This is a genomic window from Paraburkholderia metrosideri, assembly GCF_904848625.1.
GTDB classification, from domain to species: domain Bacteria; phylum Pseudomonadota; class Gammaproteobacteria; order Burkholderiales; family Burkholderiaceae; genus Paraburkholderia; species Paraburkholderia metrosideri.
Genome location: NZ_CAJHCP010000003.1, coordinates 285,501 through 343,171, shown reverse-complemented (window position 1 = coordinate 343,171; position 57,671 = coordinate 285,501). Strand labels below are relative to the sequence as shown.

Here is a 57,671-nt window from a genome sequence, read left to right as displayed (position 1 = left end):
GTGTCGACGTACGCGTTGACCGCGTCGGCCAGTTCCATGGTCTGACGCAACGCGCGGTTGTACTCGCGCGCCTCGTAGTTCGCAGCGATTTGCGGAACCGCGGCGCGCAGCGTGGCGAGCAGCGGATGCTGCATCGCGCTGTCCTGCACGCGGCCTTCGAAGCGCTTGATCAGGAACCCGGCGGCGCGGCTCGCGATGTTCACGTACTTGCCGACCAGATCGCTGTTCACGCGCGCCTGGAAGTCGTCGAGGTTCAGGTCGAGATCTTCCATCGTGCTGTTCAGCTTGGCCGCGAAGTAGTAGCGCAGCCATTCCGGATTCAGGCCCGTGTCGATCACGCTTTGCGCGGTGATGAAGGTGCCGCGCGACTTCGACATCTTCGCGCCGTCGACGGTCAGGAAGCCGTGCGCGAACACGTTGGTCGGCGTGCGATGACCCGAAAACTCGAGCATGGCCGGCCAGAACAGCGTGTGGAAATACAGAATGTCTTTGCCGATGAAGTGATACTGCTCGGCCGTCGAACCCTTGCGGATCCACGAATCGAAATCGAGCCCGCGCTTTTCGGCGAGGTTCTTGAAGCTCGCGTAATAGCCGACCGGCGCATCGAGCCACACGTAGAAATACTTGCCCGGCGCGCCCGGAATTTCGAAGCCGAAGTAAGGTGCGTCGCGCGAGATGTCCCAGTCGGCGAGCTTGGCTTCGCCAGCGTCGCCGAGCCATTCGCGCATCTTATTGGTGGCTTCGGGTTGTGCGAGGCCGCCGACCCACGCGCGCAGGAAATTCTCGCAGCGCGGATCGGACAGACGGAAGAAGTAGTGCGTCGACGTCTTGCGAACCGGCGTGGCGCCCGAGACGACCGAGTACGGGTTGACCAGATCAGTCGGCAGATAAGTCGAGCCGCATACTTCGCAACTGTCGCCGTATTGATCTTTCGCGCCGCATTTTGGGCACTGACCCTTGATGAAACGGTCCGGCAGGAACATTTCCTTGACCGGGTCATACGCCTGTTCGATATCGCGCGCCTCGATCAGGCCCGCTTCCTTCAGCGCCAGATAGACGTTTTCACTGAGAACGCGGTTCTCGTCGGAATCGGTCGAATAATAATTGTCGAACGAAATGCCGAAGCTGTCGAAGTCGCGCTTGTGTTCCTGCCACACGCGGTCGATCAGCTGCTTCGGCGTCAGACCTTCCTTCTCCGCGCGCAGCATGATCGGCGTGCCGTGCGTGTCGTCGGCGCCCACGTAGTAGACCTCGTGCCCGTGCATTCGCAACGTCCGGACCCAGATGTCCGTCTGGATATATTCGACCAGATGGCCAATATGGATTTGCCCGTTCGCATACGGAAGGGCTGACGTGACGAGAACCTGGCGACGGCCTGACGGCGCGCCTGCGGAGAGATCGGTTGCGGGTGCTGACATAAGGATGGTGGGAGCCTGCGGTGGGACGAAACGTTGATTCTAGCAGGGCGGGCGCGTGGCGCGGGTCGGGCCGCGTGGGGCGGGACGGGGATGCTGCGGATGGGGAGGGCGTAGCGCGGGGTGTCTGGCGAACGCGTACAAAGCGAGCGCGCAAAAAAAACCGGGGCTATTAACCCCGGAGCAACAACGACAAGAGGAGAATGGTGACGCGGCGGCTTCGCCAGCCACGTACCGTAAAGACAGACCGCGGATTTTCGGCAGAGTTCGAAATTTTTTTCGTCCTCGTGCGAGATTATCTTTCCGCAGCTTTTTTACGCGGCCCTACGAGGCCCGGTTCGCAGCCTCTGCGTTCCGCCAGGCGCCGCTGTGCAAAAGCCGGCGCCTGCTCGCGTCATTCTCCAGAAGCCTTGTGTTTATTGCGTGCTGTGCTGAGCCGTAGCGCGCAGATAGATTTCCACGCGACGGTTGGCCGCACGGCCAGCTTCGGTGTTGTTGTCGGCGATTGGCTGGTTCTGGCCCATGCCCTGTGCCGACAGGCGCTGCGGTGCGACGCCGCGTTGCGCCAGGTAGCCGGTCACGCTTTCCGCGCGATTGACCGACAGCGTCTGGTTATACGCCGGCGAGCCCGTGCTGTCCGTATGGCCGACCACTTGCGCGATCACTTCCGGATTCTGCTGCAGCGTCTGGACCAGTTGATCCAGCACCGGCGCGAACGACGGCTTGATGGCATAGCTGCTGGTGTCGAACGTGACCGAACTCGGAATGTTCAGCTTGAGCGAGCCGTCCGGCTGCTCGGTGATCTGCGTGCCGGTGCCCTTGGTGGCGCCTGACAGGCGGTTGTGAATGTTCTGCCAGTTGTAGCCGGTAATGCCGCCCACCGCCGCGCCGACGCCCGCTCCGATCGCCGCGCCCTTGCCGCCGCCGAAGATGGCGCCGAGCGCCGCGCCAGTGCCGGCACCCACGCCCGTTCCAACTGCCGTGTTCGTGCCCTGTTGGGTGGCGCAGCCTGCCAGCAGCGAGCCTGCCACGGCAAAGACAGCCAGGCGAGTCATCATTTTTGCATTCATTTTCGGTTCCTCTTGAGTGACGCGAATAAAGCAGTGGTAGCGATCAATTTATCTGGTGAACATGACGGCCGTAAAGCCGCCTGCTCATGAAGCGGGAAAACCTGCGCCATTTTCAGTCCCGGTCCGACAGTCGAGAAGGGTCTTCCGGCAGCGCCTGGCGCCTGATACTACAATAATGGCTGAATTACCCGGCGATGCGACCCCATGGCGTTCCGCCTGCCGAAGGGTGCTACGCACGCGTAGTTTTCGCAATGCTGTCTAACAATTTTTTTCAAATTCCGGCGCGTGGCCGATGCATCGATTTCGCCGCGCCGCAGGTGTTCCCCACGGAGTGTCAATGAGTATCGATCGGGCTTTGGTCGACGCTGCCCTCGCGGCCGTCGCCGACCCCAACACCGGCTTGCCGTATGCGGCCGCCAAAAACATCCGGAATGTAGCCGTGGAGGGTGACACCGTTAGCCTCCAGGTCGTGCTCGGCTATCCGGCCAAACGCCAGTTTGAAGCAATCCGCACCCAGTTCGCCGACGCGCTGCGCACCGTACCAGGTGTAGCGAAGGTGGGCATCGACGTGTCCACGCAAATCGCCGCGCATACCGTGCAGCGCGGTGTGAAACTGTTGCCGAACGTGAAGAACATCGTCGCCGTGGCATCCGGCAAGGGCGGCGTCGGCAAGAGCACGACCGCGGTGAATCTGGCGCTCGCGCTGGCGAGCGAAGGCGCGTCGGTCGGCATTCTCGACGCGGACATTTACGGCCCGTCGCTGCCCATGATGCTCGGCATCGAAGGCCGTCCCGAATCGCCGGACGAAAAATCGATGAACCCGATGACCGGCCACGGCGTGCAGGCGAACTCGATCGGCTTTCTGATCGAACAGGACAACCCGATGGTGTGGCGCGGCCCGATGGCTACCTCGGCACTTGAACAATTGCTGCGGCAGACCAACTGGCACGATCTCGACTATCTGATCGTCGACATGCCGCCGGGCACCGGCGACATTCAACTGACCTTGTCGCAGCGTGTTCCGGTCACGGGCGCGGTGATCGTCACCACGCCGCAGGACATCGCGTTGCTCGACGCCAAGAAGGGCCTCAAGATGTTCGAAAAGGTCGGCATTCCGATCCTCGGCATCGTCGAGAACATGAGCATGCATATCTGCTCGAACTGCGGTCACGAAGAGCATATTTTCGGCGCGGGTGGCGGCGAGCGGATGGGCAAGGAGTATGGCGTCGATGTGCTCGGCAGCCTGCCCCTCGACATCACGATCCGTGAGCAGGCGGACTCGGGCAAACCCACGGTCGTGGCCGATCCGGAAGGGCGTATCGCAGAGATCTACCGGTCGATCGCACGCAAGGTGGCCATTCATATTGCCGAACGGGCTCGCGACATGACATCGAAGTTTCCGAACATCGTTGTGCAGAACACCTGATCAGTCGTTCGGACAAGGGGCTAAGGCGTCTATTTGCGCCTGGTCTCGCGGTATCATGTCGACTTCAAAGGTTCGGTCCGGCGGCCGCAGGGGCGGCCGCCAGGCCGGCAAGAGGATCGCATGGGAAAACGAATCGACGGGCAGGCAGTGCATGCGTTCATTGTTCTGGCTGTCAGCTGTGTGCTGTTGTCCGGCTGTAGCACTTTCCTGAGACCACAGGAAAAGCGCGCTGACGCGCAACTGTTGCCCACGGTGGGCAATCAGGCGCGCGGCCTCGTGACGTTTATCGAGCGCTCGGACGGCGTGCAGGTTACCTACAATCTCGCAGGCCTGCCGCCCAACAGCGACCACGCGTTGCAGGTCCACGAGCGGGGCGACTGTAACGCCGCCGACGGCTCCAGCACGGGCGAGGTATTCTCACCGGCTGCCGAGCGTCTGAAAGCGGGCGCGCGGGTCGAAGGCGACCTCGGCAATATTCACGCAGACGATAACGGCGTGGCGACTGGCTTCATCGTCGCGCCAGACGTGTCGCTCGACGGCATCCGCTCGGTGTTGCAGCGTGCTGTGGTGCTGCATCGCGACGCGACCGACCCCTACGCGTATCCGCAGCACGGCGCGGGTCCCGCGATTGCCTGCGGCGTGATTCGTCAGTGAGCATGAGCCGGCAGCCAGCGTGGCTGCCAGAGCGCGCTCAGAAGGGCGTGAAGCGGCCTTCCGGCATCGTCCGCAGCACCATTGCCATGATCGCGTAAAATAAGCGCCTTCCATCGGGGTGCCCGTCGGTCAATCCGGCCGCAGACGCCAGAGCAACAGCCTGACGTCGCCGCGTAGTCCTTGAAGACTGTGCGCCGGAGCTGCCCGGCATCCCTGGTTTGATATCCGCGGTTATCCGTCACACATCTGTCATTCAAGTCGAGCAGCGTTCACCTATGACCATCAAATCCGACAAGTGGATCCGGCGCATGGCCGCGTCTCACAACATGATCGAGCCGTTTGCGCCCGATCAGGTCCGCGTCTCCGAAGACGGCCGGAAGATTGTCAGCTACGGCACGTCGAGCTACGGCTACGACATTCGCTGCGCCGACGAATTCAAGATCTTCACGAATATCAACTCGACCATCGTCGACCCGAAGAACTTCGACGAGAAGTCGTTTGTCGATTTCAAGGGCGACGTCTGCATCATCCCGCCGAATTCGTTCGCGCTGGCCCGCACCGTCGAGTATTTCCGCATTCCGCGCAGCGTCCTGACCGTGTGTCTGGGCAAGTCCACGTATGCGCGCTGCGGGATCATCGTCAACGTGACGCCGTTCGAGCCGGAATGGGAAGGCCACGTCACGCTCGAATTCTCGAATACGACACCTTTGCCTGCGAAAATCTACGCGAACGAAGGCGTTGCCCAGGTGCTGTTTTTCGAAAGCGACGAAATTTGTGAGACGTCGTACGCGGACCGCGGCGGCAAATATCAAGGTCAGCACGGCGTTACGTTGCCCAAAACGTGACGTCCGCAGCGCACTGACCCACCAGTTACACCGGGTGACCGCTGCACTTTACTGAATGTGCAGCGGTCGTTCTTTTTGGAGAATCGCCCATGAAGTTTCGTTTTCCCGTCGTCATCATCGACGAAGATTTCCGCTCCGAGAACATCTCGGGTTCCGGCATCCGGGCTTTGGCCGAAGCTATCGAGAAAGAAGGCGCGGAAGTGCTCGGGTTGACGAGCTACGGCGACCTGGCCTCGTTCGCGCAGCAGTCGAGCCGCGCGTCGTGCTTCATCCTGTCGATCGACGACGACGAACTGCTGCCGTACGTCGATAACGTGGTGGTGGAAGGCGAGACGCCCGAGCTGGCCGCCGCGATCATCGCGTTGCGCGCGTTCGTTGCCGAAGTGCGCCGCCGCAACGCAGACATTCCGATCTTCCTGTACGGCGAAACGCGCACGTCGCGCCACCTGCCAAACGACATCCTGCGCGAACTGCATGGCTTCATCCACATGTTCGAGGACACGCCGGAGTTCGTCGCGCGCCACATCATCCGCGAGACCAAGGTGTATCTGGATTCGCTCGCGCCGCCGTTCTTCAAGGAGCTGGTGCAATACGCGGACGAAGGTTCGTACTCGTGGCACTGCCCGGGTCACTCGGGCGGCGTGGCGTTCCTGAAGAGCCCGCTCGGCCAGATGTTCCACCAGTTCTTCGGCGAGAACATGCTGCGCGCCGACGTGTGTAATGCCGTCGACGAACTCGGCCAGCTGCTCGACCACACCGGTCCGGTCGCGGCTTCCGAGCGCAACGCCGCGCGCATTTTCAGCGCCGACCACGTGTTCTTCGTGACCAACGGCACGTCCACGTCGAACAAGATCGTCTGGCACGGCACGGTTGCGCCGGGCGACATCGTGCTGGTGGACCGCAACTGCCACAAGTCGATCCTGCACGCGATCACGATGACTGGCTCGATTCCGGTGTTCCTCACGCCCACGCGTAACAACTTCGGCATCATCGGCCCGATTCCGCGCAGCGAATTCGAGCCGGAAAACATCAAGAAGAAGATCCTCGCGAACCCGTTCGCGCGCGAAGCGCTCGCGAAGAATCCGGATCTGAAGCCGCGCATTCTGACCATCACGCAAAGCACGTACGATGGCGTGATCTACAACGTCGAGATGATCAAGGAAATGTTGGGCGACTGGCTCGACACGCTGCACTTCGACGAAGCGTGGCTGCCGCACGCGGAATTCCACGAGTTCTACCAGGACATGCACGCGATCGGCGCGGGCCGTCCGCGCATCAGCGCGCTGGTGTTCGCGACGCACTCCACGCACAAGCTGCTGGCCGGTATCTCGCAGGCTTCGCAGATCGTCGTGCAGGATTCGAAGAACAGCCGCTTCGACAAGCACCGCTTTAACGAAGCGTATCTGATGCACACGTCCACCAGCCCGCAGTACGCGATCATCGCTTCGTGCGACGTGGCCGCGGCCATGATGGAAGCGCCGGGTGGCCCGGCGCTGGTCGAGGAGTCGATCGCCGAAGCGCTCGATTTCCGCCGCGCGATGAGCAAGGTCGACGCCGAATACGGCGACGAGTGGTTCTTCAAGGTGTGGGGCCCAGATCAGTTCGCCGACGAAGGCATCGGCTCGCGCGAAGACTGGATGCTGCGCCCGAACGACGCGTGGCACGGCTTTGGCCCGCTCGCCGAAGGCTTCAACATGCTCGACCCGATCAAGGCGACCATCGTCACGCCGGGCCTGGACATGGACGGCGGCTTCGGCGAGACCGGCATTCCGGCTGCGATCGTCACGAAGTACCTGGCCGAGCACGGCATCATCGTTGAGAAGACAGGGCTGTATTCGTTCTTCATCATGTTCACGATCGGCATTACCAAGGGCCGCTGGAACTCGATGGTCACCGAACTCCAGCAGTTCAAGGACGACTACGACAACAACCAGCCGTTGTGGCGCGTGTTGCCCGAGTTCGTCCAGCATCATCCGATGTACGAGCGCGTCGGCCTGCGCGACCTGTGCCAGCAGATCCACAGCGTCTATCGTGCCAATGACATCGCGCGTCTGACGACCGAGATGTACCTGTCGAGCATGGAACCGGCGATGAAGCCGTCCGACGCGTTCGCGAAGCTCGCGCACCGCGAGATCGACCGGGTGCCTATCGACGAACTCGAAGGCCGTGTCACGTCGATCCTGTTGACGCCGTATCCGCCGGGCATCCCGCTGCTGATCCCGGGCGAGCGCTTCAACAAGACCATCGTCAACTATCTGCGCTTCGCTCGCGAGTTCAACGAGCGCTTCCCGGGGTTCCATACGGACATCCACGGGCTTGTCGGCGAAACGATCAACGGGCGCATCGAATATTTCGTCGATTGCGTTCGCGCTTGACGATGCGACGTGTGAGGTCCCTGTTGTGCGCGCTGACCGTGGGGTCGGCGGCGCTGCTCGGCGCGCTGCCTTCGGCGGTGCGCGCCGAAGTCGCGGCCGCCGATCCGATCGACGCGTCGATGCGCTCGTGTCTCGCGCGCAGCGACATGTCGACGACAACGGGGCAAGTGCAGTGCATGGACAACGCGCGAATCGGCTGGAAGGCTGCGCTGGACAGCGCGTGGCAGCAGCTTCAGACGAAGTTGCCGCCAGCGCGCCGCAAGCTGTGGGAGAAGAGTCAGGCAAGCTGGCTGGCTTCGCGAGACGCCGAGAAGCAATTGTTGGCGGCGGCGTTCGCCACCACGCGCGGGTCGATGTATGTGCTGGCGGAAGCCGACATGCAATTGCAACCGGTGCGCGATCGTGCGCTCGCGTTGCGCGCTGCGGTGGCTGACGCGGGAAGCCCGCCGCCGCGCCGGCCACGAGCCTGTAACGCGGATGCGCGCTGCGAGCACGCGATGTTCGATCTGAACCGCTACTACCATCGCTTGCAGTCGAAGATGCCTGCTCATTCGCGGCCCACGCTGGTGCGTGCGCAGCGGGCGTGGAATGAGTATCTCGCCGCGGCGACAGCGGTGATCGACGAGCGTGGCCGGATCGACATCATCGGCGCGCGGGTGGCGACGTTGAAGCGTTTGTCGGACACAGTCGGAAACGACTGAGCACCTATTGCGCGGTCTGGCTTCTGAAGGGCAATGCGCGGCAATACGTGCCAACGCGGCACTACGCGGCAAGACCGGCGCGCCTCAAGCGCGCCGCCATCACCCAGCCCTGATTCAATCAATCGAGCTGATAGTCTTCGGCCTGCTGCCTGGGTACGGCCAATGAAGGCTCGCCGCGCAGATCGCGCGTGGCGTCCTCGATTATCGTGGACATCGTGCTGAGTGCGAGGTCGTTGTCGTCGGTGCCGAACGGCTCTTCGATCTGCGACGCAATCGCCTCGTGCGCCATGAACGTGTACGCGACAAACACCGCGAACACGGGCGTGAAAATGCCAATACTGTCGACCAGTCCAAACGGCAACGACGCGCAGAAGAAATACACCGTGCGGTGAATCATCACCGAATACGCGAACGGCAGCGGTGTCGACGCGATGCGCTCGCAGCCGCCAATCACATCCGAGAGCCCATTCAGATTCCGGTCCAGCGCGTTCACCGCCATGGGATCGATCGCGCCTGCGTGAGCCTGCCGCTGCACCCATTCGCCGAGAAACAGCATCAATGTCGCGGGCCGGTAGCGCGACGCCATCACGCGCTCGAGCAGCGCCTCGGGCAAGCGCGCGGCGAGGTCGTCGCGTGAATCGCTTCGACGCAGCTGATGTCGCAGCGCATGCGGGATCGCGCGCAACGCGGCGAGAAATTCGTCGAGATCTTCGTTCGCTATCTGACGCGACGGCAACGTGAGCACCTGACGCGTGAGCGAGCGCGACTCGTTCAATAGTTGGCCCCACAGCTTGCGCGCTTCCCACCAGCGGTCGTAGCTGGCGTTGTTCCTGAAGCCGAGGAAGACCGCGAGCGCAATGCCGACCAGCGAGAAGGGCGCGGTGGTGTTGAGGTTCAGCGTGATCGGCAGCAGGTGGTCGTGAGCGGCCACGGCGACGATCGAAATGCAGAAGATGAGGAACAGCCGCGGGAGCAACTGCGGCAGGACCGAGCCCCGCCACGCGAGCAGCATGCGGAACCAATGGAGATGCGGACGGATGATCATTGGATTGAGCGGCGTGTCTGAAGCGAAAGAGACCCTATTATCTCTTTTTGTTTGCAGCACGCCGATCGGTGTGAGCAGCCGCCAGACAGTCAACGCCGTCAGATCAGCCGGACAACCCAACGAACGACCCGCGCCGCACGCATCTTATCGACGCTGCGGCGCGGTTTGACTCAGCCCATCAATCGCGCGGCGAAGAAGCTGCGCCGTGGCTCAACCAGTCCAGCACGGCGGTTGCATCGTCGTCCGCGCCTTGACGCGCTTTGGCGACGGTCTCGGCGACATCGGCGCTAGGCACTGCGCGACGAATCGCCACACCGACCGCGAGAATGTCGATCATCACCAGATGCAGAATGCGCGAGATCATCGACAACTGCGATTCGCGGATTTCAATGTGATCGGTTTCCAGCGCAACGGTGGCGCGCTTGGCCAACGGCGTATTGCTCGACGTAATCGCGATCACCTTCGCGCCGGCCTGCATCGCGACTTCCAGCACACGCAACAATTCAGGCGCGCGCCCGGACTTCGAAACGGCCACGATCACATCGCCCTTGCCGAGCAATGCCGCCGACGCCGCCTGCATGTACAGGTCGCCATAAGCAATGGTCGGAATGCCGAAGCGGAAGAACTTGTAGTGCGCGTCCTGGGCGACGATGTTCGAATTGCCGAGCCCATAGAACTCGATGCGCCGCGCGCCGTTCAACAGGTCGATAGCCCGTTCGACGTGCTCGAAATTCAGATGCTCGCGCAACTGCAGGATCGCCGACACGGTGTTATCCAGCACCTTCGCACCGAAGTCCGTCGCGGTGTCGCCCAGATGCACCTGACTGTGGCTGACCGGAATCGTGCCGGTCAAACCCGTGGCCAGCTTCAGCTTGAAATCGGACAGGCCCTGGCAGCCGAGCGAACGGCAGAAGCGGATCACCGTTGGCTGACTGACGTCGGCTTTGCGCGCGATGTCGACGATCGGATCGTTGATGATCGAACGCGGATGATTCAGCGCGAGATCGGCGACGCGGCGTTCGGCCGGCGTCAACGCGTCGCGCATCTGACGAATCCGCTCGAACACCGCCGACGAACTGCCGCCCGCGCGGTTCGACAACTGCTCGGCCAGAATCGCCGAAACACCGAGAAACGCCGGATATTCAGCGGTAATCACATAGGTCGGCACGTTCTGCAGATAGGCCTCGAAGCGGCCCTTTGCCTCGAAGCGCTGACGGAACGACGAACGCGCGAAGACCTCACCCAGCCGCGGCACGACGCCGCCGCCGATGTAGATGCCGCCCAGCGCGCCGAGCGTCACCGCGATATTGCCCGCGAAGGTGCCGAGAATGCCGCAGAACACGTCGACGGATTCGGCCGCGAGCGGCTCGCCTTCCAGCGCGCGCTTGACGATCTCGATCGTGTCGACGTTCGATGCCACGCGCTTCTTGTCGCGGCCTGCCAGTGCGCGATAAATCACTTCGAGGCCAGGGCCGGCCGCGACCCGTTCGAACGACACATGCGACCACTTCTTGCGCGCATATTGCAGCACGATGTCTTCGCGCTCGTCGGCTGGCGCGAAGGTGGCGTGACCGCCTTCGCTGCCGAGCGCGATCCAGCGGTCGTCGGCGGGAATCAGGCCGGACACGCCCATGCCGGTGCCGGGGCCGAGCAGGCCGATCACACTATTCGGCCGGCGCGTGCCGCCGCCCACCTGCACGCGCTGCGCGTCGGTGAGGCCGGGCAGCGCCATGGCCAGCGCGGTAAAGTCGTTCACCACCAGCAACGTGTCGAAGCCGAGCGCGCGGCGCGTCGCTTCGATCGAAAAGCTCCAGTCGTGATTCGTCATGCTCACCTGATCGCCGTCGACCGGGTTCGCAATCGCAATCGCCGCATGATTCACGCGGCCGATCTTGTTGTCCTTCAGATACTTCTTGATAACGTCGGCAACACCCGGATAGCTCGCGCACGGATAGACCTGCACCGAGCCGATTTCGCCCGGGCCGGTTTCCAGCGCGAAGCGCGCGTTAGTGCCGCCGATGTCGGCCAGCAGCCGGGGTCCATCGGCGTGCTGGCCCGCGCCAGGCACTGCCTTAGTTTGCACACCAGTAGACATCGAGTCTCACTCCCTTGTCGTTTGCCAACTGTGAGATGGCATTTTTTTGTAGCGAAGCGGTGGCGGCGTTCAGCACGTCCATCTTTCGCGGTCCTGCGATCAGCAAAAACAGATGCTTCACTTCTTTCAATGCGGAGAGCGACCAGCTCACGCGCGCGTGCGGCGCGGCGCCGGGATGCACGGCGACGAAGCGCTCGGTGGTGGTGATCGCGTGATCCCATTCGGGCGAGTCGGCAAAGATCGACGCCGTGTGGCCGTCTTCGCCCATGCCGAGAATCGCGACGTCCGGCACTGCGCTAAAGCGCGGGTCGGCGTTCAGCGCGGCGACATGCGCGTTGAGGTCTTGTGTGGTGTCGACCAGCGGCCAGTACACCGTGTTCGCGGCGGCATTCTGCAACAGCGTGCCGTGCACGAGTTGCGAGTTGCTCGCGCTGTCCGTCTCCGGCACCCAGCGATCGTCGACCAGCGTCACGGCAATGTGCGGCCAGTCGAAAGATTGCGTGGATAACGTTTGCAGGAACGGACGCGGACTGCTGCCGCCGGACACTGCAAGCAGGGCCGGGCGGGCGGCAGCGGTGGTCGTGCCGGTAGCGGCCGCGGCCGCCTGAGCGGCGAGCGACGCATGTAACGCGTCGCCAACCGCCTTCGCCAACGCGTCGGATTGGGCGCGTTGATCGTCGAAAGCGTGAAGCTGGATCACTTCTCCTCCGTGCTGCTTTCTTGTTGGATCTGCGGAATCTGCCGTCCTGCTCTCGCGTGATGTCCGCAGGGTGGGGTGCCTTGTGGGCGCTTACGCGTTACCGGCGCGATTCCGTTCAGTTCGTCGGTGGGTCTGACTGGCGTCGCAGCGGGTTCAATCGGGTGATCGGGCTCGTTGCGGCGCCGTGAATCAATTCTCTTCTTCGAGCCAGCAGGTGCCATGCTGCGCGAGCATCGCGCTGGCGGCGGCCGGTCCCCAGGTGCCCGATGCGTAGGGCTTGGGTGGCTTGTTCGACGCCTTCCAGTCGTTCAGGATCGGCTCGACCCAGCGCCATGCGGCTTCCTGCTCGTCGCGGCGCACGAACAGCGCGAGGCGTCCGTTGATCACGTCGAGCAACAGACGCTGATACGCCTCCATCTGCCCTTCGCGGAAGAACTGGTCGAACGCGAGATCGAGGTGGACGCTCGCGAGGTTCATGCCTTCGCCGGGCTGCTTGGCGAGACAGTAGAGGCGAATCGTTTCATTCGGCTGCAGCCGGATCACGAGACGGTTCGCACCGGCGCGCAATGCTGAAGCGCCCAGTGCCGAATGCGGCACCGCACGAAAATTCACGACGATTTCGGCGACGCGATCCGCCAGGCGCTTGCCGGTGCGCAGGAAAAACGGCACGCCGGCCCAGCGCCAGTTTTCGATTTCGACTTTCAATGCGACGAAGGTCTCGGTCGTGCTGTCGGGCTTCACGCCGGGTTCGGTCGCATATGCCGGCACGGGCGTACCGCGAATGCCGCCCGCATGATACTGACCGCGCACCGCGACCTTGCCGATTTCATTCGGATCGATCGGCTTCAGCGCGCGCAGCACGCGCAGCTTTTCGTCGCGGACCGAGTCGGAATCCATTGAGTGCGGCGGCTCCATCGCGACGATGGAAAGCAGTTGCAGCAAATGGTTTTGCACCATGTCGCGCAACGCGCCGGTGTTGTCGTAGAAGTCCCCGCGTGCTTCGACGCCGAGTTCTTCCGCAATCGTGATCTGGATGCTCTCGACCCACTCGCGACGCCACAACGGTTCGAACAGCGCATTGCCGAAGCGCAGCGCGAGCAGGTTCTGCACCGGCTCTTTACCGAGGTAGTGGTCGATCCGGTAGATCTGTTCTTCGGCGAAGATCTTGCCGACTGCGTCGTTGATCGCATTCGACGACTTCAGGTCATAGCCGAGCGGCTTTTCCAGCACGATGCGCGCATTTTCATTGAGGCCGACCGACGCCAGCGCGTGACAGATCGGCACGAACAGCGACGGCCCCGTGGCCAGATAGAACACCCGAATGCCAGGCAAGTCCTGGATCGCGTCGCGCAGATGAGTGAAGTCTTCCGGATTGCCGAGATCGATCTTCACGAACTCGATACGCGTGAGGAAGCTCGCCCATGCCGCTTCATCTACACCCTTCTTCGACACATGCGGTTTGACGTGTTCGTTCACCCATTGCAGGTATTCGTCGCGATTCGCCGCGTGACGTGCCACCGCGACGATCTTGCCGCTGTCGGCGAGCATGCCGCCCGCACGGTGTGCTTCAAACAGTGCCGGCAGGATCTTGCGCATCGACAGATCGCCGGTTCCGCCGAAGAGAACGAAGGTGAAGCTTGAATCGGTTTGCATGAGTCTCCGTCGATGTCCTGGGGTCGCCGCGCTGAGCGCGTATGGTTCGCGCATTGTCCGAAAAGGCGACCGTAGTCCGATAAAATATTTTTTGACACTGAATTGTAGTTTAACTACAATCCAAATCAAGAGGTAGCGCTAATTCGATGAAAAAAGCGTGCGATGTTATGCAAGATGCGCGTTTTCCCGAATCGGCGAGCGTCCCTGCATGTTAACGGACATTATGTGTCGGCACGTGCCAGCATGCCCTAGGCGGCCCTTACGGAAAGCCAGGGCGTTGACCGGCCGGCAAGGGTGGTTGCCCGATTTGACGTGCAAGGCACCTCGAGTCTGCCGCGCCCAACGCGGGCAGGCAAAAATCAAAAGAGGAGACAAACAGTTGCATCCCGAACCACTCATCTCTTGAGCTTCTAGCGGCCGGACATCGGTCCGCCGGCACATGCCCTCGCGCATGCGCCCGACCGTGCTCGATCGCCCAGTGTTTTGCCTGTTTGAACCAACCACAGCACCCTGGCGACATCAGGGGCCATTTGTTTTTTGTTCAGGTGTCTGGAGGAGATAAGCAATGAAATTTCGCGCGATCATGGGCGCTTTGTGCGCCGCAGGTCTGATGTGTGGCGTCTCGGCTGTGCAAGCCGCTGAGTCGATCGAAGTGTTGCACTGGTGGACTTCGGGCGGCGAATCGAAAGCCGTCGGCGTCCTCAAGGACGACATGACGAAGCAAGGTTACACGTGGAAGGACTTCGCGGTTGCAGGCGGCGCGGGCGCGGCTGCCATGACGGCACTCAAGACGCAGGTCATCTCGGGCAACGCACCGAGCGCGGCACAGATCAAGGGTCCGCTGATCCAGGACTGGGCTTCGCAAGGCGTACTGGTGCCGATCGACGCGGCTGCTGGCGACTGGAAGAAGAACCTGCCGCCGGAAATCGACAAGATCATGCACGCCGACGGTCACTACGTTGCAGCACCGTTCTCGGTGCACCGCGTGAACTGGCTGTACATCAACAAGGCAGCACTGGACAAGGCAGGCGGCAAGGTTCCGACCACGTGGCCTGAGTTCTTCGCTGTAGCCGACAAGATGAAGGCCGCCGGCATCCAGCCGATCGCCATGGGCGGTCAGCCGTGGCAAGACCTGACGCTGTGGGAAGACGTCGTGCTGTCGCAAGGCGCGGGCTTCTACAAGAAGGCGATCGTCGACCTCGACGAAAAGACGCTGACGTCGGATCAGATGGTCCAGGTGTTCGATACGGTCCGCAAGATCCAGGGCTACTTCGACGCAGGCCGCACGGGCCGTGACTGGAACCTGGCTACCGCCATGGTCATCAACGGCAAGGCTGGTATGCAGTTCATGGGCGACTGGGCGAAGGGCGAATTCGCCAACGCCGGCAAGAAGTCGGGCACGGACTACGTCTGCGCTGCTGTGCCGGGCACGGAAAAGTCCTACACGTTCAACGTCGACTCGTTCGTGTTCTTCCAGCAGAAGGGCGCGAAGGAAGCTACGCCGGGTCAATTGGCTCTCGCCAAGACGATCATGACGCCGGACTTCCAGGAACAGTTCAGCCTGAACAAGGGTTCGATCCCGGTTCGTCTGGGCGTGTCGATGGCCAAGTTCGACGACTGCGCGAAGAAGTCGTACGCGGATGAACAGGTTGCAATCAAGTCGGGCGGCTACGTGCCTTCGCTGGCACACGGCATGGCTCAACCGGATGCAGCAGCAGGCGCAATCTCCGACGTGGTCACGAAGTTCATGAACTCGCAGGAAGATTCGAAGACGGCAGTTGCCGCTCTCGCGAAGGCAGCGAAGACCAAGTAAGTGAAGTAAGCGAAGTGGCGCGCCCGAAGGCCTCCTGAAAGGGACGCGCCGGGCGCGTTCTTCAAGCCGCTGCTGCATCTGCTGTGTTGGCTGTGCAGCAGTGGCTTCACCCCTGGTTTCATAGAGTCACACCTATGCCGCAGAGGGCTCGCGCCATTCACGCGCGAGTAGTCCGACGGTACAGTTTCAGCAGGAGTCGAGTAGTGACTGCTTCTATCAGCGGAAACGGGAAAACGGCCTCGGCCACCCGCCGCACGTCGCCCATGGCGGCCCTTGCCGATCGCTGGATTCCGAAGCTGGTGCTCGCACCCAGCGTCGTGATCAGTCTGATCTTCGTGTATGGCTTTATCGCAATTACCGGTTATCTGTCGCTGTCCAATTCGCGGCTGATGCCTCGCTATGAATTCGCCGGTCTCGACCGCTACCGGGAACTGTTCGCCAACGACGTGTTCTGGACGTCGGCAGCGAATCTTGGCTGGTTCGGCATTCCGTTCATCGGTATCTGTATCGGCCTGGGCCTGTTCCTTGCCATTCTGCTCGATCAGCAGATCCGCAATGAAGGCGCGCTGCGCGCGGTGTTCCTGTACCCGATGGCGCTGTCGTTCATCGTGACGGGTACGGCATGGCAATGGATCATGACGCCGAGCGTCGGCCTCGAGAAAGTGTTTCACGACTGGGGCTGGACGAGCTTCTCGTTCAGCTGGCTCGGCGACCCCGACAAGGCGATTTTCTGCGTCGTGATCGCGGCCGTGTGGCAATCCACCGGCTTCGTGATGGCGCTGTTCCTCGCGGGCTTGCGTGGTGTCGACGGTGAAATCTTCAAGGCCGCGCAGATGGACGGCGCGAACCTGCCGACCATCTACCGCAAGATCGTGATTCCGAGCATGCGGCCGGTGTTCTTCTCCGTGCTGCTGATTCTTTGCCACATCACCATCAAGACGTTCGACCTGGTCGTCGCGTTGACCGCGGGCGGTCCGGGCACGTCGACGTCGCTGCCGGCTATTTTCATGTACACGTTTTCGTTCAATCGCGGGCAGCTGGGCGTCGGCGCGGCATCGTCGATGATGATGCTCGCTACCGTTGTGGCCGTGCTCGTGCCGCTGATGTATCTGGAATCGAGGAGCACCCGCAATGCAGCCTAAGATGACGATCAGCCGTGCCGTCATTTATGCGGCCCTGTTCCTGTTCGCCCTGTATTTCCTGTTCCCGCTGTACGTGATGCTGTCCACGTCGTTCAAGGACATCGACCAGCTGCGCACCGGCAACCTGCTTACGCCGCCTACCCATTGGTCCTTCGATCCATGGATCAAGGCATGGAGCGGCGCCTGTACGGGTGTGCGTTGCGACGGTATGCAGCCGTTCTTCATGAACTCGGTGCGGATGGTGATTCCCGCCGTGCTGATCTCGTCGATCGTCGGCGCGTTCAACGGTTATGTGCTCACGCACTGGCGTTTCCGCGGTGCCGATCCGATCTTCACGATGTTGCTGGTCGGCTGCTTCATCCCGTTCCAGGCGATCCTGCTGCCGATGGCGCGCTTCGAAGGCATGCTCGGCCTGTCGAATACGACGAGCGGTCTCGTGCTGGTGCACGTGATCTACGGTATTGCGTTCACCACGATGTTCTTCCGCAACTTCTACGTCAGCATTCCGGCTGAACTCGTGAAAGCGGCGCGCATCGACGGCGCGGGTTTCTTCACGATTTTCACGAAGATCCTGCTGCCGGTGTCGCTGCCGATTTTCATGGTGTGCCTGATCTGGCAATTCACGCAGATCTGGAATGACTTCCTGTTCGGGATTGTGTTCTCCGGTGTCGATTCGATGCCGATCACGGTGGCGCTGAACAACCTCGTGAACACCTCGACCGGCGTGAAGGAATACAACGTGGACATGGCCGGCGCGATCATCGCCGCATTGCCGACCCTGCTGGTCTATATCGTTGCCGGACGCTATTTCGTGCGCGGCCTGACAGCGGGCGCGGTGAAGGGCTAAGCGCCTCGCCAGACTATCCGAGCGCGGCGGCGCTTCACTGAATAGCACCGCCGCGATCCGTTAAAAGACGTTTTCAGGCAGTACCAGAGACAAGAGGATTCACAGCATGGCAAGCCTTTCCATCCGTGACGTGTACAAGACTTACCCGAACGGGGTGCCGGTTCTGAAGGGTGTCAATATCGACATCGAAGACGGCCAGTTCCTGATTCTGGTCGGCGGCTCGGGCTGCGGTAAGTCGACGCTGCTCAACATGATTGCCGGCCTCGAAACCGTGACCAAGGGCGAGATCCAGATCGATGGCAAGACGGTGAACAACCTGTCGCCGAAAGATCGCGATATCGCGATGGTGTTCCAGTCGTACGCGCTGTACCCGTCGATGACGGTGCGCGAGAACATCTCGTTCGGCCTGAACATCCGCAAGGTGCCGAAGCAGGAGCAGACGCAGATCGTCGACCGCGTGTCGAACACGTTGCAGATCACTCACCTGCTGGATCGCAAGCCGGGCCAGCTGTCCGGCGGCCAGCGCCAGCGCGTGGCAATGGGCCGTGCATTGGCACGCGATCCGGTGATGTTCCTGTTCGACGAACCGTTGTCGAACCTCGACGCCAAGCTGCGTATCGAGATGCGTTCGGAAATCAAGCTGCTGCATCAACGCTTGGGCACGACGATCGTCTACGTGACGCACGATCAGATCGAAGCGATGACGCTCGGCGACCGTATCGCGGTGATGAAAGACGGCGTCGTCCAGCAATTCGGGCCGCCGCAGGAAATCTACGACTCGCCGTCGAACCTGTTCGTGGCTGGCTTCATCGGCGCGCCGCCGATGAACTTCATCCAGGGCAAGCTCGTCGAGCAAGGCTCGGGTGTCGGCATCGAACTGGACACGGGCGTGACGCGCAAGGTGCTGAACCTGCCGTTCGAGTCGTCGAAGGTGAAGTCGCATGTTGGCCGTGAAGTGATTCTCGGCCTGCGTCCGGAGCGTATTACCGACGCACGCGGCGCACATGGCGACGATTCGAAGCTGCAACCGGTCGAAGTGAAGGTCGACGTGATCGAGCCGACCGGCCCGGACACGCTGGTGTTCGCACAGGTCAACGGCAAGCGTGTGGTGAGCCGCGTGCACCCGGCGTCGAACCCGCAGCCGTTGACGAACACGACGCTGCTGTTCGATACGTCGAAGGCGGTGTTGTTCGATCCGGCGAACGAAGAGCGGATTGCCTGAGTGACGGATTGCCGGCATTCGGTGTCATGCGAATGCCGGAGTGAAAAAAGCCCCATGCGTTTCACGACGCATGGGGCTTTTGCTTTTTGCTTTTGCTTCTACTTCTGCTCCCGCTTCTGGCTTACAGCGAACTCAAGCGTCCGCGATGCGTAGATCCGGATTGTTACGCGCCAACTCACTCACCCAATCGATAAACGCGCGCAGCCGCGAACTCAGATTGCGACGATGCGCGTAGAGGATCGACAGCGGCGTGCCGGGGCTCGTGTAGTTCGTGAGAATTTCCTTCAGCGCACCTTCGTTGATCAACTCGGCGACCATGAAGCGCGACGGCTGGATGATGCCGTGGCCGAGCGCGGCCGCGCCGATGTAGACCGAGCCGTCATTCACCGCGAGCACGCTATTCAGCGTCACTTTCGCGATGTCGCCGTTCACCTCGTATTCGAACGGAAAGGTCTTGCCGCTGCGCGCGGACACATAGTTGACGGCGCGATGCTCGGCGAGTTCGTCGAGCGTGGTGGGTGTGCCGTGTTTCTCCAGATACGCGGGCGATGCGCACGTGACGATGCGCGCGTGGCCAATGCGTCGTGCGACGAGGCTCGATTCTTCCGGCGTGCCCATCCGGATCACGCAGTCCACCCCATCCTGAATCAGGTCGATGTTGCGATCGGCGAGACCGAGCCGCACGTCGATCTCCGGGTATTGCCGGTAGAAGTCGTCGAGCGCGGGCAGCAGCAACGCGCGGGCAAGCGTGCCGGATGTATCGACGCGGATCGTGCCGGCCGGATTCTCGCGCTTGTTCGACAGCGACGACTCGGCGTCGGCGACTTCCGCGAGGATGCTCACGCAACGCTCGTAGAACGCGGCGCCGTCTTCGGTGACGCTCACCTGACGTGTCGAACGATTCAGCAGACGTACGCCGACGTGCTCCTCCAGCGCCTGGATCGTGCGGCTGACTTTGGCGCGCGGCAGGTCGAGCGATTCGGATACCTTGGTGAAGCTGTTCGCTTCGACCACACGGGTAAATATCTCCATCGCTTCGAAACGGTCCATGGTTTGCCTTAAGGGTGATGGGCGGAAGTGCCTGTCGAGGTGAAGTGTATAGGGTGGAAAAATTGTTGTCGCAATCAGGGTCGCGTTTTTGGGTTGCGTGGCGAGGGCACTCAGTCGGGCCTAATCGCGCTCAGGCGCGCCGAGTGGAAACAGCGGGCGATATGGCCGCGCTTCGTCGACCGCGCGCGCAAACGATGGCCTCGCCAGCAAGCGCTTGCGATAGGCGCGCACATGCTCGAATTGCGCGCCGATGGCATGCGTCCAGTCGGCGTAAAACAGGAACGGCCCGGCTCCGCAATCGGCGAGGCTGAAGGTGTCGCCGGCCGCCCATTCGCGCGTGGCCATCACCTTGTCGAGCCATGCGTAGGCGGTGTCGAGCATCGCGCGCGCGTCGGCGACCGCGTGCGGATCGCGCTCGGTTTCAGCGCGCATGCTGTCGTAGACGATTTTCTGCTGCGGGGTGGACACGTAGTTGTCGAAGAAGCGGTCCATGCTGCGCACTTCCAGCGCGGCACGGGCGTCAGTGGGAAGAAGCGGTGTCGCCCCCGCGTGATAGAGCCCGAGATATTCAATGATGATGCTCGCCTCGACCACGGTTCTGCTGCCGTCCACCAGCACCGGAAAGCGCCTGATCGGCCACAGTTCGGCGAATTCGGCCATCACTTGCGGATCGTCGTGTGCGAGTAGACGCAGCTCGAACGGCGTGTCGTTTTCGTAGAGCGCGGTCAGGACTTTCTGGCAATACGACGAGAACGGGTGGGCATAGAGCTTCAGGGTCATCGCGATCACCGTTGACGGTTGTGAGGGTGCGCTGCGGCAGGGTGGCGGCCATGCTGGCCGTTTATGTCACGACGAATCAACCGGCTGCGAATCGACAGTCAGGCGGACTGTCGTACGTCATGCCGCCGACACCGCCCGTCTACCCGATCAAGGCCGCGCATGAGCCGGCGCAGCACCCGGCTGCAACAGCACGACGACCGCGCCCGCGCCGCCGTCATGCGGGCGCGCCTGACAGAACGCGATGACTTCGGATTTCTGCACCAGCCACGCGCGCACTTTGCCCTTCAGCACCGGCTCCTTGCCGATCGATCCCAAGCCCTTGCCGTGGATCACGCGCAAACACCGCAGACCCCGTTTCACCGATTCGCGGATGAATTCCGCCAGCGCCTCGCGCGCTTCCTCACGCCGCATGCCGTGCAGATCGATTTGCGCCTGCACGATCCAGTCGCCGCGCCGCAGTTTTCGCACCACTTCCTGACTCACGCCGGGACGGCAGTAGGACAAGGTTTCGTCGGTGTCGAGCAGGACTTCGGGGTCGTATTCGTCGGAGATGGCTTCGTGCAGAACCGCTTCTTCGTCGAGCCGGGTTTGCACGGGCAAGGGCGGCGGAGGATTGCGCGGTAACGTTGCGCGCGGCGGGACGGCCAGCGGTGCGACGGCGCCGATTTCGCGGCGGAACAGATCGGCGTCCGCCGATGCCTCGCGCTGTGCCGCCACGGCTGCCGCACGCTGGCGTTCGCGCCGCTGGGTGTCGACCTTCAACGCATCGCGCAGCGCGCCTAAGCCCGCCAGACCTGCGGCCGGTTCGATCTTCGGTTTGACGGCTGGCGCGGCCGTTTCCGGCGCGGGCCGGGCGACGGCGCGCGCGCGTTTCGGTTCGCTGGGATGGGGTTGATTCTTCGGCATATCGGCAATACACGCAGAAAAGTAGATCGGTCGCGGGGCACTTGAGGGCCGGGGCGTGGCGCATTGCGTGATGGCGGCAACGGAGCTGCGTCACGCTTGCGCGACGCAAACCAGCCCAGAACGACTGCGGAACTCACTCGCAACCCTACGCAACCACTTGCAAAAAAGGCCGCTGGCTTTTCAGCCGCGGCCTTCTTCAAGCAGACGGCTGGGCTAGACCCAACCACCATTTTACCGTCGCGCTTGCCGGTGAAGACTCGCGCCACGCATCAACGCCGGCGATTAACGCTCGGCTTCCTGGCTCATTGCGTGCTCGCCGGCCATCTCGTCGATGGTTTCCAGATAGCGTTGCGCGTCGAGCGCGGCCATACAGCCCGTGCCCGCGCTGGTGATGGCCTGACGGTACACGTGATCCTGCACGTCGCCCGCTGCAAACACACCCGCTACGCTGGTCGCGGTCGCGAAGCCGTTCAGGCCGCCCTTGGTGATGATGTAGCCGTTCTTCATCTCCAACTGGCCTGCGAAGATGTCCGTGTTCGGCTTGTGGCCGATCGCGACGAACAGACCTTGCAGCGCGATGTCGGTGGTTTCGCCGGTTTGCGTGTGCTTGATACGCAGACCCGTCACGCCGGACTGGTCGCCGGTCACTTCGTCGAGGGTGTGGTTCCACTTGATCTCGACCACGCCTTCCTTTTCCTTCGCCAGCAGACGGTCGATCAGGATCGGCTCGGCGCGGAACTTGTCGCGGCGATGGATCACCGTGACTTTCTTCGCGATGCCCGACAGGTAGAGGGCTTCTTCAACCGCGGTATTGCCGCCGCCGATCACGGCCACATGTTGCTGTTTGTAGAAGAAGCCGTCGCAGGTGGCGCAAGCCGACACGCCCTTGCCCATGAACGCTTCTTCGGACGGCAGGCCGAGGTATTGCGCCGATGCGCCGGTCGAGATGATCAGCGAGTCGCAGGTGTATTCGCCCGAATCGCCGATCAGGCGGATCGGCTTTTCATTCAGCTTGGCCGTATGAATATGGTCGAAGATGATTTCGGTGTTGAAGCGCTCGGCGTGCTCCAGGAAGCGCGTCATCAGTTCCGGGCCTTGCACGCCGTTGGCGTCGGCCGGCCAGTTTTCGACGTCGGTCGTGGTCATCAGCTGGCCGCCCTGGGCCATACCGGTAATCAGTACCGGCGACAGATTGGCGCGCGCCGCGTAGACCGCTGCCGTGTAGCCGGCGGGGCCCGAACCGAGAATCAGAACCTTGGCGTGTTTCGTGGAAGTTGCTGGCATGATCGAATCCTTATACGGCGCCCGGCTCGCCCATGCGATGCCGTGCGACTTGAGCTGAAACTGTAGATGGGTATCAGACCGGCATTATAAAGGGCGGGGAGCCGGGCTGCTCCATGAAGCTTTCCGATCGCGGCGATAGGTTCGCGACGCACTCGCGATGCTTTTCTGTGGCCAATCGGCCAAGTTACCGTCATTTACAGCCTTGCGCGGGACACTGCGTTTACAATAGGCCGGATCGAAGTTCCCGGCAGCCTGAAACGGGCCCAAAGCCACGCTGGGCGAGGCCCTGACCGTGTTTTCGGTCGGCGATCGGCTGGCAGATGGTTAGCAGAAACGCCGGGAATCGGCACCACACGCAACAGGATCAATGGCAAAAGCTCCCTATTCCGCGAGCGCGCAGGCATTGCCGCACCGCATGTCGCGCCTTCTCACCGAGATCCGCTGGCTCCTGCAGGTCGCGCTCGGCGTTTTCCTGCTAATGGCGCTCGTCAGCTACAGCAGAAACGATCCCAGCTGGACCAATTCCGCGCAGACCGACCATATCGCCAACTGGGCGGGCCGCGTCGGCGCACGGACCTCGGACATCATGCTGCTGCTGTTCGGGCTGTCCACCTACTGGTGGGTCGTGCTGCTCGGCCGTCATATTTCTGCCAACTACCGGCGCATCACCCGTCACGAAGACGGCGAGGACGACGCGCCGCGCGGCGTCGGCTGGCTGGCCGACGCGTTCTCATTCGCGCTCGTGCTGCTGTCGTGCAGCGGCATCGAGGCGCTGCGCATGTGGTCGCTCAAGGTGCAGTTGCCGGGCGTCAAGGGCGGCGTGGTCGGCGAGGCCGTCGCGCGCGGCGTGTCGCATGCACTGGGCTTTACCGGCGGCACGCTCGCGCTGCTGATCGCGCTCGCCATTGGCCTGTCGCTGTATTTCCGTTTTTCGTGGTTGTCGGTGTCGGAGAAGGTCGGCGAGTCGATCATCTCTGCGGTGACGTTCGCCAAGCTGCGGCGTGAAGCAGGCCGTGACCGCAAGCTCGGCGAAGCGGCGGCGGTCAAGCGTGAGGGCAAGGTCGAGAAGGGCCGCGTGCGGATCGAGGAACACGAGCCGGTGGTGATCGTTCCGCCGGTCGTCACGCCGGTCAAATCGGAGCGCGTCGAGAAAGAACGGCAGGTGCCACTCTTCACCGATCTGCCGGGCGACTCCACGTTGCCCGCCATCTCGTTGCTCGACCCGGCGCCCGCCGCGCAGGAAACCATTTCCGCCGACACGCTTGAATTCACGTCGCGTCTGATCGAGAAAAAGCTCAAGGACTTCGGCGTCGACGTGAGCGTGGTTGCCGCGTATCCGGGGCCGGTCGTCACGCGTTACGAGATCGAGCCGGCCACCGGCGTGAAGGGCAGCCAGATCGTCGGTCTGGCGAAAGACCTTGCGCGCTCGCTGTCGCTGGTGTCGATCCGCGTGGTCGAAACGATTCCGGGCAAGAATTTCATGGCGCTGGAGCTGCCGAACCTGCGTCGCCAGACCGTGAGCCTGTCGGAGATTCTCGGTTCGGCCGTGTACGCAGATGCCGCGTCGCCGCTCACCATGGGGCTGGGCAAAGATATCGGCGGCAAACCAGTCTGCGCCGACCTCGCGAAGATGCCTCACCTGCTGGTGGCGGGCACGACCGGTTCGGGCAAGTCGGTGGGGATCAACGCGATGATCCTGTCGCTGCTCTACAAGGCCAGCGCCGACCAGGTCCGCATGATCCTGATCGATCCGAAGATGCTCGAAATGAGCGTCTACGAAGGCATTCCGCATCTGCTGTGTCCGGTCGTGACCGATATGCGCCAGGCGGGTCACGCGCTGAACTGGGCTGTCGCCGAAATGGAGCGCCGCTACAAGCTGATGAGCAAGCTCGGCGTGCGTAACCTCGCGGGCTACAACAACAAGATCGACGAAGCGGCCAAGCGCGACGAGAAGCTGCCGAATCCGTTCAGCCTCACGCCGGACGATCCGGAGCCGCTGTCGCGTCTGCCGAACATCGTCATCGTGATCGACGAACTTGCCGACCTGATGATGGTGGTCGGCAAGAAGGTTGAAGAACTGATCGCGCGTATTGCGCAGAAGGCTCGCGCGGCGGGTCTGCATCTGATTCTCGCCACGCAGCGTCCGTCGGTCGATGTGATCACCGGTCTGATCAAGGCCAACGTGCCGACGCGGATGGCCTTCCAGGTATCGTCGAAGATCGACTCGCGCACGATTCTCGACCAGCAGGGCGCGGAATCGCTGCTCGGCATGGGTGACATGTTGTATCTGCCGCCGGGCAGCGGCATGCCGGTGCGGGTGCATGGCGCGTTCGTGTCGGACGAAGAAGTGCATCGTGTCGTCGACAAGCTCAAGGAGCAGGGCGAGCCGAACTACATCGAGGGCATTCTCGAAGGCGGCGTGACGGGCGAGGGCGACGAAGGCGCAGCCGGGGGAACCGCCGGCGCCGATGCCGAGTCGGACCCGTTGTACGACCAGGCGGTCGACGTGGTGCTGAAGAACCGTCGCGCGTCGATTTCGCTGGTGCAGCGGCATTTGCGCATCGGTTATAACCGGGCGGCACGCTTGCTCGAGCAGATGGAAAACTCGGGCGTGGTGTCGGCGATGTCGTCGAACGGAAATCGCGAGATTCTTGCGCCCGCGCGCGAAGCGGAATAGGCGAGCGGTGTGTTCGCTCCAGGCGGACGGCGCAGCGGAGCACCGTGCGTTGGGCTTTTAACAGGCCGTCGCGGCCCATCGCACGGCGAGCGCAACGCAGCGAGGCTGATAAGGCCCACTTAAGGGCTGCGGCCTAAACTGTCGCGAACACCCAGCGTCGATTGCGCCGGCCAACAGGGCCGCCGCAAGTCGGCGACGAATCGCCAGACGACCACCAGAGGGCCATTCAAACGCCATTAAAAGGCGATCGCCCTCTTGAGCGTCCAGCGCGACCGTTTAACGAATTCAATTCAAGGGAGAAAACTACATGCAGATTTTCGCGCAGCAGCACGCTCGAGAGCGTGTTCAATCCATCCGCGTCGGCCAGCTTCTTCGGACCTTGGTGCGCAGCGTCGGCAGCGTGGCGATCGGTGCGTCGGTACTGGTCGCATCGCAGGCATTTGCAAGCGGCACCGAACAACTGAAAGCGTTTGTCGCACAGGTCCATTCGGCGCGCGGCACCTTCGTGCAGCAGGAAGTCCGTGCACCGAGCAAGGCACAGGGCGCGAGCGGCGCGTTGTCCACGTCGGGTATCAACAAGACGGGTACGTCGAGCGGCACCTTCACGTTCGCGCGTCCCGGCAAGTTCATCTGGCAATACGAGAAGCCGTATGCGCAGTTGTTGCAGGCGGACGGCGACAAGCTCTACGTGTACGACAAGGACCTGAACCAGGTGACGGTGCGCAGCCTCGGCGGCGCGCTCGGTGCGAGCCCGGCTGCGATCCTGTTCGGCAGCAACGATCTGGACAAGAACTTCACGCTGCGTGACGCGGGGGTGAAGGCCGGCATCGACTGGCTCGAACTGACGCCGAAGGCGAAAGACACGCAGTTCCAGACGGTCGGCATTGGCTTCAAGGACGGCAATCTCGAAGCGATGGAATTGCATGACGTGTTCGGCAATGTCACGTTGCTGACGTTCTCGAACATTCAGAAGAACCCGCCGCTGCCGGCCGATGCGTTCAAGTTCACGGTGCCGAAGGGCGCGGATGTGATCAACGGATAAGCGCTCTGCCAGCGGCTTTGTCTGACCGGAAAAACCGCGTTTTCGGGCGCGGTTTTTTTACGCCTGCCAATTGTCCTTGACGCGTGTTGCTGGCGGCTCGTTCATGCCCGACCAAAGCCGCACACGTGGGGCTCGAGCTATCAGCGCGAAACGAGAAAAGGCCTGCATTTGCAGGCCTTTTCTTTCCAGCGTCCATCAGACTACGACGCGGACACTCAAGCGTACGCGGTCTTTCGCGCGGACACGAACGCGAGATAACACAGCGCGCCAATCACGAGCGACGGCAGCGTCGCGCCGAGGTTCGGCAGCCACTGGTTGATCACCTGATACGCGGCAATACCGATCGCCCACGCAATGAACGCGCTCAGATGCCAGCCGCCCGAGAAGCCATAACGGCCGCGCACATCGGCGAGCGCGGCAGCTTCGATACGGCGCTTGCGCACGATGAAGTGATCCATCAGCACCACGCCGAACAGCGGTGCGAATACCGAGCCGATCAGCAGCAGGAAGTTCTGATACTTCGCCATCGGGATCACCAGCGCGATCAGCGTGCACAGCGCGCCGAATGCCGCCGACAACATCGGCACGCTGCCGCGCGTCCAGAAGGTGCCGGTCGACACAGCCGCCGAGTGAATGTCGGCGAACGCGTTGTCGATTTCGTCGATCAGGATCAGCAGCAGCGCAAGACCGCCGCCTGCCTGAGCGAGCGCGCCGGTCAGCAGCGCATCGCCGCCGCCTGCAGCGAGACCATAAACGGCGCCGAGTGCGTAAAACCAGATGTTCGCGATGCCGTAGCCGAGCAGCGTGCCACGGAAGGTCTCGCCGGGGCGTCGGCCGAAGCGGGTGTAGTCGGCGATCAACGGCAGCCACGACAGCGGCATGGCTACGACCAGATCGATCGCACCGCCGAACGACATGTCGCCCGTACCCGGACGGCGCATCAGTTCCGCCAGATCGTGTTTGGCGAGCAGATTCCACGTGAGCCATGCGGCGCCGGCGAGCAGCAGCCAGATGCCCCACGTGCGCAAAAAGCGCCGCACGAACGAGAGCGGGCCGCTGATCGCCAGCAAGGTCGCGAGCAGGCCGAAGACCACGGTCCAGATCAGCGGCATCGACAGGCCGAACGATTGTTTGGCGAGGGCGTCGGCGGAATCGCGCATCACGATCACTTCGAACGAACCCCAGCCGACCAGTTGCACCGCGTTCAGCACGGAGGGGATCGACGCGCCGCGCACGCCGAGTGTCGGGCGCAGTGACGACATCGCCGCGAGCCCGGTGTCCGTGCCGATCACGCCGACCAGCGCCAGCAGCATGACGCCGATCACGCTGCCGATCACGATTGCCAGCAGCGCATGCGGCAGCGACAACCCCGGCACGAGCAGCGCGCCCGCCTGCGCGACCAGCAGTCCTATGCCAAGCGAAAACCACAGCGCGAAGGCGTCGCCGGTACGGAACGCGCGTCGCGCGTCGGGCACCGGCGTGAGCGGTGCGTAGGTGGAGCCGGCGTCGCCGGCGAGAGGATCTTGTGCCATCTGGTTGTGTCCCTGTTGCTGTTTGTGTTGCTGTTGCTTGCTAGGTTGAATGTTCTATGCGGTGCGGCCGCCAGCGTCGGCGCCAGCGCCAGCGTCGGCCCGCGCGCGCGATGCCGCGTACCGCGTCGCCGGCGGTCGTATTGCCTTTCAATTGGCTTGTGCTGCCGCGGAAATCCGCTTGGCGTTTGAACGGAATCCCGATCAGGTCTGGCGGTTTGAATCTGCGTGGCTCGTCCCGACACGCCATGCGGCCTTCGTCGAGAGGCCGTCACTGTCATAATGCAGGACCTTGCCCGCGCGTCGCTGCGCCGGCTTTGAGCTCATCCGGCAGCATGCCGCCATCGTACGGACCGCGTCCGGAAAGCCGAGATTATCCCTAAAACGTCATGTTTGAAGAAACCCGTGCCAATGTTCCGCTCGCCGAACGCCTGCGGCCCCGCAATATCGACGACGTGATCGGCCAGAAGCATCTGCTCGGTCCGAACAAGCCGCTGCGGGTCGCATTCGAATCCGGCGAAGCGCACTCGATGATCCTCTGGGGCCCGCCCGGCGTCGGCAAAACCACGCTTGCGCGGCTCATGGCCGACGCGTTTCACGCCGAGTTCATCGCGTTGTCGGCGGTGCTGTCGGGCGTGAAGGATATTCGCGAAGCCGTCGAGACCGCGCAGATTCATCGCGCCAACGGCCACCAGACGCTGGTATTCGTCGACGAAGTGCATCGCTTCAACAAGAGCCAGCAGGACGCGTTCTTGCCGCACGTCGAGTCGGGCTTGTTCGTGTTTGTCGGCGCGACGACCGAGAATCCGTCGTTCGAGGTGAACAGCGCGTTGCTGTCGCGGGCGGCCGTCTACGTGCTGAAAAGCCTGACCGACGACGAGCAACGCGAACTGCTCGACCGTGCGCAGCAGGAACTCGGCGGTCTCACGTTCACCGACGAAGCGCGCGACGCGCTGATCGGCTCCGCCGACGGCGATGGCCGCAAGCTGCTGAACAACCTCGAAATCGTCGCACGCGCGGCTGCGCAACAGAAGACCACCGAGATCGACGGCACCTTGCTCGGCAGCGCGCTCGCGGAAAACCTGCGCCGCTTCGACAAAGGCGGCGACGCATTTTACGACCAGATCAGCGCGCTGCATAAATCGGTGCGCGGTAGCAACCCGGACGGTGCGCTGTACTGGTTCTGCCGGATGCTCGATGGCGGCGCGGACCCGCGTTATCTCGCGCGCCGTATCGTGCGGATGGCGTGGGAGGACATCGGTCTCGCCGACCCGCGCGCCGCGCGCATCGCACTCGACGCCGCTGAAACCTATGAGCGTCTCGGCACGCCCGAGGGCGAACTGGCGCTGGCGCAGGCCATCATTTACCTGGCGGTCGCGCCGAAATCGAACGCCGGGTACAACGCGTATAACGAGGCACGGCGCTTCGTCAGCAAAGACCAGTCGCGCGGCGTGCCGGTGCATCTGCGAAACGCGCCGACCAGGCTGATGAAAGAACTCGGCTACGGTCACGAATACCGCTATGCGCACGACGAGCCCGACGCGTACGCGGCTGGCGAAACTTATCTGCCGGAGAACATGCGCGATCCGCATTGGTACGAGCCGACGCCGCGCGGTCTGGAAGGCAAGATCGGCGACAAGATGGCGCGTCTCGCCGAGCTGGATGCGCAATGGCGCAGCGCGAACAAGCCGAAGAAGGGCTGAGGCTCCTGAGCGGCTGTTAGCGCCGCCTGAAGTCATGCCTGAAGTCATGCCTGACGTTATGCCTGACGTTATGCCTGACGCCATGCCGTTTCGAACCACGTGTCGGCAATCCGCACAGGTCCACGATCTAACGCACCGGCCGTCTGCGCCGGTGCGCTAAAATCCCCCCTTCATACAACGAATACCCGTCCCATCCCATGCTCGACATCCAGTTGCTGCGCAAAGACCTCGACGGCGTCGCCAGACGCCTCGCCGACCGCGGCTATACGCTCGACGTCGCGGCCTTCACCGCGCTCGAAGCGGAACGCCGCGATACCCAGACCCGTACCGAAGAGATGCAGGCACGCCGCAACAGCCTGTCGAAGCAGATCGGCGCGATGAAAGGGCGGGGCGAAGACACGTCGGCGGTGATGGCCGAAGTCGGCGGTATCGGCGACGAGATGAAAGCGTCGGCGGCGAAGCTCGACGAGATTCAGAAGCGTCTGTCGGACCTGCTGCTCGGCGTGCCGAACCTCGCGCACGAAAGCGCGCCGGTCGGCAAGGACGAATCGGGCAATGTCGAAGTGCGCCGCTGGGGCACGCCGCGTCAGTTCGATTTCGAAGTGAAGGATCACGTCGATGTCGGCGCGCCGCTCGGCCTCGATTTCGAAACCGGCGCGAAGCTGTCGGGTGCGCGTTTTACGATGTTGCGCGGTCAGATTGCGCGGCTGCATCGCGCGCTTGCGCAGTTCATGATCGACACGCATACGCTGCATCATGGCTATACCGAGGTGTACACGCCGTACATCGTGAATCCGGAAATTCTGTACGGCACCGGCCAGTTGCCAAAATTCGCCGACGACATGTTCCGTGTCGAGAAGGGCGGTGAAGAGAACACGGTCACGCAGTATCTGATTTCCACGTCGGAAATCTCGCTGACGAACACGGTGCGCGACAGCATCGTCGAAGCAGACGCGCTGCCGATCAAACTGACCGCGCATTCGCCGTGCTTCCGTTCGGAAGCCGGTTCGTATGGCCGCGACACGCGTGGTCTGATCCGCCAGCATCAATTCGACAAGGTCGAGATGGTGCAGATCGTCGCGCCGGAAGCGTCGTACGCCGCGTTGGAAGAGATGGTCGGCCATGCTGAGACGATTCTGCAGAAGCTGGAACTGCCGTATCGCGTGATCACACTGTGCACGGGCGACATGGGTTTCTCGGCAGCGAAGACCTATGACCTCGAAGTGTGGGTGCCGGCGCAGAACACGTATCGCGAGATTTCGAGCTGCTCGAACACCGAGTCGTTCCAGGCTCGCCGGATGCAGGCGCGTTATCGCAATGCACAGGGCAAGCCGGAACTGCTGCATACGCTGAACGGGTCGGGTCTGGCTGTCGGCCGTACGCTCGTTGCCGTGCTGGAGAACTTCCAGAACGCCGATGGTTCGGTGACGGTGCCGGCGGCATTGCGGCCGTATCTCGGCGGTGTGGAGAAGCTGGAAGTGCCGGCCGCCTGAAACGGTTGCGCTCGCACAGGTACTGACTGATGCAGGCCCGGTGGCCCCGGGTTGTGTGAATGTGCCAGGGCGGGCTTGCCGTCTCCTCGAAAAATTTCAAAAGTTTTTTCGGCGAGGGGCTTGGAAAACAAGATCGAATTGTTCTATAATCTTTTTCTCCCAAGCAACGGCCCGCTTGGATCCGACAAAGCAGCAAGTTGGAATACCCGGAAAGGTGGCAGAGTGGTCGAATGTACCTGACTCGAAATCAGGCGTACGGTTTTCCCGTACCGTGGGTTCGAATCCCACCCTTTCCGCCAAATTTAAAAACCCCGCAGAGCGAAAGTTCTGCGGGGTTTTTGCTTTACGGCGCGGTGTGCCGACGACGCGTTGTCGAGCATCGTTGTTACGTGTCGTGCCCTTCCTGCTATCCGCCAGAACCGCCACGCCTGCATCCATTTCCGCCTCCGCTGCGTAAATCCCATCAAGGACGCGCAAGCCTCGCTATACACCTCTCACTAACCAACCGCGCGTCCCAAAACGGGAGACGCGCCCATGCCTCATCATTCCGCATCGCCGCTTCAGGTTCCGCGTGGCTCGCGGGTCGCGGTCATCGGCGCAGGCATCGCGGGGCTGGCTAGCGCCTATCTGCTGGCGCGTCAGCATCGGGTGACGTTGTTCGAAGCGGCGGATTACGCGGGCGGGCATACCAACACCGTCGACGTCACGCTCGATGGCCACACGCATCCGGTCGACACCGGCTTCCTCGTATTCAACGACCGCACCTATCCGAACCTGATCGCGCTGTTCGGCGAACTCGGCGTGCAGTCGCATCCGAGCGACATGACCTTCTCGGTGTCGCTCGACGAAGGTCGTCTCGAATGGGCCGGCACGAGTCTGAATACCGTGTTCGCGCAACGTAGCAATCTGTTTTCGCCGACCTTCATCGGCATGCTGCGCGACATCATGCGATTCAACAGCAGCGCCGAACAGAACCTCGAACTGGCGACAGAAACGCGCGCGTCGATGGGCGAACTGCTGACGGCCGGCGGTTATGGCGGCGCGTTCCAGCGCCACTATCTGCTGCCGATGGCGGCCGCCATCTGGTCCAGCGCGACCGCCGATATCCTCGCGTTCCCGGCCACCACTTTCCTGCGCTTCTGCCTGAACCACGCACTGCTGCAGGTCAACCGGCGGCCGCAATGGCGGACCGTGGTCGGTGGCGGGCGTGAATATGTGAAACGCATCACCGGCAAGCTCGACGATGTCCGGATCGGCACGCCGGTGCGCGGTGTGCGCAGAGATGACGAGGGCGTCGACGTCTACACCGACGACGGCACCGAACGCTTCGATGCGCTGGTACTCGCTACGCACGCGCCGACCACGCTGCGTCTGCTCGAAGACGCCGACCCCGACGAGCGCAGTGTGCTCGGCGCGGTGCGTTATCAGCCGAACGTTGCGGTGCTGCATACCGATACGTCGCTGCTGCCGCGTCGTCAGCGGGTCTGGTCAGCGTGGAATTACCTGGGGCGGCGTGGTCTCGACGGTACGCGGCCGGTGTGCGTCAGCTATCTGGTCAATCAGTTGCAGCCGCTGCCATTCAGCACGCCGCTCGTCGTCACGCTCAATCCGGTGGCGCCGCCCGCAATGGGCACCGAGCTGCGCCGCTTTCACTATGACCATCCGTTGTTCGATCTGGCCGCGATCGATGCGCAGCACCGTTTGCCATCGCTGCAAGGCAAGCGCCGCACATGGTTCGCAGGCGCCTGGACGGGTTACGGTTTTCACGAGGACGGTCTGAAATCGGCACTGCGCGTGGCCGCCGATTTCGATGCGGCGCCCGGATGGGCAAAGCTATGAATCCGACTCGCGCAAAGGTAGCCGCCGATGCCGCGCCCGCAGCCTGGCTGCTGACAGGCCAGGTCATGCATGAACGTCTACGGCCGAAGCATCATCGCTTCACGTATCCCGTGTTCTACGTGCGCTGCGACCTGGACCGCGTGGCTTCGCTCAATGGCGGCTGGTTCGGCATCGACCGTTGGCGTCCGCTAAGTCTGTATCGACGCGATCACGGTCCGCGCGACGGCAGCGATCTCGCCACGTGGATGCGCGGACAACTCGCCGGAGCGGGCATCGACGAAGCGGACGGCAAGATCTGGCTGCAAGCGTTTCCGCGTGTGTTCGGTTACGCGTTCAACCCGATCAGCTTCTGGTTCTGCCACGACCGCAGTGGAGCGCTCCGCGCGTTGCTCGCCGAAGTGCGCAACACCTTCGGTGAGCGCCACAGCTATCTGCTCAGTGCGGGCAACAACGCGCCGATCACCGCGGACACCCCGCTCGCCTGCCGGAAAGTGCTGCACGTATCGCCGTTCTGTCGAGTGGAAGGGGGCTATACGTTTCGCGTGAAGGAGGGCGTCGATCGGGCATCCGTCTCGATCGATTACCACGACGCCGACGGCCTGCTGATTCGCACCGCATTGTCCGGACACCTGACGCCGCTCACCCGTGCGAGCGCTTTCGCCGCGTTGATCCGTCAGCCGCTGCTAAGTGTGGGTGTCGTCGCACGAATTCATTGGCAGGCCGTGCGCCTCGCCTTCAGGAAAGCGCCGTTCTACGGCAAACATCCCGCGCCGGGCCGCAACGCCGACGCGTCTACCGACCCCGCCGCAGCCGCGCCGTCTTCCGCCGCCGCGCAGCCCGTTTCGTCCGATTGAGGAGTGTAGTCATGGCGCTTTCCCGAACCCTGAACGGCCTGCAGACCGTCCCCGCGTCAGGCCGGCTGTTTTTATCGTTGCTCGAACGGATCAAGGTCGGCCATCTGGTGCTCGTCACGCCAGATGGTCAGCCGCGCGTGTTCGGCGATCCGCACGCAGCGCCCGGCGCGCGGCTGGAATTGCGGGACTGGCGCGCCTGTGGCGCGATCCTGCGCAAGGGCGATATCGGTTTCGCGGATGCCTGGCGCTCGTTCTGGGTCGATACGCCGGATCTCGCCGCGTTGCTGCGGGTGGCGATCCGCAACGAGCGCGCGCTGCAACGCACTGTGTACGGCGGCTGGCTCGCGCAACTCTGGTATGGGCTGCGTCATCGGCTGAGGCCGAACACGCGCACCGGTAGCCGGCGCAATATTCACGCGCATTACGACATCGGCAATGCGTTTTACGCGCAGTGGCTGGACCCGACGTTCACCTACTCGAGCGCGGTGTTCGACGGCAATTTTCATCAAACGCTCGAGGACGCGCAGCACGCGAAGTATCAACGCATTATCGATACGCTGGGTTTGCGCGCGGGCATGCGCGTGCTGGAAATCGGCTGCGGCTGGGGCGGCTTTGCGATGCACGCAGCACGCCAGGGCCTGCATGTGCACGGCGTGACGATCTCGCCGGCGCAACTCGAATTCGCGCAGCAACGGGTGAACGAAGCGGGGTTGGCCGATCGCATACAACTCGAATTGCGCGACTACCGGACCTTGACGGGGCAGTACGACGGCATTGTGTCGATTGAAATGTTCGAGGCGGTGGGCGAGAAATTCTGGCCGACGTACTTCGGCATTGTGCGGGAACGTCTGCGGCCCGGCGCGCGGGCGCTCGTGCAAACCATCACGATCGACGACTCGCATTTCGCCGCGTATCGCGCGACGAGCGACTTTATCCGTGAGTTTATTTTTCCGGGCGGCATGCTGCCGAGTCCGCAGCGCTTTATCGACGCTGCGTCGCGCGGCAAGCTGGTCGCGTGTACTTCGCTGCAGTTCGGCCGCGACTATGCGGAGACGTTGCGCCGCTGGCGCAGTGCTTTCGAAGCGCAACTCGACACGATCCGCACACAAGGTTTCGACGAAATTTTCGTGCGCACATGGCGGCTTTATCTGGCGTATTGCGAAGCCGGTTTCGATGAAGGACGCACGGACGTGATGCAGTTTCTTCTCGCGAAGGCCGACTGAGATGCGCGCGCTCGCGGCCTTCGCATTGCTGCTGGGGGCATTATCGGCGGTCCCGGCGTGGGCGGGTTGGCATGACGATGTGCAGTCGGCGAAACTCGTCGGAGAAGGCGATTTCAGTGTGTTCGGCTTCAGGCTGTATCGCGCGCAGATGTGGAGCGAGCATGCGCCGGTCGACTACGACGGGCGCTTTGCGTTGCACATCGTCTACGTGAGAAGCATCAGACGCGAACGGTTGGCGGACACGGGTATCGGCGAAATCACGCGGATCGCCGGCGCGCCGATTCCAGAGGAGACGCTCGCGCGCTGGCGCGCGGACATGCTGCAGGCATTCGTGGATGTCGTGCCGGGCGATCAGCTGAGCGCGGTGTATCTACCGGATAAAGGCGTGCGGTTTTACGCAGGCGAGCGGATGACCGGCGAGTTCGACGATCCCGCTTTCGCGCGCGCGTTCTTCGGTATCTGGCTCGATCCAGCGACGCGCGCGCCGGCTTTGCGCAAACAGTTGCTGGGCACGGCGCAGTAGTGCCCGGCTCGCGGGTGGCTTAGTCGCGCTGGCTTGGCGTGCGTTGCCGCGCGCAGTCTACCTCTGGCGTCACTGCGGAAGTTTCTGCGGCATCCGGCACAGCGGCGTTGGCTTTCGCGCGTCGCCGTATCTGATAGACGTTGGGCGCCGTGTCGGACGACGTGGATGAGGTTTGCGCGTGACCGTCGGGCCGAGCATCACGGCTCACTGTCGCGTCGATAAACGCGCTGACATCGTCAAGCACCGGCGCGAATCCGCGTAACGGACCCGCAAACGCGCCCACCAGCAACGCGTGGCCGACTCGCGGATAGTGCTTGACCTCGACCTCCTCGTCGCCCGATGCACGCAGCTTTGCCGCGAGGCGGTCGGTGTTGCCGGGATCGACAATGGTGTCGCGCTGGCCCGCGGCCACGAAGACCGGCGGCTCATCGCCTTCGACAAAGTTGATCGGCTGACTGGCGGCGCGCAATGCGGGCGGGAAAATCTGTTCGAGCGTGGCGTCGTGCAGCGGCAGAAAATCGTACGGTCCGGCGAGACCGATCACGCCGCTCAGAGCGCATTTGCTCATTTGCTGCGCGGCGAGGTAGCGGCCGTCGGTGGCGAGCAGCATGGCGATATGCGCGCCTGCGGAATGTCCCATCAAAAAAATTCGCGACGGGTCGCCGCCGAACTCGGCCGCATGGTCGCGCGCCCAGCGCACGGCGGCTGCGGCGTCGTCGACGAAACCGGGGAATGCGGTGTCGGGCCATGTCCGATAGTCGGGCACCACGGCGACAAAGCCGCGCGACGCCAACGCCGCGCCGACGAACAGGTAATGGCTGCGCGAGCCGTTCTGCCAGCTGCCGCCATAGAAGAACACGATGACCGGGCGCCCCTGCACACCGGCTGGCGGCGCACTGGCAGCCGGTGTGTAGACGTCGAGTTGCTGACGTGGGGCGCTGCCATACGCAAGGCCAGCCTCAACGTGGAAGCTCTTGGGCGACACAGCGGCATTGAGCACGCCTGCGGCGCTGCAACCGCCAAGCGCGGCCAGTGCGAGAGCGGCGGTCACAGTGAGCAGGCGTCGGGGCATGGGGATCGTCCGAAAAGATTGGTTCGAACAATGTACGCGGTGGCCTCGGGAATGGATGCAGATGGCGCTTACACCCCGCTACCCGTCACCTGCCACAGCAGCACCCCGTTCAACCCAAGCACAGCCACTGCGCCAGCCACTGCCGCAGCCGTCGTGAAGCGCCGGTTCCGGTAACGCCCCATCAGCTTTTCACTCGATGTGAACCACACCAGCGCAATCATCGGCACCGGCAACGCGATACTCAGCACGACCTGACTCAGCACCAGTGCGCGTGTGGCATCGACGCCGCAGGCCACCACGACGAAAGCCGGCACCATTGTCACCAGCCGCCGCGCCCACACGGGGACATGAAAGCCGACGAAGCCCTGCATGATCATCTGCCCGGCCATCGTGCCCACCACCGAACTCGACACGCCCGACGCGATCAATGCCGCCAGAAACAGTCCCGCCGCCGCACCGCCGAGCAGTGGCGTGAGCGTGCGCCACGCGGTCTCGATGCTGGCGATCTCCGCGTGTCCCGCGTGAAAGGCGCTCGACGCCATGATCACCATCGCCATATTGATGAGGCCGGCGACGCCCAGCGCGACTACCACTTCGATATTCGAAAACCGCAGCAGCTTCGCGCGCTCGCCGTCGTTGCGCGGCTTCACGCGATGCTGCGTGAGTCCCGAATGCAGGAACAGCACGTGCGGCATCACGGTCGCGCCGATAATGCCGACGGCGATGGTCAATGCGTTGCGATCGGGCATCGACGGCGTGAACGTATGCTTCGCTACTGCCGCCCAATGCACGGGCGCGATCAGCAATTCGGCGAGATACGACAGTCCGATTACGCCGACGAGCGCCGCAATCGCCAGTTCGAGCGGACGAAAACCACGCTTCTCGAACTGCAGCAAACCATACGTCACGGCGGCGGTGATCAGCATGCTCGGCATCATCGGCAAACGCGTGAGGAGGGACACGCCAATCGCGCCGCCGACAAACTCCGCCAGATCGGTTGCCATCGCCGCGATTTCGCTGATGCCCCACATCGTCAGCACGCAGCGGCGCGGCAATGAAGCACGGCATAGCTCGGCAAGATTGCGCCCCGTCACGAGTCCGAGTTTCGCGGACAACGACTGGAACAGCATCGCCACCAGGTTCGCCACCGCGACTACCCACAGCAGCGCATAACCGTAGCTCGCGCCCGCCTGGATATTGGTCGCGAAGTTGCCGGGGTCCATATACGCAATCGACGCCACCACCGCAGGCCCCGCAAACGGCAGCATCGCCCGCACGCCGCGCCGCCGTCCCGCCAGCGTCTCGCCGATGTCGAAGCAGGTCTGCTCGGTGAGGGTTGGCGGCACCACGGCCTGACTTATCGCTTCGTTCATCGCGGCTCCTGTCCGTCTTCACACGTTCAGCGCAACACCGATCAAGGCCGGCCAACGGGGGAGCGCGATCGTGATGTCGATCGCGGCGTCCCGTTGCCGGTGCAACCCATGCGACAACTGTTGAGGCGGGCCGCGTGCGTCAGGCGCTCATGTTGAGCGTCCCGTTCACGCCGTTCGGGAAGAAGCCGCCCTTGGTCGCCATCGAGCTCGTCAGATAGACGATGTTGAGCACGTTGCCGTAGCCGCGGCTGAACGCGAGTCCGTTGCTGTCGAGCGGCACGATGTTCGATGTGCCGGCGGTCGCGCCGGTGATGCCCTGGTCGTCATGACCATTCTGGTCGAGGCTGTCGCGCGCGGCCGAGATCGCGTTGGCCGCCGTGACGAGACTCGTCATGTCGACGCCTTTCGAGTACAGCACGGTGCGTACCAGACCCGCGTGATAGGCCTCGGCCGCGAGAATGCCGGCGGCGGCTTCGAGGAAGGTCTTGTTGGTGATGAGTGGCGATGCGCCTTTATACGCGGTGACGCCGACGTCTTCGAAGATAAACGCGCCGAGCAGGAAGTTGTTGTCGCTCTCGTACGGATTGAACGCGACGCCTGCGCCGACGAGCCCCGCTGCGCGTGCCGCATTCGAGAACGCGCCGTTCGGATTGGTGCCGCCGATATCGATGGACGGCATCGCGACCGCTGCCGAACCCAACGCGCTGCGCAGGAAGTTCACATGCTCGCGTTCGTCGTTGGCGATTTCATTGGCATAGGCCTGAACCACCGGGTCCTGAAACGGGACCTGCTGGCCAGGAATCACCATGCCCGGCGTGCCGACGCCGGTCGTCATGTTGGCGGCCAGGCCGGCACCGGTGGTCGCATACGTATAGAACTGCGATTCGAGATACTCCAGGTTCAACGCGAAGTTGAGGATTTCCGCGTCGGTGGGTGCGCTGGCCGCCGACACGCTCGAACCCGACCCTCCGCCACACGCGCTGATCAACGTTCCGCCGACCAGACCCAGACCCAGGCCACCCGCGTTGCGGAAAAACTGCCGGCGCTGCAGACGGCGCTCGACACGACGATCGAATGTATCGATCAGGGATGCTGATTTATTGCTGGACTCCGACATGGCTGTGCTCCTCTGATGGTTCACTGCGGACGCCGCGTACTCCGGTTATCGAATACAAAAACGCGGACGCAAGGAGGCCTCGTTCTTCTGAGAAGAACTAAATATTGCGGGGAGAAGAAGAGAGTCCTCAACCGCCTTTACGGCGCGAATCAGCGGCTAGATGCAAAGCTCACAAAAGATTTCTTTGTGCATCCGCAGCATTCACGTCGCAGGCCACCCCGGCGACGCGAAAACGCCTCATGTCGATCATGGGTTTTCCGTTACGGGAGGGTGTCGTGGTGAAAATCGTCGGTCGACCGTTTAGCCCGTTCCGCCCGGTTTGAGGGGGATTCGCCGCGATCCTCTGTACAATTGCCCGATCGATCGCCTGCTTGAGCGCAAAATTGCCGCCTTGTCCCCCGGCGGTACAGCGGTCAAACGGGCGTTGCATGACGGGGCGCGTCACGTACCTGTCAGTGTTTTCGCATCAGGCTCGTAGCCGAATCCGCCTGAGTACCGGGGTTCGTGGCGTTCATCACCGTCCCGGGTCGCGCCCTTTAAAACATCGAACCCCCCGACTTAAATCGACTGAATTCATGGCCATTACCTACAAGACTCCCGACGACATCGCCAAACTGCGCATTTCCGGCCGCCTCGCGGCCGATGTGCTGGCAATGATTGGCGAGCACGTCAAGGCCGGTGTCTCCACCGACGAACTCGACGCCCTGTGCAACGACTACATCGTCAACACGCAAAAGTCGATTCCGGCCAATGTCGGCTATCTGGGCTTTCCCAAGACGGTCTGCACGTCGGTCAATTCGGTGGTGTGTCACGGCATTCCGAACCGCGCCGAGATCCTGAAAGACGGCGACATCATCAATATCGACGTCGCGATCATCAAGGACGGCTACTTCGGCGACACCAGCCGCATGTATTGCGTGGGCCAGCCGAGCACGGTGGCGCGGCAACTGATCGACACGACCTATGAGGCGATGCTGGCCGGCATCCGCGAAGTGAAGCCGGGCGCGACGCTCGGCGATGTCGGTTACGCGATCCAGAAAGTGGCGCAGCGCGACGGCTTTTCGATCGTGCGCGACTATTGCGGGCACGGCATCGGCAAGGTCTATCACGAAGATCCGCAAGTGCTGCACTACGGGCAGCCGGGGCAGGGGCTGCGTCTGAAGCCGGGCATGGTCTTCACGATCGAACCCATGATCAACGCGGGCCGCGCCAATACGTCGGTGCAGCGTGACGGCTGGACGGTGGTCACCAAAGACCGCTCGCTGTCCGCGCAGTGGGAGCACATGATCGCCGTCACCGACGACGGCTATGAACTGCTGACGCCATGGCCGGATGGCACCGGCAGCTACGAAGCGCCTTGAGCAGAGGTTGAACACCGTGAGCGTGGCGTGCGCGTCGAGCGTCGATCGCCATCGCGCGCACCGTGCTCACACAGCAAGTCCAGCATGATGGGCACGCGGCATTGCGCCGCCCGCGTCTGATGCCTGACGTGTGAAAAGTGCCCAGTTTTTGCGCGTCTCGTGCCGAGACTTCGCGCGGCGGCAGAATCCTGTCAATAATGATTTGACTCTCGCGCCGGTTCGGTTAAAGCTACGCCTTAGGGTTTCAAGGGGTTTTCGTCTGCATGATTCCGTCACTGACCGTTCGCCGTATTGCCGCTGAGCAGGGCACCGTTTTTCGCGAACTCCGCACCGCGTCGCTACGGGAGGCGCCCTATGCCTTTGGCGCGACGCTTGAAGATGCGTTGTCGGCGGAGGCCGCCAGTTTCGACGCCACCGCCGCCGAGCACGCGGTGTCGTTTTCCGTCAGCACTTTCATTCTTTACACCGAGGGTCATCCGGCCGGCCTGATCGAAGCGCATTTCGACGACACGGCTGCACGCCGCGCGTTTGTCTGCGAGTTGTGGGTGGCGCCGGCCGTGCGTCATCTGCGCGGTGGCGAATTGCTGGTCGACACGGCCGGCGCGTGGCTCGCAGGCGAAGGCGCCGACGAGATCTACGCATGGGTCGCCGACGCCAACCGCAATGCCATGCGCTTTTACGAAGCGCTCGGTTTCGGTCCGACCGGCGAACACCGGCGTGTCGAGCGTGCGCCCGAACAGGTCGAAAGCCTGCTCGTGCGGCATGTGCCGGTAACGTCCCAGGTGCATCAGCAGTGATCTCCGCGAGCGGCGCGTCAGTCCGCCGCTCGATTCCCTTCCGCGTCTGCACAGCGTTCATGGCCGAGCGCGTGGGCCTGCGCGCTGAGCTTGTGCGGGTCTCCACGTTGGCTCGAACGATGACGGTTGGCCGGGTCAGGTGGTCAACGTTCCGGCTGCTGCGTGGCCCAATCAGTCAGCGCGCGATCACGTCGTCATCGAGGGGTTTTTTTCTCACGGCAAAAAAGCTCGCTGTGCGCGTGGACGCCTGTAAAATACGCAAAATTTTTTGCCGAACGCTATGTCGCCCAAGAAATCGCCCTTTTTCGAACTCCGCAGTGGCGCTGTCGATACGCTCCTGTTCGTGGTCAAGACCACCGACCTCGATGCGATGCGTGCCGAGCTGACCCGGCGCTTCGAGGCGACCCCCGAATTTTTCGCTAACGACGTCGTCGCGATCGACGTGCGGCGTCTCGCCGTGAACGAACGCGTGTCGCTTGCCGACATCGCGCAGCTGCTGGACAGCGTGCGCATGCGTCCGGTCGGCGTGGTCGCGAACGCACAGCAGGGGTGGGCGGCCGAATCGGCGCTGCCGTTGCTCGAAGCGCGTGACCGCCGTGGCGCCAGCGGAAAATCCGCTGACGAAGAGGGCGCCAGCGCCGCAGCTTCCGCTGTCGACGCGAGCGCCAGCGCAACGCCGGCCCCGGCGCAGGCAAGCCTGCTGCCGCCCGACGCATCCACTTCGGCAGCCGATCCCGCGCCCGCCGCCGAGCCCGTGCGGCTCGCCACGTCGTCGCAAACCATGGTGGTCGACAAGCCGCTGCGCTCCGGCCAGCGCATCTACGCGAAGGGCGACCTGGTCGTGCTCGGTCTCGTGAGCTACGGCGCGGAAGTGATCGCCGAAGGCAACATCCATATTTACGCGCCGCTGCGCGGCCGGGCATTGGCCGGCGTGCAGGGCAACCACGACGCGCGCATTTTCTGCACGTGTCTCGAGCCGGAACTCATTTCGATCGCGGGCATCTATCGAACGACGGAGAACCCGCTGCCGTCCGACGTGCTCGGCAAGCCTGTGCAGATCTGGCTCGAAGAAGAAAAGCTGATGATCGAACCGTTGCGGCTCACGTAACGCACGGGAAATGCGCGCGGCGCTGAATGATCTGGCGCGCGGTGTTTCACGGCAAATATGGCCGCACATAATTGACGATATACACGAACACAAGGTAAGGGTAATGGCAAAAATCATTGTGGTGACTTCGGGCAAGGGTGGCGTGGGCAAGACGACCACGAGCGCGAGTTTTGCATCAGCCCTCGCATTGCGTGGCAGCAAAACCGCCGTGATCGACTTCGACGTCGGCCTGCGTAACCTCGACCTCATCATGGGCTGTGAGCGCCGTGTGGTGTACGACCTGATCAACGTGATCCAGGGCGAAGCCAATCTGAACCAGGCGCTGATCAAGGACAAGAAGTGCGAGAACCTGTTCATCCTGCCGGCGTCGCAGACGCGCGATAAAGACGCGCTCACCATGGAGGGCGTCGAGAAGGTCATCAATGACCTGATCAAGATGGACTTCGAATACATCGTCTGCGATTCGCCTGCGGGCATCGAATCGGGCGCGTTGCTCGCGATGCACTTCGCCGACGAAGCGCTGATCGTGACCAATCCGGAAGTGTCGTCGGTACGCGACTCGGATCGTATTCTCGGCATTCTGTCGTCGAAAACGAAGCGCGCGATCGAAGGCAAGGAGCCGATCAAGGAACACCTGCTGATCACCCGCTACAACCCGAAGCGTGTGAGCGAAGGCGAAATGCTGTCGCTCACCGACATCCAGGAAATTCTGCGGATCGATCTGATCGGCGTGATTCCCGAATCGGAAGCGGTGCTGCATGCGTCGAACCAGGGCCTGCCGGCCGTGCACCTCGACGGCACCGATGTGGCCGAAGCCTATAAAGACGTCGTGTCGCGTTTCCTCGGCGAGCAGAAGTCGCTTCGCTTTACCGATTACCAGAAGCCCGGGCTGCTGCAGCGCCTCTTCGGCACCAAGTAAGGAGAGCGCACGTCATGTCGATTCTTTCGTTTTTGCTGGGCGAGAAAAAGAAGTCCGCGTCGGTAGCGAAGGAACGCCTGCAGTTGATCATCGCGCACGAGCGCGCCGGCGGCCATGCGCCCGCCGATTATCTGCCTGCGTTGCAACGCGAACTGGTGGCCGTGATTTCGAAGTACGTGAAAATTTCCGATGACGATATTCGTGTGAGTCTCGAACGTCAGGACGATCTCGAAGTGCTCGAAGTCAAGATTGAGATACCTCAGGCCTGAGTGGTCGAGCTGGCTTGTCTGATGGACCGCGCGCCGCGCGGCGTTGCGTTGGGTGACGTGATGCTGCGTGGCGGGTGAGTGCTTTGAGGTGGCGTTGGCTTTTTCGCGCGTGTTTGTGCGGGAGGGTTCAGGTGGTTGCTGCCTGTGCCGGGGCCACTGTCACTGCCGTTATCGCGGACCGGTTTGGTTTGTCGCGCCGTAGTTTTTTCTGCAGTTCATTCCCCGTCGTTTCTCTGCTCATCTTCGTGGCTTCGTCACGTTGCGTGAGTGGGCGCATTTCCACATCGCCTCCTCCTACGCTCTCCACGCAGCCGAAATAATCCGTTGCACTTCCGCGTGAGCGGTTACACGGCCGCAGTCAGCCGTTTGGTCGCCTCGCGCATTAAACGGATAACGCCGCTCACGGTGTTCAACCAAAGGGGAAAAACCATGAACAAGACCTTTCGCTTGCTGCTTGCCAACACCGTTCTGATTGCCGCTGGTGTCGCCGCCGTGGCGTCGGCATCGGCCGAAGAAGTCTTGGTGATCGCACCGTGGGCACCGCCGCCCGTGCGTTACGAAGCCGTGCCGGCTGCGCGCGTCGGCTACGTGTGGGACCACGGTCACTGGCGTTGGGATCATGGCCGCTATGTGTGGGCCGCGGGACACTGGCAGGCGGAACGCGTCGGTTATCACTGGGTGCCGGGGCACTGGGTCTCGCATGGTCCGAACTATCACTGGGTCCAGGGCCACTGGGCGTAACGCTCGAGCTGGCAGTAGGCCGTGTGAGCAACATCGTCTGATGTGCTTCACACGGTCTCTTCGAAGTCGATGTTGACGACACCGGCGCCCCGCAGCGTGCGACGGTGTCTTCGGGAAAATACGTGATGAAAAAGAATCTGCTTCTAATCGCTGTGCTGGCCGTGATGCTGGCCGGCTGCGTGGTGGTACCGGCGCGGCCCTTGTACGTGCATGTGCCGCGGGTCGTTGTTTATTGACGCTTTATTGATGCGGGGCGTCAGTGTCTTTTTTACCGGACGGCTCGCTGTTAACAGGTTCAGCGCTCGGCTTGGGAGCGTCGGCGTCTATGCGGGCTTGGGCTTCTGATTCGGCTTCGGCACCCGCTTGCGTCAATCCAGATGCGTCGACCTCAGCCGCTACCACCTCATGCGTTTGTTCTAGCGACGCTTCACCCTCTGACGCATCGTTCGAAGGCACTTCGACCTCCGGCACTTCCGGAACCGGCGCAGGCGCAGGTTGCGGCAATGGCGCCATATACCGCTCAGCCAGCGACTCATACAACGGCGGCGCAAAAAAGCGCGACACGCGGCTGGCGATCAACGCCGTGGCCATCAGCGAAATCACCAGCGCATGGCCGTCGATCATCTCCATCACGATCACGAACGACGTAATGGGCGACTGCGTGACGGCCGCGAGATAGCCGACCATGGCCAGCGCGATCAGCATCGGCAATTGCATCGAGCCGAACACCATGTGCAGCAGATTGCCGAAACCCGCGCCGATCGACAGCGACGGCGCGAAGATGCCGCCGGGAATGCCGGGCAGGTAAGAGCCGATCATCGAGATCATCTTCAGGAACGGATAGAACACCGACAACTGTTCGTGTCCGTCGAGCAGGCCGCGTGCTTCCGCGTAACCGCTACCGAACGTCGTGCCACCCGAAATCAGCCCGACTACGGCAATCGTGAAGCCGCACAACGCGGCGAACGCGACCGGGCGCTCGCCATGCAGTTGACGCAGCGGCGCGGGAATCCAGCGCGCGGTATTCAGCAGCAGCCAGCCGAACACACCGCCCGCAATGCCGGTAACGATCGCCGTCAGCAGCACGGCGACCGCCAGCAGATCGGGGAAATGCACGCCGATCTGGATCGTGCCGAAATACGTGTAGTTGCCGTTCAGCCCCAGCGCGATCACGCCCGCGATGATGATCGCGGTAATCAGCACGCCGCTCGCACGCGCTTCGAAGCTGCGCGTCAATTCCTCGATCGCGAACACGATCCCGGCGAGCGGTGTATTGAACGCGGCGGATAGACCCGCAGCCGCGCCGGCCAGCACCAGTTGCCGCTCGATCAGCGTATTCGAGCGCGGATAAAGCCGCCGCAGATTGAACATCAGCGCCGCGCCCACCTGCACGGTCGGCCCTTCGCGACCAATGGTGAAACCACCGAGAATCGCCAGGAACGAGACGGCGATCTTGCCGAACAGAATCCGGAACGACAGCAGACGCGTGCCGTATTCGCCCGTTTTCGAATGAAGGGTCGCGATGACCTGCGGAATGCCGCTACCCTCGGCGCCGCGAAAGAACCTGCGCGTGAGCCAGACGGCGAGCGCCGCGACTGCGGGCGTGATGATCAGCGGCGCCCACACATGCCGTTGCTGCACTATGCGGAACTCGTTGTAGCCCCAGTCGATCAGGCGGGCATAGAGCACCGCCACCAGCCCCACGGCGATAGCGCCGAGCCAGAAGATGCCGTACTGCCGCCAGATTCGTTTCGCGCGACGTACAACGGTGGAAGGACGTAGGGAGAAGGGCCTGGACATGGGCAGCAGCGTGGCAGCAAAGGGGCAAGTATAAGACGACCTGTGCCGCTCAAGGTCGATGAAAGCAACATGAAATGTATGAGGCACTGAAGAGTCGTGCGCTGACGTTTCACGACGGTACGCGTGTAACGTAGCGTTATTAACCGCTGGCGACCCGTTTCGGCTTTCTGGCGGGTCGAAATTCAAACGTCGGCTAAAATACTGCGGATGTTCGAACAACTAACAGGTCCCAAATGAAGCGAGTCCTTATCGTCAAGGTCACTTCACTCGGCGATATCGTGCAGGCGTTACCCGTCGTGGCCGATATCAAGCGCGCCTATCCCGGCGTGCAGGTGGATTGGGCCGCAGACGAAGCATTCGCCGAGATGGTGCATTGGAGCACCGGCGTCGACCGCGTGCTGAGCGCGCCACTGCGTCGCTTCAAGAAGGCGCGCAACTGGAGCGATCTGAAGGCCATCGCGGCGTCCATTGCCGAATTGCGCGCGTATCGCTACGACTACGTGGTCGACATTCACGGTGTCTACAAGAGCGCGATCATCGCGTTTCTGGCGCGCTCGTCGCGGCGAATCGGCTATCAGTCCCAGGATCTGGGCGAGCGAGGCGCGGCATTCGCGTACACGGGCCGGTTCGGGCCGCGTCCCAATTGCGATGCGTGGCACGGCATGCGGATCAGTGCCAGCCAGGCATTGGGGTACGAAGTAGAAGGCCCGCCTGTCTACAACCTGCGTTTGCCCGACGCAACCACCCAGCCATTCAGTTTCGGTAGCGAACCGGTCGTGGCGTTTTTTCATGCCACGTCGAAAGACGACAAAAAGTGGCCAGCGGCGCACTGGATCGAAACCGGCCTCGAACTCAGCCGCCGTGGCTTCAGGATCGTGCTGCCGTGGGGCTCGCCCGGTGAGCGCGTGGAGGCCGAGCAGATCGCGGCCAAGGTGCCCGGCGCCACCATTCTGCCGAAGCTGAGCGTGACCGAAATCGCCCAGATGATCGACGCGTGTTCATTGATTGTCGGCACCGACACCGGTTTCGTCCATCTCGCGCATGCGTTGCAGAAACGCACGGTGATGATCTTCGTGGCAACCACGCCGGACCATTGCGGAATCGACTCGCCGTACCGCTCGATCTCGATCGGCGATGGCCGTTCGGTACCTACGGTCAATGCCGCCCTCGACGCGATCGACTACGTCCATTCGGGGCCGAACGCGCTCGAGGAGTCGCACGGTAGCGCTGCCGCCTGAGTCAGGCGGCGAGGGTCGTCTTCATCAATCGTCCGCACAAAAGAAAAGAGGCGTGACGCGCAGTGTGCCCAGTTCTACGGGCTCTGCACGTAACGCCTCCGAAAAACGCCCGCGTCGGGGAACAGCGGGCGGAGAGGAAATATTTGCCAGAAACATCTGGCGCAGGCGCGCTGCTTTCATTGCAGTGCCGCTCTTTTGAAATGACCTCGCGCAGCGATGATGCAGTGATGGCGCAGTGTTGACACATTGGTGGGTCAGCAGCGCGGCGCACATTACACGCCTGTTAAAACTGTCGCTTTTCGTTGGGTCCCTGATTGCGCGGCAGCGCCGGAATCACCCGGCCGATCAAATCGCCGCCGCCCTTGCATGACTGAATCTGGCGTCTGCCGAATTGACGTTGGTAAGTCGATGCGCTGCCAGCAAGCCTTCGCTTCGGCGCGACCGTTCAACGCAGTATAGGCGGCGTTTTCCGCTGATGTTAGTTCGTCATTTGCGTAGCCCGTGAGCGCAATTTTTTCCGCGCCGATCCTGTAACACCCCCGTGATCTTCCCTTACAAATAGCAACGTTCGCGGTGGGCGATGTCGTGTCCAATCGGGTCATTCGGGGTTGGCTCGAATGAATCTGACTCGATGGAGAACAATATGAAACGCTTGATCCTGACTCTCGCTGCGGGCACGCTCCTCGCAACCGCACTGGGTGGCTGCATCGTCGCCCCGGCACCGGGCTATTACGGCGGTGGCGGTTATTACCACCACGGCGGCTATTACTATCGATAAGCGATCGACAGGCCGTCAGGCCAGCAGCATTTCGAACGCGACTACCGCAGCGATGGCAGCCGCGTTTGCCGCTAACGCTTCCACGACGATTCCCTTCCATGTCGCCGGACGAAAGCGCAAAGCCAGTAGCAACGAGCAGAGGAGTGCCAGCGCGATGATCATCACGACATCCGCGTTGTTGAGGTGAATGTTCATTTGAACCTCCCTGCTCGCCATAGGGTTATTAAGTCGAGTATAGGCAAGTCAAAAAGACGCGCAAGTCCAGGGGATTTACTCAGGAAGGAGGGGGTAAAGCGACGTGGTCTGGATGGCACGGGCGCTGCGCGCCTGAACCTGATGGCGGAGTTAGCGCCGATGCCTACGCGTTCCACCTAACGCCGCCGCGGCGCGGAATGCACGCGCCGGGCAGCATCGAATGACAAAGAACGTCACGCGGTGATCCGCGCGCCTTATACGGCGCGCGAGATTACATCAACCTTGCGTCACGCGTTTCACGCATGCACAGCACGCCGATCAGGCTGACTGCCGCAGCCACCGACACATACGCGCCAACCCAGGGCAGCCCGCCGTGTGCGGCGAGCACCTGCGCGATATACGGCGCGACCGACGCGCCCAGGATCCCGCCGAGGTTGTACGACACGCCCGCGCCGGTATAGCGCACGTTGGTCGGGAACAGTTCCGGCAGCAGCGCGCCCATCGGTGCGAAGGTCACGCCCATCAGGAACAGTTGGATCACGAGGAACAGCAGCACCGCCGACGTTTCGCCGCTGCCGAGCAACGGCGCCATCGTGAAGCCCGACAGGATCGCTGCGATGATCCCAACGATCAGCACCGGCTTGCGTCCGAAGCGGTCGCTCGCCCAGGCCGACAACGGCGTAGCAAGTGCCATGAACACGACGGCGATGCACAGCAGCCCAAGGAACGTCGGCCGTGGAATATGCAGAACAGATACGCCATACGACAGAGAGAACGTGGTCGCGTTATAGAACAGCGTGTAGCAGACGACCATCGCAAGCGCGCCGAGGATGGTCGGCATGCAGTGTTGCGACAGCAGCGTCGCGATGGGCACCTTGACGCGTTCCTTGCGCTCGATCGCGGCCTGGAACGCCGGCGTTTCGGCAATTTTCAGGCGCACGTACAAGCCCAGCGCGACCAGCACCGAGCTGACGATAAACGGCACGCGCCATCCCCAGGTGCGGAATTGCTCGTCGCTCAGCGACAAGGCCAGCGCGAAGAACAGACCGTTCGACGCGAGAAAGCCGATCGACGGCCCGAGTTGCGGGAACATGCCAAACCAGCCGCGCTTGCCGGCTGGCGCGTTTTCGGTGGCGAGCAGGGCGGCGCCCCCCCATTCGCCGCCCAGTCCGATCCCCTGGCCGAAGCGCAGCACGCACAACAGGATCGGCGCGAGGCTGCCAATCGAGTCGTAGCCCGGCACGAAGCCGATCAGCGTGGTCGAGAGGCCCATTACCAGCAGCGATGCAACCAGCGTCGATTTACGGCCGATCCGGTCGCCGAAGTGACCGAACAGGAACGAGCCGATCGGCCGCGCGACGAACGCGATGCCGAACGTGACGAATGCCGACAGCGCTTGCGCCGTCGCCGAGCCGTGCGGGAAAAACACCGGTCCGATGACGAGCGCGGCAGCGGTCGCATAGACGTAGAAATCGTAGAACTCGATCGCGGTGCCGATAAAGCTCGCGAAAATGATCCGCGCGCTACTGTTCTGCCCGCTTGAATTGGGCTGAGCCGCGGAAATCGGCGAAGTGGACATGCAAGGTCTCCATCTGTCGTGATGCTGTCAGGCGCGGCGCGTTGAAACGGGCGGCGCGCGGCAGGCGGCATCTTTGTTTAAGTTCGTGCGTCTGGCGGCAGTCGCGGGCTTGCCGGGAAGCCCGCGCGGCGTTCGTGACAGCGCGACGGTGCGATAGCTTACAACGGCAATCGCCGCAGTTCGCGCGCGAAACGGTCATGCCAGGGGAATAACCAGGTGGATTACGTCTCGCGGGCGGCAACGGTGTTGCCGACGCGGCGCGGTGATCCGTGGCATTCGCTGCGGAGGCTGCGCCAGGTGTTGCGTCAGGCTGCATCGGGCTGCGTGTGTTGTGCATCTTGCATCGTGCATCAGGCAGACGGGGCTCGCGGATGGCGGTGTAGCGCTGCAATCGGCTGCGCGCCGCGCCGGCGGGTGTGCAGGCGGCGTGAGCCAAGGCCGGGTGGTTCCGGCGTAGGGAATCGGAAAATTATAGCGAGCGCGGGCGGCGCGCAGCAATGGCGACGTAAGGATTGTTGAGGCGGGTGTGGGCGATATGCTGCGCGGGCTGCGGCTGCGGCTGCGGCTACGGCTGCGGCTACGGCTACGGCTACGGCTACGGCTGCGGCCACCGCAACTGCCACCGCTACGGCCACTGCCACTGCCACTGCAACCGCCACTGCAACCGCCACCACCGCCACCGCCACCGCCACCGCAACCGCAACCGCCGCTGCAACTGCAACTGCAACCGCAACTGCAACCGCAACTGCAACCGCAACTGCAACCGCAACTGCAACCGCAACTGCAACCGCAACCGCTACCGCCACTGCAACCGCAACTGCAACCGCTACCGCTACCGCAACGGCGCAATCAACCCTCAGTCGAAGTTCTGCGCTTGCGGCGAAGCCAACTCGCGCAACTGGAACTTGCCGTTGTCGTTGAACAGCCAGTCTTCGAAGAGTTCTAGCTGGCCGCGCCCGTTCAGCAGTTTGCCGGGCGGCTGCGGCAGCGGCGACGCGCGGCGCAGGGTAGCGAGCGCGGTGCCTTCGGCTTCGTCGTCGCCGTTCGTGCGATACACCGACGACGTGACCACATGTCCATCGCGATCGACGACGAACGACACCACCACCAGCGAACGCAGCATCGCTTGCGGAGTGCCGCGCAGCACATAAGACGGATTGCGTTCGACGATGCGCCGTGCCACCGCTTCGCGATATTGATCGAGTGTCGCGCTGTTGACGGCGGCCACTGGCGTGCTCACGGTCTCATGCTGCGGCAGCGTGATCGTGCAGCCCGCGATCATGGCTGCGGCGGCCGCAGTCAGCGCCGCGAACAGCGTGCCGCGGGTGGGGAAGATCGGCACGCCAAAGCGTCCGGTCAGGCGGCGAAGGTGACGCGTGCGGATAGGCATCGTCGACGGAAAACTCGGTGAGGGACTAACTTGATGGTAGTCAAAATCCGCCTGGATGCAATTGGCGTTCGCCCGCGTTTTTGTGCGGCGCGCCAAGTTGTAATGCGTTGAAATATGAGGGCAATTGGTCTGCGTCGAAAACGGGCCTACACTCGGATTGCCTCTTTCGGGAGGCATCGGTGGAAGTTCTTATATAGCCCGCTTCGTGCGGGCTTTCTTTTGGGTGTCGAAACGAACGGATTCGTCGCCGACACTTTCATCCGCACTGTCGGCAGAACTTGCCCGCAGGATCGCATCGCCATTTCTGAAGACCTGATTGCGTTTCACGCGACCCGCAATCTTCAGCGCGTGGGCGAAAAATTCCATAGGCTCTCGCCGATTCTCGCAGCGCACACCAGCCGCGGCTTTCCGCCGACGTAATACGCTTGCGAGTCGCTCCGGTTTGCGAGTTCTGACATGGCCCACATGCGAAACGGCAATCGGCAATCCCGATAACGTCGAAACGCACGCGGCCGTGGCGCGCTCGTAGTTCATCGCATCGTACCCGGGTGCTTTTCATGATTGCGAGGTTGTTTATCGGCCTTGTTGCGCGTTGCGTCGCCGCCGTGGTTGCCGTTACCTTCGCCGAGGGGACATCTGACGTTCCCTACACATGTCCCCGTTCGAAGAAGCCGCGCCCGCCTATTGCGCATCTTAAGGGACCGCTAACGGCAATCTCAATGCAGGCCACGTCTCCACATTACTTGGGTATGCGAATCGAATTTTTTGTCGATATTTGACAGATATTAAACGTTGTCTGGTAGACAATTTGCTGCCCGTTTTCCGATACTCATCCCCGAAAGCGACCGCGCGTCACAGCGCTAAAAAACGGAATGGCCAGTCAATGATCCGACTGGGAGACAGCGCCTGCCAGGGTGCAACAGCAGTGTGCGCGTGAATCCCAACCTCACAGAACGGGATCCCATCGAATGGACCCTCGGCTGTTGCAGCGCTACTCCGACGAATTGTTGTACTTGCGCGAACTGGCAGGCGAGTTTGCGGAGCAGCACCCGAAAGTCGCGCGCCGTCTCTGCATGCAGGCGGGCGAGGTGGGTGACCCGTTTGTCGAGCGGCTGATCCAGTCCGCCGCGATGACGTTCGCGCGCACGCAGTTGCGCATTGATGACGAATTCCCGGAGTTCGCGCAACCGCTGCTGGAAGCCGTCTACCCGAACTACGTCTCGCCAACCCCGGCAATGGCGGTGGCCCGCGTGTTTCCCGGCCACGGCAGCGGTCACGCCGGCAACGGCTTTCTGATCCCGCGCGACACTGCGTTCAGATCGCACACGCCGGTGGGTGAGAACGCCGTGTGCGAATTCCGCAGCAGCCAGGACGTCACGCTCTGGCCGCTTGCAATCGTGCAGGCGCGGCTCACCGGCATTCCGCCCGACATTCCGTCGCTGGACCGGTACGTGCCGGACGGTCGGCCAGCGCACGGCGCGTTACGTTTGAGGCTGCGTACCACCAATGGCACCTCCATCGCGAGCCTGGCGGAACTGGACCGGCTGCCGGTGTATCTGGCGGGCGATGAGCGCACTGCTTCGCATCTGTTCGAACTGATCCTTTCTGCGGGCGTGGCATCGGTGATGGCCGCACCCGGCCAGTTCGGAGACGGCCCGCTGCATGCGGTCACGCGCGATGCCGTGGTTCATGAGGGACTGGAGCCAGGTCAGAACGTGTTGCCCGCCGTGCCGCGCAAGTTTCACGGGCACAACCTTCTGCACGAATATTTCGCGTGTCCGGCGCGCTTCTGGTTCTTCGCGCTGACCGGACTGCAGAAGGGGCTGGCTGCGATTGCCGGCCATGAAGTCGAGATCGTCGTCCTGCTGCGCCAGGCGCCAGGTTCTCTCGCGGATACGGTGAACGCGTCACATTTCGCGCTGTTCTGTACGCCCGTCATCAACCTGTTTCCGCTGCCGACCCGACGCATCGCCATCCAGCCGGAGCAGTCCGGACACCGGCTTGTCGCGGAGCCTGACGCGCCCCTGGATTACGAGGTGCATTCGGTCCAGCTTGCGCGTGGCCAGGTTTCCGAAGAGTCCGACGATCTGCTGTTCAGGCCCGCACACACGCCCCTGCGCTACGACGAGGATGAGGGCGACGAAGGGCGCTTCTTTACCGTGCGCCGCGAACTGCATCGCAACGATGCGCGCCGCCACAGCACACACCGCACCTTTACGGAGACACGCACCTGGGTGTCGCTGGTGGACGGTAACGGACAGCCTGACGACAAAGGCTGTCATTACCTGTCGGCGGACGCGCTCGTGACCAACCGCGATCTGGCGGGGATGCTCCAGCCCAACGGACGGGACGATCTCACCGTCGAACTGTCCGCGCCCATCGCGGGCAGGTCGCGCGTCATGGGCATAAGGCTACTTGTGGATGCAGCCTGATTTCGAGTCTGCTGTGATTTCATGACTGACGACATGGAAGTGCTTTGGAATTCCATTTGAGAAGAATGGCCTTCCAAAGCTCGCGCCATCACACATTTTGTTTCTCCCCTCGATGCGATCCAGTCTGACCGGGGAAACTGGATGCAAGCCTGCATTCATCGCGCGTGCGCCGTGGAGGCGTGGTCCGGGTGCGTCCACTTCGTGCGGGCTTTCTTTTTGGTGCGATGCGTCGCCTACCCCGTACACCGTTTCGCCGCCCAATAAAAAAGGCGAACCCTCAATGAGTCCGCCTTTCCCTTGTCTTCAATCAGCAGCAACGAGCAGGCCGTCAAAGCAAGCTCGTCATTCACCTCAACTGAAAGAAGCCCGTATTACTTCAACCCCGCCCGCGCAGCCTTCACTGCCGCCAGCACCTGCTCTGGCGCAGTGCCGCCCGGATGATTGCGGCTCGCCACCGACCCTTCCAGCGTCAGATACGAGAACACATCGTCGCCGATCAGATGCGCAACGTTCGGCAATTCAGCACGCATTTCTTCGAGCGTCAGATCCGCCAGATCGCAGCCGCGATCTGCGCAGATACGAACCGCCAACGCCACCGCTTCGTGTGCATCACGGAACGGCAAACCGCGCTTGACCAGATAGTCGGCGAGGTCGGTAGCCGTCGAGAAGCCTTGCAACGCGGCGTCGCGCATCGCTTGCGGCTTCACCGAAATACCGGCGACCATTTCAGCGAAGATGCGCAGCGTGTCGGCGACCGTGTCGACGGTATCGAACAGCGGTTCCTTGTCTTCCTGATTGTCCTTGTTGTACGCGAGCGGCTGGCCCTTCATCAGCGTCAGCAGCGCGATCAGGTGACCGTTCACGCGACCGGTCTTGCCGCGCGCGAGTTCGGGCACGTCCGGGTTCTTCTTCTGCGGCATGATCGACGAGCCGGTGCAGAAGCGGTCAGCCAGATCGATGAAGCCGACGCGCGGGCTCATCCACAGCACGAGTTCTTCGGAGAAGCGCGACACATGCGTCATCACGAGCGCCGACGCGGCCGTGAATTCGATAGCGAAGTCGCGGTCGGACACGGCGTCGAGCGAGTTCGCGCAAATGCCGTCGAAGCCGAGCGTCTTCGCCACGGCGTGACGGTCGATCGGATAGCTGGTGCCGGCGAGCGCCGCCGCGCCCAGCGGCAGACGATTCACGCGCTTGCGGCAGTCAATCATGCGCTCGGCGTCGCGCGAAAACATTTCGACGTAGGCCATCAGGTGATGACCGAACGTGACCGGCTGAGCAACCTGCAAATGCGTGAAGCCGGGCATGATGGTCGACGCGTTCTTTTCCGCCATGTCGAGCAGCGCGGTGCGCAGTTCGGTCAGCAGTCCGCCGATCCGGTCGATCTCGCCGCGCAGCCACAGGCGGATGTCGGTCGCGACCTGGTCGTTACGCGAACGGCCGGTATGCAGGCGCTTGCCGGCATCGCCGATCAGTGCAGTCAGGCGCGCTTCGATGTTCAGGTGAACGTCTTCCAGATCGAGTTGCCACTCGAACTCGCCTCGCTCAATCTCGCCCTTGATCTGCGCCATGCCGCGCTGGATGGCGGCGAGGTCGTCGGCGGCGATGATCTTCTGCGCGGCCAGCATCGAGGCGTGCGCGAGCGACCCTTCGATATCGACGAGCGCCAGACGCTTGTCGAAGAAGACCGACGACGTGTAGCGTTTGACGAGCTCCGACATCGGCTCCGAGAAGCGAGCCGACCAGGCTTCGCCTTTTTTGTGCAGTTGGGACGTCATGGTGTTGGGCAGTTGAGCAGTGAGGAGGCTGACGGCGCGAATGCACGTCATATGCCGTGCAAGGGTGCCGCCGAAGCGAGGAAAGACAGGGATTTTAACACTGGCCGGAGGGCTTAAAGCCGCCGCCGGCCACGCGGCTATTCACGCACCAGCACGACCAGCTTCAGGTCTTCGCGATGCGCGGGCTTGAACGTGATCTGATCGTAGACGACGCGGCCTTCGCGCGGATGGTTGAACTCGCGCCGTCCGCCCTCGCGGCCCCCCACGTCTTGCGACGCCCAGAAGCGCGCGAACGCGTCGCTCGCGGCGGCAAGCGAGTCGATCAGTCCGCGCGTGGGCGCGTCGCTCAGATGGCGGATCGAGTCGGCGCGGAATTCGGCGGCGAGCCGTCGCGCGCGGATTTCCCAATCGACGATCAACTCGCGCGCGGCGGGTTCGGTGAACGTGTAACGCAGCAGGTTGCGGTCATGCGTGCCGTCCAGCCAGCCGACGAACAGGTCGGCGGCGCGCCCGTTCCAGGCCAGCGCATTCCACTGCCGATCGAGCACGTAGGCGGGCGCGTTTACCAGTTGCACGGTTTCCAGCAGCGTGGCGGGGGCGTCGGCGGCGGTCGGGTCGGGCTCGGCAGGGTCGCGTTGGGCAGCCAGTTCGAACAGATAGGCCCGCTCGGCGCGCGACAGTTGCAGCGCGACGGCGATCCGCGCGAGTGCGTCGGCGGAAGCGGAGACGGGGCGCCCTTGCTCGATCCACGTGTACCAGGTCGGGCTCACGCCGCACAGTTGCGCGACTTCTTCGCGCCGTAAGCCCGGCGTGCGGCGGCGCGGACCGGGCGGCAGACCGACCGCTTGCGGCGACAGCCGTTCGCGATGCGCGCGGATAAAGTCGCCGAGCGCGCGGGCCGGCGTGGCGTCGAGCGGCGGCGGGTGGTCGCTGGAAGAACCTGCGGAAGGCGGCGTGGTCATTTTGTTTTGATCGGGCGGCACGTGAGGGGTAATAGAGATACCAGAATAATTGCTTAACTTGTACTGGTACCCGCCGGGCTCTATTGTAGCGGCTGGAACGGCAAAACGCCTTCCAGCGCGACTTGCAACGATCGCCGCGCAAAAAACCGCACCTATAACCGGAGCCTCCCCATGAAGCATCACGATCAGGTTGCCGACGCCTTCGGCTCGACCGCTGCCGCCTATTTGACGAGTCAGACCCATGCCACCGGCGCCGATCTGCGGACGCTGGCCGAATCGATCGCCGCGACGCCGGGGGCGACGGTGCTCGACATGGGTTGCGGCGCGGGGCACGCGAGTTTCGCGGTCGCACCGCACGCTAAAGAAGTCGTCGCGTACGACATCGCGCCGCCAATGCTGGCAACAGTCGAAGGCGCGGCGAAGGAGCGCGGCCTCGCCAACATCCGCACGCAGCAGGGCGCGGCCGAAACGCTGCCGTTCGACGATGATTCGTTCGACTGGGTGATCAGCCGGATGAGCGCGCATCACTGGCACGACGTGCCGCTCGCATTGGCCGAAGTGCGGCGCGTGCTGAAGCCAGGCGGCAAAGTGTTGTTCATCGATATCGCGGGCGCCGATCATCCGTTGCTCGACACGCATATCCAGGCCATCGAAGTGTTGCGCGACGGCTCGCATATCCGCGATTACCGCGCCGACGAATGGGTCGCGTTGTTCGAAGCGGCCGGATTCAACGCATCGATTCGCGAGACGTGGCGGATCGACATCGAGTTCAGTTCGTGGGTCGCGCGGATGCGCACGCCGGAGCCGCGCGTGGTGGCGATCCGTTCGCTGTGGAGCAGTGCGCCCGACGAAGTGC

47 protein-coding genes, 1 tRNA gene and 1 pseudogene (2 of these 49 cut by a window edge) are annotated in these 57,671 nt (G+C 62.7%); 28 read left to right on the top strand and 21 right to left on the bottom strand.

Annotated features, from left to right (window positions below):
* Nucleotides 1–1,418, bottom strand: the 5' portion of a protein-coding gene (gene metG, locus LMG28727_RS07300) for a methionine--tRNA ligase (RefSeq protein WP_201641638.1). Its footprint begins 721 nt before the window's first position; 1,418 of the gene's 2,139 nt are visible here — the first part of the coding sequence; its start codon is at nucleotides 1,416–1,418; the stop codon falls past the left edge of the window.
* A 413-nt stretch (nucleotides 1,419–1,831) separates the two neighbouring features.
* Complete coding sequence (locus tag LMG28727_RS07295) at nucleotides 1,832–2,485, bottom strand: OmpA family protein (protein ID WP_201641637.1); 654 nt, start codon at nucleotides 2,483–2,485, stop codon at nucleotides 1,832–1,834.
* Between the two features lie 337 nt (nucleotides 2,486–2,822).
* Here LMG28727_RS07295 and apbC point away from each other — a divergent pair, with 337 nt between their 5' ends.
* From apbC to LMG28727_RS07270, 5 genes are all read left to right on the top strand, one after another.
* Nucleotides 2,823–3,911, top strand: a complete 1,089-nt coding sequence (gene apbC, locus LMG28727_RS07290; RefSeq protein ID WP_201641636.1) for an iron-sulfur cluster carrier protein ApbC — start codon at nucleotides 2,823–2,825, stop codon at nucleotides 3,909–3,911.
* 120 nt (nucleotides 3,912–4,031) lie between these two features.
* The gene (locus LMG28727_RS07285) at nucleotides 4,032–4,565 is read left to right on the top strand and encodes a superoxide dismutase family protein (RefSeq protein WP_201641635.1); all 534 of its coding nucleotides are present in this window, start codon (nucleotides 4,032–4,034) and stop codon (nucleotides 4,563–4,565) included.
* Between the two features lie 275 nt (nucleotides 4,566–4,840).
* On the top strand, nucleotides 4,841–5,410 hold the full coding sequence (dcd, locus tag LMG28727_RS07280) for a dCTP deaminase (protein WP_012432068.1): 570 nt from the start codon (nucleotides 4,841–4,843) through the stop codon (nucleotides 5,408–5,410).
* A gap of 89 nt (nucleotides 5,411–5,499) precedes the next feature.
* Nucleotides 5,500–7,785, top strand: coding sequence for an arginine/lysine/ornithine decarboxylase (locus LMG28727_RS07275; RefSeq protein ID WP_201641634.1), 2,286 nt, complete (start codon nucleotides 5,500–5,502; stop codon nucleotides 7,783–7,785).
* A 2-nt stretch (nucleotides 7,786–7,787) separates the two neighbouring features.
* Nucleotides 7,788–8,486, top strand: a complete 699-nt coding sequence (locus LMG28727_RS07270) for a lysozyme inhibitor LprI family protein (RefSeq protein WP_201641633.1) — start codon at nucleotides 7,788–7,790, stop codon at nucleotides 8,484–8,486.
* A gap of 118 nt (nucleotides 8,487–8,604) precedes the next feature.
* Here the strand turns inward: LMG28727_RS07270 and LMG28727_RS07265 are convergent, their stop codons facing one another.
* The 4 genes from LMG28727_RS07265 to zwf form a co-directional block, all read right to left on the bottom strand.
* Entirely contained in the window at nucleotides 8,605–9,531 is a 927-nt protein-coding gene (locus tag LMG28727_RS07265) for a bestrophin family protein (RefSeq protein WP_201641632.1), read from the bottom strand.
* A 178-nt stretch (nucleotides 9,532–9,709) separates the two neighbouring features.
* Complete coding sequence (locus LMG28727_RS07260; protein WP_201641631.1) at nucleotides 9,710–11,626, bottom strand: bifunctional transcriptional regulator/glucokinase; 1,917 nt, start codon at nucleotides 11,624–11,626, stop codon at nucleotides 9,710–9,712.
* Complete coding sequence (pgl, locus tag LMG28727_RS07255; protein ID WP_201641630.1) at nucleotides 11,604–12,326, bottom strand: 6-phosphogluconolactonase; 723 nt, start codon at nucleotides 12,324–12,326, stop codon at nucleotides 11,604–11,606. The genes LMG28727_RS07260 and pgl overlap by 23 nt, the downstream gene beginning before the upstream one ends.
* A 189-nt stretch (nucleotides 12,327–12,515) precedes the next feature.
* Complete coding sequence (gene zwf / locus LMG28727_RS07250; protein ID WP_201641629.1) at nucleotides 12,516–13,979, bottom strand: glucose-6-phosphate dehydrogenase; 1,464 nt, start codon at nucleotides 13,977–13,979, stop codon at nucleotides 12,516–12,518.
* Nucleotides 13,980–14,544: 565 nt separating this feature from the next.
* Between zwf and LMG28727_RS07245 the strand changes: the two genes are divergently transcribed.
* From LMG28727_RS07245 to LMG28727_RS07230, 4 genes are all read left to right on the top strand, one after another.
* Entirely contained in the window at nucleotides 14,545–15,792 is a 1,248-nt protein-coding gene (locus LMG28727_RS07245; RefSeq protein ID WP_201641628.1) for an ABC transporter substrate-binding protein, read from the top strand.
* A 203-nt stretch (nucleotides 15,793–15,995) separates the two neighbouring features.
* Nucleotides 15,996–16,934 carry a carbohydrate ABC transporter permease gene (locus tag LMG28727_RS07240; protein WP_201641627.1) on the top strand — a complete coding sequence of 313 codons (939 nt, stop codon included), beginning with the start codon at nucleotides 15,996–15,998 and terminating at the stop codon, nucleotides 16,932–16,934.
* Nucleotides 16,924–17,781, top strand: a complete 858-nt coding sequence (locus LMG28727_RS07235) for a carbohydrate ABC transporter permease (RefSeq protein ID WP_201641626.1) — start codon at nucleotides 16,924–16,926, stop codon at nucleotides 17,779–17,781. The genes LMG28727_RS07240 and LMG28727_RS07235 overlap by 11 nt, the downstream gene beginning before the upstream one ends.
* A 106-nt stretch (nucleotides 17,782–17,887) precedes the next feature.
* The gene (locus LMG28727_RS07230) at nucleotides 17,888–19,003 is read left to right on the top strand and encodes an ABC transporter ATP-binding protein (protein ID WP_201641625.1); all 1,116 of its coding nucleotides are present in this window, start codon (nucleotides 17,888–17,890) and stop codon (nucleotides 19,001–19,003) included.
* 132 nt (nucleotides 19,004–19,135) lie between these two features.
* On the opposite strand, the gene LMG28727_RS07225 is transcribed toward LMG28727_RS07230, so the two are convergent.
* The 4 genes from LMG28727_RS07225 to trxB form a co-directional block, all read right to left on the bottom strand.
* Nucleotides 19,136–20,053 carry a LysR family transcriptional regulator gene (locus LMG28727_RS07225; RefSeq protein WP_201641624.1) on the bottom strand — a complete coding sequence of 306 codons (918 nt, stop codon included), beginning with the start codon at nucleotides 20,051–20,053 and terminating at the stop codon, nucleotides 19,136–19,138.
* Nucleotides 20,054–20,173: 120 nt separating this feature from the next.
* Entirely contained in the window at nucleotides 20,174–20,833 is a 660-nt protein-coding gene (locus LMG28727_RS07220) for a glutathione S-transferase family protein (RefSeq protein WP_201641623.1), read from the bottom strand.
* Nucleotides 20,834–20,980: 147 nt separating this feature from the next.
* Complete coding sequence (locus LMG28727_RS07215) at nucleotides 20,981–21,739, bottom strand: Smr/MutS family protein (protein ID WP_201641622.1); 759 nt, start codon at nucleotides 21,737–21,739, stop codon at nucleotides 20,981–20,983.
* Between the two features lie 282 nt (nucleotides 21,740–22,021).
* Nucleotides 22,022–23,023 carry a thioredoxin-disulfide reductase gene (gene trxB / locus LMG28727_RS07210; RefSeq protein WP_201641621.1) on the bottom strand — a complete coding sequence of 334 codons (1,002 nt, stop codon included), beginning with the start codon at nucleotides 23,021–23,023 and terminating at the stop codon, nucleotides 22,022–22,024.
* Between the two features lie 367 nt (nucleotides 23,024–23,390).
* Here trxB and LMG28727_RS07205 point away from each other — a divergent pair, with 367 nt between their 5' ends.
* Together LMG28727_RS07205 and lolA are read left to right on the top strand one after the other, a co-directional pair.
* The gene (locus LMG28727_RS07205; RefSeq protein ID WP_201641620.1) at nucleotides 23,391–25,700 is read left to right on the top strand and encodes a DNA translocase FtsK; all 2,310 of its coding nucleotides are present in this window, start codon (nucleotides 23,391–23,393) and stop codon (nucleotides 25,698–25,700) included.
* Between the two features lie 307 nt (nucleotides 25,701–26,007).
* Nucleotides 26,008–26,742, top strand: coding sequence for an outer membrane lipoprotein chaperone LolA (lolA, locus tag LMG28727_RS07200; RefSeq protein ID WP_201641619.1), 735 nt, complete (start codon nucleotides 26,008–26,010; stop codon nucleotides 26,740–26,742).
* A gap of 215 nt (nucleotides 26,743–26,957) precedes the next feature.
* Here the strand turns inward: lolA and cytX are convergent, their stop codons facing one another.
* Nucleotides 26,958–28,274: a putative hydroxymethylpyrimidine transporter CytX gene (gene cytX, locus LMG28727_RS07195; protein WP_201641618.1), complete on the bottom strand. Its 1,317-nt coding sequence runs from the start codon at nucleotides 28,272–28,274 to the stop codon at nucleotides 26,958–26,960.
* A gap of 386 nt (nucleotides 28,275–28,660) precedes the next feature.
* Between cytX and LMG28727_RS07190 the strand changes: the two genes are divergently transcribed.
* From LMG28727_RS07190 to LMG28727_RS07160, 7 genes are all read left to right on the top strand, one after another.
* Nucleotides 28,661–29,974, top strand: a complete 1,314-nt coding sequence (locus LMG28727_RS07190) for a replication-associated recombination protein A (RefSeq protein ID WP_201641617.1) — start codon at nucleotides 28,661–28,663, stop codon at nucleotides 29,972–29,974.
* 197 nt (nucleotides 29,975–30,171) lie between these two features.
* Nucleotides 30,172–31,467 carry a serine--tRNA ligase gene (serS, locus tag LMG28727_RS07185; RefSeq protein WP_201641616.1) on the top strand — a complete coding sequence of 432 codons (1,296 nt, stop codon included), beginning with the start codon at nucleotides 30,172–30,174 and terminating at the stop codon, nucleotides 31,465–31,467.
* A 208-nt stretch (nucleotides 31,468–31,675) separates the two neighbouring features.
* Nucleotides 31,676–31,766 (top strand) — tRNA-Ser (locus LMG28727_RS07180).
* A gap of 235 nt (nucleotides 31,767–32,001) precedes the next feature.
* Entirely contained in the window at nucleotides 32,002–33,306 is a 1,305-nt protein-coding gene (locus LMG28727_RS07175) for an NAD(P)/FAD-dependent oxidoreductase (protein ID WP_201641615.1), read from the top strand.
* On the top strand, nucleotides 33,303–34,160 hold the full coding sequence (locus LMG28727_RS07170; protein ID WP_236591647.1) for a DUF1365 domain-containing protein: 858 nt from the start codon (nucleotides 33,303–33,305) through the stop codon (nucleotides 34,158–34,160). Before LMG28727_RS07175 ends, LMG28727_RS07170 begins: the two co-directional genes overlap by 4 nt.
* A gap of 11 nt (nucleotides 34,161–34,171) precedes the next feature.
* Nucleotides 34,172–35,383, top strand: a complete 1,212-nt coding sequence (locus tag LMG28727_RS07165; RefSeq protein ID WP_201641613.1) for an SAM-dependent methyltransferase — start codon at nucleotides 34,172–34,174, stop codon at nucleotides 35,381–35,383.
* Between the two features lies 1 nt (nucleotide 35,384).
* Entirely contained in the window at nucleotides 35,385–35,906 is a 522-nt protein-coding gene (locus LMG28727_RS07160) for a chalcone isomerase family protein (protein ID WP_201641612.1), read from the top strand.
* 19 nt (nucleotides 35,907–35,925) lie between these two features.
* Here LMG28727_RS07160 and LMG28727_RS07155 read toward each other — a convergent pair whose 3' ends face one another.
* From LMG28727_RS07155 to LMG28727_RS07145, 3 genes are all read right to left on the bottom strand, one after another.
* Nucleotides 35,926–36,978, bottom strand: a complete 1,053-nt coding sequence (locus LMG28727_RS07155; protein WP_201641611.1) for an alpha/beta hydrolase — start codon at nucleotides 36,976–36,978, stop codon at nucleotides 35,926–35,928.
* Between the two features lie 68 nt (nucleotides 36,979–37,046).
* Entirely contained in the window at nucleotides 37,047–38,351 is a 1,305-nt protein-coding gene (locus LMG28727_RS07150; RefSeq protein ID WP_201641610.1) for an Nramp family divalent metal transporter, read from the bottom strand.
* Nucleotides 38,352–38,490: 139 nt separating this feature from the next.
* A complete protein-coding gene (locus tag LMG28727_RS07145) occupies nucleotides 38,491–39,468 on the bottom strand; it encodes a ferritin-like domain-containing protein (protein ID WP_201641609.1) in 978 nt (325 codons plus the stop codon).
* 575 nt (nucleotides 39,469–40,043) lie between these two features.
* On the opposite strand from LMG28727_RS07145, the gene map reads away from it, so the two are divergent.
* The 6 genes from map to LMG28727_RS07115 all read left to right on the top strand — a co-directional run bounded on the left by map (nucleotide 40,044) and on the right by LMG28727_RS07115 (nucleotide 44,663).
* Nucleotides 40,044–40,829: a type I methionyl aminopeptidase gene (gene map / locus LMG28727_RS07140; RefSeq protein WP_201641608.1), complete on the top strand. Its 786-nt coding sequence runs from the start codon at nucleotides 40,044–40,046 to the stop codon at nucleotides 40,827–40,829.
* Nucleotides 40,830–41,092: 263 nt separating this feature from the next.
* A complete protein-coding gene (locus LMG28727_RS07135) occupies nucleotides 41,093–41,626 on the top strand; it encodes a GNAT family N-acetyltransferase (RefSeq protein ID WP_201641607.1) in 534 nt (177 codons plus the stop codon).
* Nucleotides 41,627–41,906: 280 nt separating this feature from the next.
* Complete coding sequence (minC, locus tag LMG28727_RS07130; protein WP_201641606.1) at nucleotides 41,907–42,734, top strand: septum site-determining protein MinC; 828 nt, start codon at nucleotides 41,907–41,909, stop codon at nucleotides 42,732–42,734.
* A 103-nt stretch (nucleotides 42,735–42,837) separates the two neighbouring features.
* Nucleotides 42,838–43,653, top strand: a complete 816-nt coding sequence (minD, locus tag LMG28727_RS07125) for a septum site-determining protein MinD (RefSeq protein ID WP_201641605.1) — start codon at nucleotides 42,838–42,840, stop codon at nucleotides 43,651–43,653.
* Between the two features lie 14 nt (nucleotides 43,654–43,667).
* Nucleotides 43,668–43,922 (top strand): cell division topological specificity factor MinE, encoded by a 255-nt coding sequence (gene minE / locus LMG28727_RS07120; protein WP_008922443.1) that lies wholly within the window; start codon nucleotides 43,668–43,670, stop codon nucleotides 43,920–43,922.
* A gap of 429 nt (nucleotides 43,923–44,351) precedes the next feature.
* Nucleotides 44,352–44,663, top strand: coding sequence for a YXWGXW repeat-containing protein (locus LMG28727_RS07115; RefSeq protein WP_201641604.1), 312 nt, complete (start codon nucleotides 44,352–44,354; stop codon nucleotides 44,661–44,663).
* A gap of 240 nt (nucleotides 44,664–44,903) precedes the next feature.
* Here the strand turns inward: LMG28727_RS07115 and LMG28727_RS07110 are convergent, their stop codons facing one another.
* Complete coding sequence (locus tag LMG28727_RS07110; RefSeq protein ID WP_236591646.1) at nucleotides 44,904–46,463, bottom strand: chloride channel protein; 1,560 nt, start codon at nucleotides 46,461–46,463, stop codon at nucleotides 44,904–44,906.
* Between the two features lie 233 nt (nucleotides 46,464–46,696).
* Here LMG28727_RS07110 and waaC point away from each other — a divergent pair, with 233 nt between their 5' ends.
* The gene (gene waaC / locus LMG28727_RS07105) at nucleotides 46,697–47,701 is read left to right on the top strand and encodes a lipopolysaccharide heptosyltransferase I (protein WP_201641603.1); all 1,005 of its coding nucleotides are present in this window, start codon (nucleotides 46,697–46,699) and stop codon (nucleotides 47,699–47,701) included.
* Nucleotides 47,702–48,344: 643 nt separating this feature from the next.
* Nucleotides 48,345–48,479 (top strand): hypothetical protein, encoded by a 135-nt coding sequence (locus LMG28727_RS34505; protein ID WP_268960452.1) that lies wholly within the window; start codon nucleotides 48,345–48,347, stop codon nucleotides 48,477–48,479.
* A 15-nt stretch (nucleotides 48,480–48,494) separates the two neighbouring features.
* On the opposite strand, the gene LMG28727_RS07100 is transcribed toward LMG28727_RS34505, so the two are convergent.
* The 4 genes from LMG28727_RS07100 to LMG28727_RS07085 form a co-directional block, all read right to left on the bottom strand.
* Entirely contained in the window at nucleotides 48,495–48,674 is a 180-nt protein-coding gene (locus LMG28727_RS07100) for a hypothetical protein (RefSeq protein WP_074763350.1), read from the bottom strand.
* A 271-nt stretch (nucleotides 48,675–48,945) separates the two neighbouring features.
* Nucleotides 48,946–50,253, bottom strand: coding sequence for an MFS transporter (locus LMG28727_RS07095; protein ID WP_201641602.1), 1,308 nt, complete (start codon nucleotides 50,251–50,253; stop codon nucleotides 48,946–48,948).
* 856 nt (nucleotides 50,254–51,109) lie between these two features.
* Nucleotides 51,110–51,535 carry an energy transducer TonB family protein gene (locus tag LMG28727_RS07090; RefSeq protein WP_236591668.1) on the bottom strand — a complete coding sequence of 142 codons (426 nt, stop codon included), beginning with the start codon at nucleotides 51,533–51,535 and terminating at the stop codon, nucleotides 51,110–51,112.
* A 297-nt stretch (nucleotides 51,536–51,832) separates the two neighbouring features.
* A complete protein-coding gene (locus tag LMG28727_RS07085; protein WP_201641600.1) occupies nucleotides 51,833–52,009 on the bottom strand; it encodes a hypothetical protein in 177 nt (58 codons plus the stop codon).
* A 602-nt stretch (nucleotides 52,010–52,611) separates the two neighbouring features.
* Here LMG28727_RS07085 and tssF point away from each other — a divergent pair.
* Nucleotides 52,612–54,021 (top strand): annotated as a pseudogene (gene tssF / locus LMG28727_RS07080) (type VI secretion system baseplate subunit TssF); the annotation flags it as partial.
* A 425-nt stretch (nucleotides 54,022–54,446) separates the two neighbouring features.
* Here the strand turns inward: tssF and argH are convergent.
* Nucleotides 54,447–55,853, bottom strand: coding sequence for an argininosuccinate lyase (gene argH, locus LMG28727_RS07075; RefSeq protein ID WP_201641598.1), 1,407 nt, complete (start codon nucleotides 55,851–55,853; stop codon nucleotides 54,447–54,449).
* A gap of 137 nt (nucleotides 55,854–55,990) precedes the next feature.
* Entirely contained in the window at nucleotides 55,991–56,815 is an 825-nt protein-coding gene (locus tag LMG28727_RS07070) for a helix-turn-helix transcriptional regulator (RefSeq protein WP_201641597.1), read from the bottom strand.
* A 171-nt stretch (nucleotides 56,816–56,986) separates the two neighbouring features.
* On the opposite strand from LMG28727_RS07070, the gene LMG28727_RS07065 reads away from it, so the two are divergent.
* Nucleotides 56,987–57,671: the 5' portion of a class I SAM-dependent methyltransferase gene (locus LMG28727_RS07065; protein WP_201641596.1), read on the top strand. Its footprint extends 68 nt past the window's final position; only the first 685 of its 753 coding nucleotides appear in the window; the start codon lies at nucleotides 56,987–56,989; the stop codon falls past the right edge of the window.

Coding starts and splice junctions, on each gene's coding strand:
- LMG28727_RS07100 (WP_074763350.1), bottom strand. CDS start 48,674: ATGAACATTCACCTCAACAACGCGGATGTCGTGATGATCATCGCGCTG.
- minC (WP_201641606.1), top strand. CDS start 41,907: ATGTCGCCCAAGAAATCGCCCTTTTTCGAACTCCGCAGTGGCGCTGTC.
- LMG28727_RS07085 (WP_201641600.1), bottom strand. CDS start 52,009: ATGGAATTTTTCGCCCACGCGCTGAAGATTGCGGGTCGCGTGAAACGC.
- LMG28727_RS34505 (WP_268960452.1), top strand. CDS start 48,345: ATGAAACGCTTGATCCTGACTCTCGCTGCGGGCACGCTCCTCGCAACC.
- LMG28727_RS07205 (WP_201641620.1), top strand. CDS start 23,391: ATGGCAAAAGCTCCCTATTCCGCGAGCGCGCAGGCATTGCCGCACCGC.
- LMG28727_RS07145 (WP_201641609.1), bottom strand. CDS start 39,468: ATGTCGGAGTCCAGCAATAAATCAGCATCCCTGATCGATACATTCGAT.
- LMG28727_RS07135 (WP_201641607.1), top strand. CDS start 41,093: ATGATTCCGTCACTGACCGTTCGCCGTATTGCCGCTGAGCAGGGCACC.
- dcd (WP_012432068.1), top strand. CDS start 4,841: ATGACCATCAAATCCGACAAGTGGATCCGGCGCATGGCCGCGTCTCAC.
- minD (WP_201641605.1), top strand. CDS start 42,838: ATGGCAAAAATCATTGTGGTGACTTCGGGCAAGGGTGGCGTGGGCAAG.
- LMG28727_RS07190 (WP_201641617.1), top strand. CDS start 28,661: ATGTTTGAAGAAACCCGTGCCAATGTTCCGCTCGCCGAACGCCTGCGG.
- LMG28727_RS07225 (WP_201641624.1), bottom strand. CDS start 20,053: ATGGACCGTTTCGAAGCGATGGAGATATTTACCCGTGTGGTCGAAGCG.
- waaC (WP_201641603.1), top strand. CDS start 46,697: ATGAAGCGAGTCCTTATCGTCAAGGTCACTTCACTCGGCGATATCGTG.
- LMG28727_RS07220 (WP_201641623.1), bottom strand. CDS start 20,833: ATGACCCTGAAGCTCTATGCCCACCCGTTCTCGTCGTATTGCCAGAAA.
- LMG28727_RS07295 (WP_201641637.1), bottom strand. CDS start 2,485: ATGAATGCAAAAATGATGACTCGCCTGGCTGTCTTTGCCGTGGCAGGC.
- trxB (WP_201641621.1), bottom strand. CDS start 23,023: ATGCCAGCAACTTCCACGAAACACGCCAAGGTTCTGATTCTCGGTTCG.
- LMG28727_RS07155 (WP_201641611.1), bottom strand. CDS start 36,978: ATGCCCCGACGCCTGCTCACTGTGACCGCCGCTCTCGCACTGGCCGCG.
- serS (WP_201641616.1), top strand. CDS start 30,172: ATGCTCGACATCCAGTTGCTGCGCAAAGACCTCGACGGCGTCGCCAGA.
- LMG28727_RS07175 (WP_201641615.1), top strand. CDS start 32,002: ATGCCTCATCATTCCGCATCGCCGCTTCAGGTTCCGCGTGGCTCGCGG.
- LMG28727_RS07110 (WP_236591646.1), bottom strand. CDS start 46,463: ATGTCCAGGCCCTTCTCCCTACGTCCTTCCACCGTTGTACGTCGCGCG.
- LMG28727_RS07160 (WP_201641612.1), top strand. CDS start 35,385: ATGCGCGCGCTCGCGGCCTTCGCATTGCTGCTGGGGGCATTATCGGCG.
- LMG28727_RS07150 (WP_201641610.1), bottom strand. CDS start 38,351: ATGAACGAAGCGATAAGTCAGGCCGTGGTGCCGCCAACCCTCACCGAG.
- cytX (WP_201641618.1), bottom strand. CDS start 28,274: ATGGCACAAGATCCTCTCGCCGGCGACGCCGGCTCCACCTACGCACCG.
- map (WP_201641608.1), top strand. CDS start 40,044: ATGGCCATTACCTACAAGACTCCCGACGACATCGCCAAACTGCGCATT.
- LMG28727_RS07275 (WP_201641634.1), top strand. CDS start 5,500: ATGAAGTTTCGTTTTCCCGTCGTCATCATCGACGAAGATTTCCGCTCC.
- LMG28727_RS07090 (WP_236591668.1), bottom strand. CDS start 51,535: ATGATCGCGGGCTGCACGATCACGCTGCCGCAGCATGAGACCGTGAGC.
- minE (WP_008922443.1), top strand. CDS start 43,668: ATGTCGATTCTTTCGTTTTTGCTGGGCGAGAAAAAGAAGTCCGCGTCG.
- LMG28727_RS07245 (WP_201641628.1), top strand. CDS start 14,545: ATGAAATTTCGCGCGATCATGGGCGCTTTGTGCGCCGCAGGTCTGATG.
- LMG28727_RS07095 (WP_201641602.1), bottom strand. CDS start 50,253: ATGTCCACTTCGCCGATTTCCGCGGCTCAGCCCAATTCAAGCGGGCAG.
- LMG28727_RS07165 (WP_201641613.1), top strand. CDS start 34,172: ATGGCGCTTTCCCGAACCCTGAACGGCCTGCAGACCGTCCCCGCGTCA.
- argH (WP_201641598.1), bottom strand. CDS start 55,853: ATGACGTCCCAACTGCACAAAAAAGGCGAAGCCTGGTCGGCTCGCTTC.
- LMG28727_RS07115 (WP_201641604.1), top strand. CDS start 44,352: ATGAACAAGACCTTTCGCTTGCTGCTTGCCAACACCGTTCTGATTGCC.
- LMG28727_RS07230 (WP_201641625.1), top strand. CDS start 17,888: ATGGCAAGCCTTTCCATCCGTGACGTGTACAAGACTTACCCGAACGGG.
- LMG28727_RS07270 (WP_201641633.1), top strand. CDS start 7,788: ATGCGACGTGTGAGGTCCCTGTTGTGCGCGCTGACCGTGGGGTCGGCG.
- LMG28727_RS07235 (WP_201641626.1), top strand. CDS start 16,924: ATGCAGCCTAAGATGACGATCAGCCGTGCCGTCATTTATGCGGCCCTG.
- LMG28727_RS07260 (WP_201641631.1), bottom strand. CDS start 11,626: ATGTCTACTGGTGTGCAAACTAAGGCAGTGCCTGGCGCGGGCCAGCAC.
- lolA (WP_201641619.1), top strand. CDS start 26,008: ATGCAGATTTTCGCGCAGCAGCACGCTCGAGAGCGTGTTCAATCCATC.
- apbC (WP_201641636.1), top strand. CDS start 2,823: ATGAGTATCGATCGGGCTTTGGTCGACGCTGCCCTCGCGGCCGTCGCC.
- LMG28727_RS07215 (WP_201641622.1), bottom strand. CDS start 21,739: ATGCCGAAGAATCAACCCCATCCCAGCGAACCGAAACGCGCGCGCGCC.
- LMG28727_RS07285 (WP_201641635.1), top strand. CDS start 4,032: ATGGGAAAACGAATCGACGGGCAGGCAGTGCATGCGTTCATTGTTCTG.
- zwf (WP_201641629.1), bottom strand. CDS start 13,979: ATGCAAACCGATTCAAGCTTCACCTTCGTTCTCTTCGGCGGAACCGGC.
- LMG28727_RS07070 (WP_201641597.1), bottom strand. CDS start 56,815: ATGACCACGCCGCCTTCCGCAGGTTCTTCCAGCGACCACCCGCCGCCG.
- LMG28727_RS07170 (WP_236591647.1), top strand. CDS start 33,303: ATGAATCCGACTCGCGCAAAGGTAGCCGCCGATGCCGCGCCCGCAGCC.
- LMG28727_RS07265 (WP_201641632.1), bottom strand. CDS start 9,531: ATGATCATCCGTCCGCATCTCCATTGGTTCCGCATGCTGCTCGCGTGG.